Annotated in this window: 40 protein-coding genes (2 of these 40 only partly in view); 29 read left to right on the top strand and 11 right to left on the bottom strand. The window is 59.2% G+C overall.

The genetic code is table 11. The annotated features are described in order from the left end of the window. Positions 1-84: the start of an ATP-binding protein gene (locus PI739_RS05165; protein WP_054081896.1), read on the bottom strand. 1,854 nt of this gene lie to the left of the window's left edge; the window shows 84 of its 1,938 coding nt (coding positions 1-84); its start codon is at positions 82-84; its stop codon lies off the left edge, out of view. 283 nt (positions 85-367) lie between these two features. Here PI739_RS05165 and PI739_RS05170 point away from each other — a divergent pair, with 283 nt between their 5' ends. The 9 genes from PI739_RS05170 to PI739_RS05210 all read left to right on the top strand — a co-directional run bounded on the left by PI739_RS05170 (position 368) and on the right by PI739_RS05210 (position 7,190). Beyond that, positions 368-1,393, top strand: a complete 1,026-nt coding sequence (locus PI739_RS05170; RefSeq protein WP_003366722.1) for an NAD(P)H-dependent glycerol-3-phosphate dehydrogenase — start codon at positions 368-370, stop codon at positions 1,391-1,393. Between the two features lie 24 nt (positions 1,394-1,417). Beyond that, the gene (locus PI739_RS05175) at positions 1,418-1,762 is read left to right on the top strand and encodes a DUF4389 domain-containing protein (protein WP_003433099.1); all 345 of its coding nucleotides are present in this window, start codon (positions 1,418-1,420) and stop codon (positions 1,760-1,762) included. Further along, positions 1,759-2,214, top strand: a complete 456-nt coding sequence (sixA, locus tag PI739_RS05180) for a phosphohistidine phosphatase SixA (RefSeq protein ID WP_054081895.1) — start codon at positions 1,759-1,761, stop codon at positions 2,212-2,214. Before PI739_RS05175 ends, sixA begins: the two co-directional genes overlap by 4 nt. A 62-nt stretch (positions 2,215-2,276) precedes the next feature. Next, a complete protein-coding gene (locus tag PI739_RS05185; protein WP_003366728.1) occupies positions 2,277-2,720 on the top strand; it encodes a hotdog fold thioesterase in 444 nt (147 codons plus the stop codon). A gap of 119 nt (positions 2,721-2,839) precedes the next feature. Continuing rightward, a complete protein-coding gene (locus tag PI739_RS05190) occupies positions 2,840-3,319 on the top strand; it encodes a hypothetical protein (RefSeq protein WP_271351534.1) in 480 nt (159 codons plus the stop codon). 136 nt (positions 3,320-3,455) lie between these two features. Beyond that, positions 3,456-4,265, top strand: coding sequence for an alpha/beta fold hydrolase (locus PI739_RS05195; RefSeq protein WP_003366732.1), 810 nt, complete (start codon positions 3,456-3,458; stop codon positions 4,263-4,265). Continuing rightward, on the top strand, positions 4,262-5,116 hold the full coding sequence (locus tag PI739_RS05200; RefSeq protein WP_003433093.1) for an alpha/beta hydrolase: 855 nt from the start codon (positions 4,262-4,264) through the stop codon (positions 5,114-5,116). Before PI739_RS05195 ends, PI739_RS05200 begins: the two co-directional genes overlap by 4 nt. A gap of 139 nt (positions 5,117-5,255) precedes the next feature. Further along, positions 5,256-6,074 (top strand): DUF4892 domain-containing protein, encoded by an 819-nt coding sequence (locus PI739_RS05205; protein WP_054081893.1) that lies wholly within the window; start codon positions 5,256-5,258, stop codon positions 6,072-6,074. 69 nt (positions 6,075-6,143) lie between these two features. Continuing rightward, entirely contained in the window at positions 6,144-7,190 is a 1,047-nt protein-coding gene (locus PI739_RS05210) for an AI-2E family transporter (protein ID WP_044308390.1), read from the top strand. Positions 7,191-7,235: 45 nt separating this feature from the next. Here the strand turns inward: PI739_RS05210 and xopAW are convergent, their stop codons facing one another. The 3 genes from xopAW to PI739_RS05225 form a co-directional block, all read right to left on the bottom strand. Beyond that, positions 7,236-7,994 (bottom strand): EF-hand domain-containing protein, encoded by a 759-nt coding sequence (gene xopAW, locus PI739_RS05215; RefSeq protein ID WP_003433090.1) that lies wholly within the window; start codon positions 7,992-7,994, stop codon positions 7,236-7,238. A gap of 115 nt (positions 7,995-8,109) precedes the next feature. Next, positions 8,110-9,144: a sensor histidine kinase gene (locus PI739_RS05220; protein ID WP_003433089.1), complete on the bottom strand. Its 1,035-nt coding sequence runs from the start codon at positions 9,142-9,144 to the stop codon at positions 8,110-8,112. Beyond that, positions 9,141-9,890 (bottom strand): response regulator, encoded by a 750-nt coding sequence (locus PI739_RS05225; RefSeq protein WP_004661894.1) that lies wholly within the window; start codon positions 9,888-9,890, stop codon positions 9,141-9,143. Before PI739_RS05225 ends, PI739_RS05220 begins: the two co-directional genes overlap by 4 nt. 409 nt (positions 9,891-10,299) lie before the next feature. Here PI739_RS05225 and PI739_RS05230 point away from each other — a divergent pair, with 409 nt between their 5' ends. The 3 genes from PI739_RS05230 to PI739_RS05240 all read left to right on the top strand — a co-directional run bounded on the left by PI739_RS05230 (position 10,300) and on the right by PI739_RS05240 (position 16,517). After that, complete coding sequence (locus PI739_RS05230; protein ID WP_054081892.1) at positions 10,300-12,381, top strand: hypothetical protein; 2,082 nt, start codon at positions 10,300-10,302, stop codon at positions 12,379-12,381. A 297-nt stretch (positions 12,382-12,678) separates the two neighbouring features. Then, entirely contained in the window at positions 12,679-14,877 is a 2,199-nt protein-coding gene (locus tag PI739_RS05235) for an autotransporter outer membrane beta-barrel domain-containing protein (protein ID WP_248670466.1), read from the top strand. Positions 14,878-14,984: 107 nt separating this feature from the next. Continuing rightward, positions 14,985-16,517 carry a hypothetical protein gene (locus PI739_RS05240; RefSeq protein WP_054081891.1) on the top strand — a complete coding sequence of 511 codons (1,533 nt, stop codon included), beginning with the start codon at positions 14,985-14,987 and terminating at the stop codon, positions 16,515-16,517. A gap of 43 nt (positions 16,518-16,560) precedes the next feature. Here PI739_RS05240 and PI739_RS05245 read toward each other — a convergent pair whose 3' ends face one another. From PI739_RS05245 to PI739_RS05265, 5 genes are all read right to left on the bottom strand, one after another. Continuing rightward, a complete protein-coding gene (locus PI739_RS05245) occupies positions 16,561-17,676 on the bottom strand; it encodes a fimbrial protein (RefSeq protein WP_003366756.1) in 1,116 nt (371 codons plus the stop codon). Positions 17,677-17,723: 47 nt separating this feature from the next. After that, complete coding sequence (locus PI739_RS05250; protein ID WP_054081890.1) at positions 17,724-20,237, bottom strand: fimbria/pilus outer membrane usher protein; 2,514 nt, start codon at positions 20,235-20,237, stop codon at positions 17,724-17,726. Positions 20,238-20,274: 37 nt separating this feature from the next. Continuing rightward, the gene (locus PI739_RS05255) at positions 20,275-21,021 is read right to left on the bottom strand and encodes a fimbrial biogenesis chaperone (RefSeq protein WP_032609410.1); all 747 of its coding nucleotides are present in this window, start codon (positions 21,019-21,021) and stop codon (positions 20,275-20,277) included. 106 nt (positions 21,022-21,127) lie between these two features. Next, entirely contained in the window at positions 21,128-21,691 is a 564-nt protein-coding gene (locus tag PI739_RS05260) for a fimbrial protein (protein WP_003366760.1), read from the bottom strand. A 400-nt stretch (positions 21,692-22,091) separates the two neighbouring features. Continuing rightward, positions 22,092-27,206: an RHS repeat-associated core domain-containing protein gene (locus PI739_RS05265; RefSeq protein ID WP_271351535.1), complete on the bottom strand. Its 5,115-nt coding sequence runs from the start codon at positions 27,204-27,206 to the stop codon at positions 22,092-22,094. 282 nt (positions 27,207-27,488) lie between these two features. Between PI739_RS05265 and PI739_RS05270 the strand changes: the two genes are divergently transcribed. The 5 genes from PI739_RS05270 to PI739_RS05290 all read left to right on the top strand — a co-directional run bounded on the left by PI739_RS05270 (position 27,489) and on the right by PI739_RS05290 (position 42,472). After that, positions 27,489-29,276, top strand: a complete 1,788-nt coding sequence (locus PI739_RS05270) for a hypothetical protein (protein ID WP_054081889.1) — start codon at positions 27,489-27,491, stop codon at positions 29,274-29,276. A 66-nt stretch (positions 29,277-29,342) separates the two neighbouring features. Then, entirely contained in the window at positions 29,343-31,784 is a 2,442-nt protein-coding gene (locus PI739_RS05275; RefSeq protein WP_054081888.1) for a hypothetical protein, read from the top strand. Between the two features lie 48 nt (positions 31,785-31,832). Then, positions 31,833-37,037 (top strand): hypothetical protein, encoded by a 5,205-nt coding sequence (locus PI739_RS05280; protein WP_054081887.1) that lies wholly within the window; start codon positions 31,833-31,835, stop codon positions 37,035-37,037. Between the two features lie 36 nt (positions 37,038-37,073). Further along, a complete protein-coding gene (locus PI739_RS05285) occupies positions 37,074-37,559 on the top strand; it encodes a hypothetical protein (RefSeq protein ID WP_003366771.1) in 486 nt (161 codons plus the stop codon). Between the two features lie 92 nt (positions 37,560-37,651). Beyond that, positions 37,652-42,472 (top strand): RHS repeat domain-containing protein, encoded by a 4,821-nt coding sequence (locus tag PI739_RS05290; RefSeq protein WP_248670464.1) that lies wholly within the window; start codon positions 37,652-37,654, stop codon positions 42,470-42,472. Positions 42,473-42,552: 80 nt separating this feature from the next. On the opposite strand, the gene PI739_RS05295 is transcribed toward PI739_RS05290, so the two are convergent. Beyond that, entirely contained in the window at positions 42,553-42,816 is a 264-nt protein-coding gene (locus PI739_RS05295) for a helix-turn-helix domain-containing protein (RefSeq protein ID WP_003433074.1), read from the bottom strand. A 242-nt stretch (positions 42,817-43,058) separates the two neighbouring features. Between PI739_RS05295 and kdpF the strand changes: the two genes are divergently transcribed. The 12 genes from kdpF to PI739_RS05355 all read left to right on the top strand — a co-directional run bounded on the left by kdpF (position 43,059) and on the right by PI739_RS05355 (position 57,503). Continuing rightward, entirely contained in the window at positions 43,059-43,154 is a 96-nt protein-coding gene (gene kdpF / locus PI739_RS05300) for a K(+)-transporting ATPase subunit F (RefSeq protein WP_003406089.1), read from the top strand. 2 nt (positions 43,155-43,156) lie between these two features. Continuing rightward, on the top strand, positions 43,157-44,851 hold the full coding sequence (gene kdpA, locus PI739_RS05305; RefSeq protein ID WP_003433073.1) for a potassium-transporting ATPase subunit KdpA: 1,695 nt from the start codon (positions 43,157-43,159) through the stop codon (positions 44,849-44,851). Positions 44,852-44,861: 10 nt separating this feature from the next. Continuing rightward, positions 44,862-46,940 (top strand): potassium-transporting ATPase subunit KdpB, encoded by a 2,079-nt coding sequence (kdpB, locus tag PI739_RS05310; protein WP_054081885.1) that lies wholly within the window; start codon positions 44,862-44,864, stop codon positions 46,938-46,940. Between the two features lie 54 nt (positions 46,941-46,994). Beyond that, a complete protein-coding gene (kdpC, locus tag PI739_RS05315) occupies positions 46,995-47,567 on the top strand; it encodes a potassium-transporting ATPase subunit KdpC (RefSeq protein WP_032609430.1) in 573 nt (190 codons plus the stop codon). A gap of 67 nt (positions 47,568-47,634) precedes the next feature. Further along, the gene (locus tag PI739_RS05320; protein WP_044308249.1) at positions 47,635-50,298 is read left to right on the top strand and encodes a DUF4118 domain-containing protein; all 2,664 of its coding nucleotides are present in this window, start codon (positions 47,635-47,637) and stop codon (positions 50,296-50,298) included. Next, the gene (locus PI739_RS05325) at positions 50,295-50,987 is read left to right on the top strand and encodes a response regulator (RefSeq protein ID WP_003366785.1); all 693 of its coding nucleotides are present in this window, start codon (positions 50,295-50,297) and stop codon (positions 50,985-50,987) included. Before PI739_RS05320 ends, PI739_RS05325 begins: the two co-directional genes overlap by 4 nt. A 95-nt stretch (positions 50,988-51,082) precedes the next feature. Continuing rightward, complete coding sequence (locus tag PI739_RS05330) at positions 51,083-51,361, top strand: lipoprotein (RefSeq protein WP_003316607.1); 279 nt, start codon at positions 51,083-51,085, stop codon at positions 51,359-51,361. A gap of 562 nt (positions 51,362-51,923) precedes the next feature. Further along, the gene (locus tag PI739_RS05335; RefSeq protein ID WP_003433070.1) at positions 51,924-52,841 is read left to right on the top strand and encodes an AAA family ATPase; all 918 of its coding nucleotides are present in this window, start codon (positions 51,924-51,926) and stop codon (positions 52,839-52,841) included. Next, positions 52,811-53,794 carry a DUF58 domain-containing protein gene (locus PI739_RS05340; protein WP_032609408.1) on the top strand — a complete coding sequence of 328 codons (984 nt, stop codon included), beginning with the start codon at positions 52,811-52,813 and terminating at the stop codon, positions 53,792-53,794. Before PI739_RS05335 ends, PI739_RS05340 begins: the two co-directional genes overlap by 31 nt. Further along, complete coding sequence (locus PI739_RS05345; RefSeq protein ID WP_003433068.1) at positions 53,791-55,800, top strand: transglutaminase TgpA family protein; 2,010 nt, start codon at positions 53,791-53,793, stop codon at positions 55,798-55,800. The genes PI739_RS05340 and PI739_RS05345 overlap by 4 nt, the downstream gene beginning before the upstream one ends. Before the next feature lie 24 nt (positions 55,801-55,824). After that, positions 55,825-56,586, top strand: a complete 762-nt coding sequence (locus PI739_RS05350) for a CHAD domain-containing protein (RefSeq protein WP_063613797.1) — start codon at positions 55,825-55,827, stop codon at positions 56,584-56,586. Positions 56,587-56,705: 119 nt separating this feature from the next. Next, positions 56,706-57,503 (top strand): acyl-CoA thioesterase, encoded by a 798-nt coding sequence (locus PI739_RS05355; protein ID WP_054081884.1) that lies wholly within the window; start codon positions 56,706-56,708, stop codon positions 57,501-57,503. Positions 57,504-57,515: 12 nt separating this feature from the next. Here PI739_RS05355 and PI739_RS05360 read toward each other — a convergent pair whose 3' ends face one another. Beyond that, positions 57,516-57,671 carry the 3' portion of a hypothetical protein gene (locus PI739_RS05360; protein WP_003366791.1) on the bottom strand. Its footprint extends 87 nt past the window's final position, so 156 of the gene's 243 nt are visible here — the last part of the coding sequence; its start codon lies off the right edge, out of view — the gene reads right to left on this strand; the stop codon is at positions 57,516-57,518.

The following is a 57,671-nucleotide window of genomic DNA, read 5'->3' on the forward strand; positions in this document are numbered from 1 at the left end:
GATCAACAGAGCTGTCAGCAACAGGGCAGGGCCAAGGCTGATGATCTGTGTGCGGGTATTGATGTCCCAATGCCGAAACTTCATCGACTGTGGGCCTCGCGCGCAACGCACTGCGGAGGTGGTTCGATTGATGCGTCCATGCCTGTTCGCCCGGTGGTCGCGAATCGCTCCGGCTGCACAAGGCAGGGCCGATTCGTGATGATTCATGCTGTGCGCGCATGTTAACCGAGATGGCGCGTGTTTCCAGCGAACTTGTTGATGGATGCCATCCTGCGTGCATAACAGATCAGCTTTGTCGCTGGCTGATAACGTGTTGCTCCGTATAATGACGGCATCGCCACTTGAATGGCTCTGGATGGATAGTTTTATGACCACACAGCAACCCGTCGCGGTGCTTGGCGGTGGCAGCTTCGGTACGGCCATTGCCAATCTGCTGGCCGAGAACGGCCATCAGGTTCGTCAGTGGATGCGCGATCCGGAGCAGGCTGAGGCCATTCGCGTCAATCGTGAAAACCCCCGTTACCTCAAGGGTATCAAGATTCGTCCTGAAGTCGAGCCGGTCACCGACCTGACGGCGGTGCTCGACGCCAGCGAACTGATCTTCGTCGCCTTGCCATCGAGTGCCTTGCGCTCGGTGCTGTCGCCTCACGTCGAGCGCCTCAATGGCAAGATGCTGGTGAGCCTGACCAAGGGAATTGAAGCGCAGAGCTTCAAGCTGATGAGTCAGATCCTCGAAGAGATCGTCCCGCAGGCGCGTATCGGCGTGTTGTCCGGGCCCAACCTGGCGCGGGAAATCGCGGAGCATGCGTTGACTGCAACAGTGGTTGCCAGTGAAGACGAAGCGCTGTGTCAGGCGGTTCAGGCTGCATTGCACGGGCGCACCTTTCGCGTCTATGCCAGCAATGACCGCTTTGGTGTCGAGCTGGGCGGGGCACTGAAGAACGTCTACGCGATTATTGCCGGGATGGCGGTGGCGCTGGACATGGGCGAAAACACCAAGAGCATGCTGATCACCCGGGCGCTGGCGGAAATGACCCGTTTTGCGGTCAGCCAGGGCGCCAACCCGATGACCTTTCTCGGCCTGGCCGGGGTGGGCGATCTCATCGTCACCTGCTCCTCGCCGAAAAGCCGCAACTATCAGGTCGGCTTTGCGCTGGGCCAGGGGTTGACGCTGGATGAAGCGGTCACCCGCCTGGGCGAGGTGGCCGAGGGCGTGAACACCCTCAAGGTGCTCAAGGTCAAGGCGCAGGAAGTGCAGGTCTACATGCCGTTGGTCGCCGGGCTGCATGCGATTCTTTTTGAAGGCCGTACGCTCAGCCAGGTCATCGAGGCACTGATGCGGGCCGAGCCCAAGACGGACGTCGATTTCATTTCGATTACCGGCTTTAATTGAATTCAGTCTGATCAGGAGAAGGTCTTGAACGAATCGAAAATCCAGCACAACGAATCGATCCTGCTGCGCATTCTGTGGATGCTGCTGTTTCTGGGTGTATGGCACGTCGCGCAAATCATTCTGGCGGGCGTGGTGCTGGTGCAATTGGTTTATCGCCTGATTTACGGCGCGCCGAATGGCGGCCTGATGAACTTCGGCGACAGCATCAGCCAGTACCTGGCGCAGATCGGTCGTTTCGGCACCTTTCACAGCGACCACAAACCCTGGCCTTTCGGCGACTGGCCAGCGCCGCGCGCGCCCGAAGGCGAGGCGGCCCATCATGTCCCGTCAGCGGCCCAGCCGGTGCGCGATGAGGAGCCAAGGCCATGAAGGTTTGGGTACTGCGTCATGGCGAAGCGCAGTCGCGGGCGCGCAGTGATGCCGAACGCGAGTTGACTGCACACGGACGTGAGGAAGTGCTGAAAAGTGCGCTGCACCTGACAGACAAGCCCGTGCAACGGATCATCGCAAGTCCCTACGTGCGAGCACAACAGACTGCCGAGCTGGTGCGTCAGTCGTTGGCATTCGATGACTCGATCGTCACCGCGCCCTGGCTTACACCCGACAGCAGCCCGCGTGAGGTGCTGGCGCAACTGGACAAGCTGGGTGTCGACGAAGTGCTGCTGGTCAGCCATCAGCCTCTGGTGGGCGAACTGATCGGGGTACTGGCGCACGGCAGCCCGCAGCAGGCCGAGTCGATGAGCACGGCCAGTCTTGCCGAGTTGGAAGGCGAGTTCTTAGTGGCAGGCGGGATGCGCCTCAACAGCGTCAGGCACGTCTGAACGGTCTGTGCGAGCAATGAATGACCGCCGCGAATGCGGCTCTTCCGGAAAAAGGATTTAGCATGAGCATATGGCGTCAGGCTCCCGATATCGAAGCCCTCATGGCGGCTCAAAAGAACACCATTGGCGAGGTGCTGGACATTCGCTTCGAGTCTTTCACCGATGATTCCCTTACGGCCAGCATGGTGGTCGATCAACGTACCCACCAGCCTTTCGGACTGCTGCACGGCGGCGCATCCGTGGTCCTGGCCGAGTCGCTGGGATCGATGGCCAGTTATCTGATAGTCGACCCGAGCAAGTACTTTTGCGTCGGGCTGGAGGTCAACGCCAACCATTTGCGCGGTGTGCGTGCCGGCCGTGTCACCGGTGTGGTCAGGCCCGTGCATATAGGCCGGACCACGCATGTGTGGGACATCCGTATCAGCAACGACGAAGGCAAGCCAAGCTGCATTTCGCGCTTGACGGTGGCCGTTGTACCGCATGGCAAAGAGCCTCCAGTCAATTGAGTGTTTTCAGCTATTACGGACGCATTCTCAGGTCCGGTTTGGCCGTTGTGAGAGGGTATCTTTTCTCTTAGTGTTTGAGTGTTCCCTGGAAGGAGCACTCATTCTCAGGAGGATTGATAATGACCGAAGAAAAGCCAGCCTCACCCGGAGAGAGCTCTGCGCCTGAACACACGGTTGCGTCTGAAACGCCTGCTTTGCCGGGCAGTTCACCGCCCTTTGGCGGAATACTCACCGGTCAACCGATATCTGCTGCAACTCCGCCTGCTGCCAAGGCTCCACCGCAACACGGTGAATTGAATCTGGAAAAGCGCTTGAAGTCGGTCTATGCGGATAACCTGATGACCTCAGCCGAGTTCATGGCCTTGCGTGATGATGCCGACATGCTGTTCGACAAGCTGAAGGTCCAGTTTCCCGACAATGGTGCCCTCGCGCTGTTCCAGCCGTTGTCGGATGTCGCAGTACAAGCCATGCAGTTAGCCATCCTGGATTTCAGAAAGGCCAAGCCCTCTGCTGAGGCCAAGGCCCTTGCCAAACAGTCTTTTGGTTTTCAGGTCGCCTATATAAAGGCTTGTCTGGACCGTTTTACCCAAGCTTTATAGGCCTTCACGCCGCTCCGACCGCCGTATCGGGTAATCCTGATGGCCGGAGTGACACCTGCGATGGCGGTTCCAGTCATTGCCGATCTGCGAAGCAACTTGGCACAATCGTGACTCGCCCGCTCATGGAAGTATTGGCATGTCGCAACCCGTGTTCTTTGCTCACGCCAATGGCTTCCCTTCAGCGACGTACAACAAGCTGTTTTGCGCGCTGGCACCGGAGTATTCGGTGGCTCATCTTGAGCAACACGCCCATGATCCGCGTTTTCCGGTAGATGACAACTGGCTGAATCTGGTCGATGAGTTGCTCCACCATCTGCGTGAGCAGCCGGGCCCGGTGTGGGGGGTAGGGCACTCGCTCGGCGGCGTGTTGCACCTGCATGCCGCATTGCGCTGCCCGGAACTCTATCGGGGCGTGGTGATGCTCGACTCACCGGTCCTGGGGCTGGCTGATCAGTTAGTCATACGCGCTGCCAAGCGGCTGGGTTTTATCGACCGCATCACGCCAGCGGGTCGCACCCTGGGCCGGCGTGAGGCGTTTGACGATCTGCAGTCGGCACGCGCCTACTTCGCGGGCAAGACCCTGTTCAGCCGCTTCGATCCCGACTGCCTGACCGCCTACCTGCAACATGGTCTGCGCGAAGACGGCGGGCAGTGGCGTCTGCGTTTCGACCCGGCGACCGAGATCAGCATCTACCGCAGTATCCCGCACACCAGCCCAATGCCGTCACGGCAACTCAAGGTGCCGCTGGCCATGGTGCGCGGCAAACATAGCCGGGTGATCATGCCTCATCATGGTTATCTGGCCCGACGCATGCGCGAAGGCGAATACCTGTCCATGCCCGGAGGGCACATGTTTCCCCTTGAACGACCGGATGAAACCGCATTGCTGCTCAAGACGCTGCTGGCTCGCTGGGACGCGCGCAACGCCTCAAGGGTGACGGCGTGACGTTTACCGTGGAGGAGGTGCGTTTCAATCTGGGCCATATCGAACTGGCGGCGCATCTTTACGGCCCCGAGGACGGCCAGCCGGTGATTGCCCTGCATGGCTGGCTCGACAACGCCAACAGCTTTGCCCGTCTGGCACCGCAACTGGAGGGCCTGCGCATTGTGGCGCTTGATCTGGCCGGGCATGGTCATTCAGGGCATCGGCCTGCCGGGGCGTCCTATGCGCTGGCCGACTATGTGTTTGATGTGCTGCAGGTCGCCGAGCAATTGGGCTGGCCGCGCTTCGCCCTGATGGGGCATTCGCTGGGCGCGATCATTTCGGTATTGCTGGCCGGGTCGTTGCCGGAGCGCATCACGCGGCTGGCACTGATCGATGGTTTGATTCCCTTGACCAGTGACCCCGAATCCGCTGCCGAGCGCATGGGCTCGGCCATGCAGGCACAGCTCAGGCTGTCGGGCAAGAAAAAGCCGGTTTACGAAGATCTACAACGCGCTGTCCAGGCGCGAATGAAAGGCACCGTTCCGGTCAGTCGCGAGGCTGCAGAATTACTCGCGCAGCGCGGCCTGATGCCGGTACCCGGCGGCTATACCTGGCGCAGCGACAGTCGCCTGACCTTGCCGTCTGCGATACGTCTCACGCATCAGCAGGCAATGTCTTTCGTCAATGCTATCCGTTGCCCGACGCAACTGCTGGTCGCTGCGGGCGGTATGCTGGCGAAAAACCAGCTTGTGCTGTCCGGACTGCCTTTCGACGTCGTGCAGCTTGAAGGTGGCCATCATCTGCACCTGGATGACCAGCAGGGTGCGAGCGCTGTTGCACACTGTATCAATCGCTTCTTCGCTGCTTCTTGACTTGAGACCGGCAACTGCCGACGCTGGACGGGTTGAAACAGGAGTCAACCGTGATGGATCAATCCGCAGCCTCTGGTGACCGCCTCGCTGGCGATCTTTTATATTTTCACTCCCTGCTTGCCTGCCAATGAGAGCACTCATGCGTTTATCAAGTGTTCCCGTTGTTGCCTTGTGCATGTCTATGTTCAGCGCTGTGCTGTGCGCCGCCGATGTACCAGGCAGCAGCGATCTGCAGATCCTGCCGCGTCTGGCCGACACGGAAATCGTCGATTATCGTCCGGCTGCCGAGCTCGAACGGGTCTATCCCATGGGCTCGATCCGCAAGATCAGCGGCCAGTTGCGTTTCGACGGCCAGGTCAGTGCGCGTGGCAATCTGACGTCGGTCACCTATCAGTTACCTGCAGAGCGGACTTCCGACGACGCCTTCACCGCGGCTCGTGAAACCTTGCAGCAGCAGGGCACCGAGCTGTTGTTCTGGTGCCAGGCGCGCGACTGCGGAGAAAGCAGCCTGTGGGCCAACGAAGTGTTCGGCAACGCCAAACTGTATGGCGCGGATGACCGCCAGGCTTACCTGTTGCTGCGTCTGGCAGAGCCGCGCAGCGACACGCTGGTAGCGCTTTACAGCATCACCCGTGGCAACCGCCGGGCCTACCTGCATGTCGAGCAGTTTGAATCCTCTGCGCCACTGGGCGAACTGCTGCCGACCTCGGCCACCTTGCTGCGCCAGCTGCGAAGCACCGGCAAGCTGGAACTGCCCCGTCTGAGCGGCGAACCACAGGATGCCTGGATTACCCTCGTTTCCCGCGCCCTCAATCAGGACAGCAGCCTGCGCGCCACGGTGTCCGGACCCAGTGCCGGCGCCTGGCTTGACGCCCTGATCGCCAAAGGTGTTCGCGCTGCCCGGCTCGAGGCGGGCGTCACTGAAGGCAAAGGGCTCAAGATCGAGGTTATCCGCTAGAACAGCGATGGCGGACGCGCAGGTTCGCCATTATGCTCGCTCCCTCCGATCCTTTTTAGTGGATAGCGCATGTTCAACAATGACCGTCTGTTGGTGCAGATTCTGCTGCTGGCGCTGTTTGGTGCCTGTCTCTGGGTGATGGCGCCGTTCTGGTCGGCGCTGGTCTGGGGCGCGGTACTGGCCTTCGCCAGCTGGCCGTTGATGCGTTTGCTGACCCGCTGGTTCAAGGGCCGTGAGTCGTTGGCCGCGCTGGTGATGTGCCTGTGCTGGATGCTGCTGGTCGCGGCGCCGCTGGTATGGCTGGGCTTCAATCTCGCCGACCATGTGCGTGACGCTACAGGCCTGATCAAGGATATTCAGGTCGACGGCTTGCCCGATCCACCGCAATGGCTGGCGGGTATTCCGCTGGTGGGCGAACGACTGGTAGCGCTGTGGACCACCATCGATCAGCAAGGCGCGGCGTTCATGGCGACGCTCAAACCGCATCTGGGTCAGGTCGGTAACTGGGTGCTGGCACGCAGTGCGCAGATTGGCAGCGGGATTCTGGAACTGACCCTGAGCATCGTCTTCGCCTTCTTTTTTTACAGGGACGGTCCGCGCCTGGCCGCATTCGTGCTCAGCCTGCTGGAGCGCCTGATCGGGGAGCGCGCCCAGTATTATCTGGATCTGGTCGCTGGCACGGTGCAACGCGTGGTCAACGGGGTCATCGGTACGGCAGCGGCCCAGGCGGTACTGGCGCTGATCGGCTTCCTGATCGCGGGCATTCCCGGCGCGTTGGTGCTGGGTATTCTGACTTTTCTGTTCAGTCTGATCCCGATGGGCCCACCCCTGGTCTGGCTGCCTGCCACTGCCTGGCTGGTCTGGCAGGGCGAGTACGGCATGGCGATATTTCTGGGCATCTGGGGGATGTTCATCATCAGTGGCGTGGACAACGTGCTCAAGCCATACCTGATCAGCAGGGGCGGCAATCTGCCGCTGGTGATTGTCTTGTTGGGTGTGTTCGGCGGATTGCTGGCGTTCGGCTTCATCGGCCTGTTCATCGGCCCGACGCTGCTGGCAGTCGCCTACAGCCTGCTGACCGACTGGGTCGGCAGCGAGCGTGCCCGCAGCCGCTGACGGCGAAAGTTTCCGCCGCGCCATGACGGGCGGCGGAGCCTCGCTTTACGCAGCGGTATCCAGGTACTTGCCGACCGGCTTGCTGCTCTGGGTGTCATATTTTTCGCTGAGTGCGGCGATCATCTTGTTCAAGGCCTGAGTCGCAATCTGGTTGGTGTTGCCCTGATCAATGGTGCTGTCACTCTGTTTCAACGCGGCAGACAACTCGGAGGCGCTGATACTGTCGTTGCTATCGCTGTCCAGCGCACTGAACAGGCTGGCGCTGTCAGTACTGCCGGAGGTGCTCATCTGCGCAGGCGGCATACCGGCAGGAGGCTGTTGCGGTTGCATACCGGCGACCAGCTCCTCAAGGCTGACTGTGCCGTCCTCGTCAGTGTCCAGTGCATCGAACACCTGGCTGCTGTTCGCCGTACTGCCCGCATTGCTCAGGCCGGTGGTCAGCTCGTCGCTGCTAATGGCGCCATCGCCATCGCTGTCCAGCGCGCCGAGCAGATCTTCTGCCTGTTCATCGACCGACTGCATGGGCGGCGGCGGAGGTGGTGTCATCGCGGCCAGTTCGTCGGCATCGAGGCTGTCATCGTCGTTGCTGTCCAGATCGCTGAATGCCTTGCTCAGGCTCACAGTGATGCCATCCTTGCTGTTCGACGACAGGGCCGAGCTCAGCTCGTTCTTGCCAATGCTGCCGTCGCCATCGGTGTCCAGCTTGGCCAGCAGCTCTTCCTGAAACTTCTTGTTGCTGGTGCTGGAGGTTGCACTGGTCGAACTGGTGTAGCTGGAGAAACTGCTGCTTATCCCACTGATCATTGGTCTCACTCCCCTGAGATGAATGTACCCGGTAACGGTGTACCGGCTTTTGCAGACTCGGGGCGTCAGTTGTCGAGGGGATGTAGGCTTTGTACGCGGAGCGTTACAGAGTGCGTCACAGTCGTGGCAGGTCCAGTATCGCCGTCAGGCCGCCGCCTGGCGTTTGCGCGAGCGACAGCTCGCCGCCGATACGCCGCGCCGCTTCCCGCGCAATGCTCATGCCCATGCCTATACCGCCGGAGTTGCGGTTGCGAGAACCTTCCAGTCGGTAGAACGGCTCGAACACGGCTTCGTGAAACTCAGGTGCAATGCCAGGCCCGTGATCGACCACGGAGATGCGCACCCGCTCGCTGCTGTCCTCGATCACGATGTGTACGCTGCCGGCATAACGCAGAGCGTTGTCGACCAGATTCTGCAGGCACGAGCGCAGTGCCATCGGCTGCGTCTTCAGCGGTTTGCACTGGCCTTCGTACTGTACGTCGTCGCCATTGTCCTGGGCATTCTCGGCCTGCGACTCGATCAGTGCCTGCAGGTCGAACTGCTGCAGGCCTTCGCTGCGTCGGTGTTCATTGAGGTAGGCGAGCGTGGCGTCGAGCATGCTGATCATGTCATTGAGGTCCTGAGTCATCTGGCCATGCAGCCTGGGCTCTTCGATCTGTTCGACACGCAGTTTGAGCCGCGAAAGGGGGGTGCGCAGGTCATGGGATACCGCAGCCAGCATGCGCCCGCGCTGCTGCATCTGTTCGCGGATCTTGCGTTGCATCAGATTGAAGGTCTGCGCAGCCTGTCGGGCTTCCTGCGGACCGCTGATTTCCAGTGGCGGGCTGTCGAGGTCTTCACTCAGGCGCTCGGCTGCTTCGCTCAGGCTCTGCACGGGACGGCTGAGGGCCTTGGCGCCGTACCACGCAGCAATGATCAGGGTGATGAACTGGAAAAACAGCAAGATGACCGGGCCACCGAGCATCGGCGGTCTGTGCATGGGCCGCTGATCGAATTGCCCATGTTCGGCGTTGAACTCGTTGGACGGCGGCGGCGGGGGGCGCATGCCGTACTGGGTGAACCAGATGAAGGCCAGCAGGTGCGCCAGCAGAATGGCCAGCAGGGCGCCACCAAACAGACGCGCAAACAGTGTATCGAATCTGCGGATCAACCCAGCTCCCTGGCATCGAACAGATAGCCTTCACCGCGCACGGTTTTGATCAGTTGCGGATTCTTCGGATCATCGCCGAGCTTCTGGCGCAGGCGCGAGACCAGTAAATCGATGCTGCGGTCAAACGCCTCGATCGAGCGGCCTCGGGCAGCATCGAGCAACTGCTCGCGGCTCAGCACCCGATGCGGCCGTTCGAGAAACACACGTAACAGGCGAAACTCGGCGTTGGACAGCGGCACCACGAGGCCGTCGGCGGCGGTCAACTGACGCAGGACGCTATTCAGGCGCCAGGCGTCAAAGCGAATGGTGGTGCGCTGATCGCTGCGTTCGTCGCGGACCCGGCGCAGAATGGTCTGGATGCGCGCGACCAGTTCACGCGGCTCGAACGGTTTGGCCATGTAATCGTCGGCACCCAGTTCCAGGCCGATGATCCGGTCAGTCGGTTCACAGCGTGCGGTCAGCATCAGAATGGGGATATCCGATGTACTGCGCAGCCAGCGGCACAGTGACAGCCCGTCTTCACCGGGCAGCATCAGGTCCAGCACCACGACATCGAAGGTTTCATCGGTCAATGCCTGACGCATCTGCGTGCCATCGGTGACGCCACGAGCGTTGATATTGAAGCGCGTCAGGTAATCGCAGAGCAGCTCGCGAATGGCCACATCGTCATCGACGATCAGCGCACGAACGCTCCAGCGCTGCTCGGTCGATGTGGCATCCAGGGGGGTATCGGGAAGTGCTTGCATAATGCGTCTGTCGCCTGCTTGTGCCGCCATGGACTGGCTGCTGTTGAAGATCAACGCTGCCCCTCATGCTACTTCGCCGGGAGGCTCGGCGGTAGGGTGGCGCGACCGAATGTCGTGCGCATGTCATAAATGTATCGAGATTGATACGAGCGCCTGTCGAGCCTGCCCTGCGAAGCTCACCCTGATAGTTATGACAGTATCCAGTGTCGCGCAACTGCCGTTTAATCGAACGGGCTACCGGCCTGGATGGCTGGTTCTGGGCAGACAAGTTTTTGTCGAGAAAGCCAGGGTCTGTTGCCGTTTCATCGCGGCTCGGGATGAAAGGACGACAGTCCTTGGGGGCATGATCAATCCGCCCGTACGTTTTCTGCATAAACAGGGGCGGCAATCGGATAGCAAAGGAGTGCTGATGATGGTCGATTCAAAAACAACAACGGCTTTAGATGACAATCAAAAAGAGCGTATCGCCCATGGGCTGGCGGGCAGTGGACCCGATTCGGAGCTCGACGCAGACCTTGCTCTGGCAGAGGTGACGGGCGTTGTGGACCCTGTCGATGGAACGCTGAACAAAGATGTCCTGCTCGGTGAGTTTCTTGAGGTCACCTTGCTTCAGTGGGCAGGACTGGTCACTGATCCGGGCGACTTCGATACTTTTTTCATCGATTGGGCCATCGGCGCAGAGGCGGAGACGGACGCGTTTAAAGAGGTGTTTAGCGATATCATTACCGCACCGGTGGCTCCTGGCACCTTTCCCAAGAAGATCCAGATTCCGTTGAGCAGTTTAATGCAAGGCCTGGAAAAGCCTGCAGACGGTACTTACAGTTTGCGCTACCGGATCAGACAACCGAATGATCAACAGACCACCAGCCCATCGATCAACCTGATCGTCGATACCACGCCGCCGGGCGGGCATTCTGAGCCAGAGCAGATGATTCTGGATACAGATCAGTTGACCCAGGCGTATCTGGATGAACATCCGGACGGTCTGGTCGGCACGCTGCCTGACTATTACGACTGGGCGCCTGACCACAGGGTAGCTTTCTATTACGTCGGCAATCCGTTGCCCGAAAAACCCGAAGATCTGCCGCCTCCGGTCGATGTCGTTAACCTGCCCGGCCCGACTAACAATACGCTGAAATTCCCGGTTTCGGTCATTGGAGCGTCCAGGGACGATGCCTACTACATCGCCTACTTTCTGATCGACAAGGCCACCAACCGCACTCCGCTCTCCAACTACAAGCGCATAGACGTAGCGCTGGGACTGTTGCCCGACAACCTGCAAGACCCCGTCGTGCCATTGGCAGAAAATGATAACTTGATCGACCTGCCTGACGCAGGAATCGGGGTCCAGGTATCGATCAAGTCGTTCGATAACTGGAAGCCGACCGACCGTATCGAAGTCACCTGGGGCGCAGAAATGCTGAGATCCGAGGAAGTCGGCAGCTATCCAGAGTTTCCGCTTTTGATCAGGGTCCCTGATGAGGTTCTGCGTGCTCAATACAATTTAGCGACTGGCGGTGACCAGGCCACTAATGTGAGTTATCGAATCCTGCGTGGCATTCTCCCTTCCGCAGTGAAAAGCATCAGCGTCAATGTCAATTTCTCCACTATCGGACCTGATCCCATAACCGATCCTGTATGGCCGGATCCGGTCAACGATGCGTTGCCGCTGGTCGAGGTCCGTGGCAAGACTTCCGATTCAGCGAACGTCCTGACAGCAGCGGATAAAGGCGAGGCTGCCAGGGTCCTTTTCAAGCTGTATAACAAGCTTCAATCGGGTGAAATGATCGATTTCTACTGGGGCACAAGGCTCACTTCATCGGCCACCTACACCGTACTGCCTTCAGACGCAGCGGGTTCCGATCGTGAGGTTGAAATACCCTGGGATGATATCTTTGCGGAAGGCAATCGCGTTGATTTGCCGGTTCATTACCGCATTCATGCGCCCGGTTCAGCAAACACCCAGCACTCGAAGGAGACTCTGGTCAACGTAAGCGCCATTGTCATCACCCCGGACGCACCGCTTTTCGAGGGCACCAGTACAAGTGGCTGGCTGAACTGCGATTCACTCTTCGCCAACGGCATCGGAAATCCGGCCACGGATGAGCCGGGGATACGGGTCCGCGTTCCGGATCTTTCGAAATATCTGTCGGACGGTGAGACTGTTACTTTGCACTGGTACGCCTCTACAGGAACTACAGGCGACGCTCTTATTCCGGGCACAGAAAAAGAGGAGGCTATCGTGCTGGGAGCCGACCATCCGGCTACCGGTTTCACCTGGCTGGTCACGCCCTACGCGACACACATTCTGCCTGTCTATAATCCTGCAAGCGGCAGCCCGAACGGGAGCGCGAGGATCAAGTACTCCTTCATCATGAGCGGCGCAACCGAAACCATTACCTCGCTGGAAACCACCGCCCGGGTAGGGATGTACGACGCAGTTGGGGCGTGTCCTATCGTGCTCAAGTCACGTAAACCGAAGAAAAAGTAAGGAAGGTCGCCGGTTCAGGGTGCCTGCGGCATGCAGCAGGCACCCTGTGGGGTATAAGCAGGCTCAGGTTGCTCCCAAACGGTTTAGGTAGGCCGGCGCGCACCGGGTCATGTCACCTACGCTTATTGGTATTTTCCCCGACGATCTTCTGCTGTCAGAACCTCCCTACGTTTACCTAGGAAACGTCCTACAGAGCATTCGGTTGGATCCCCGTAGTCTTTCGGCCTCTCTCCCGAGACCGCGTTCGGGCAGTCTTCACGGGGTTCAACCAGGTCTACCTCAAGGTAATGCATCGTCATGAATGCTCCATTCGTGCTGCGTCCGCTTTCATGGACATTGAAAACCGTTATTTTTCTCTCTCCCTTGCTGCCTGGCAGTCATGCCTTTGCGCAAATCCTTGTCAATACGCCGCAGACCATTGATGCAACAGGTCCGCTGGACAGCTATCGGGTTGTCAGCACCGGAAATCTGACGGCCAACGGCGCGACAACCCTGCAAATATCCACGATCACCGGGGCGCAGCTGACGCTCACTGGCAGTCAGGTCAGTGCAGGCACCAGCTCTTCAGCCGTCTCGTTGACCGGGGCAGATGCGTTGATTGTCGGCAGCGCCCTGACAGGTGGTGCGGATGGCCTGGGGATGGGCAATGAAAGTGCACGACTGGTCGGTTCCACTGCCACCGTCATCGGCAGCACGATCACTGCCACGAATCGCGGGATAAATGCTGGCTCGCTCAGCAACCTGACCCTGGAAAGTACTTCGGTGACGGCCACCGGCACCAATGGTAGAGGCATGGAGATGTTTGACTCCACGGTGAAGGCGTCCGGCAGTACCCTCACCGGGCAGCAATATGGCGTGCGCTTGCGCGCTGACCCGGCCGTACCCTCAAGCAATTTGTTGGTCCTTGAGGGAACCCGGGTCGAAGGTATCACCGGGTCGGCGCTGATCGTCGGAACGCCCACCGGTGCGCCCGCGACTGCCGATATCCAGGTCAACAATGGTTCTACGCTGACCGGCGGCAATGGCAAGATACTGGAGTTGATCAACGGCTCAACGGCGCAGATGACCGTGGACAACAGCCATCTGCAGGGCGATGTATCGGCGGGTGAGGGCAGTACCGCCAGCCTGTCACTGCAAAATAACGCGACCCTGACCGGACGCCTGGAGAACGTATCCAGCCTGTCGCTCAGTAGCCAGGGCCAGTGGGTGATGGTCGAGAATGGTCAGGTGAATGAATTGTCCATGGACGGCGGATCGGTCAGGTTTGGCGACGCGGCCTCGTTTTACACCTTGTCGCTCGCCAGCCTGTCAGGGAATGGTACGTTCATGATGGACGTGGATTTCGGTGGCAAGACCACTGACTTTCTTGACATCACGGGCAGTGCGACCGGCAGTCATACCTTGCTTATCGGTAGCACGGGGGCTGATCCGCTCAGCGATACCAGCTTGCACGTCGTGCATGCGGCAGCCGGCGATGCCAGCTTTTCGCTCTCAGGCGGCGCAGTGGACCTGGGCGCCTGGTCCTATGACCTGATCAAACAGGGCGATAACGACTGGTATCTGGATACCGCCACCCGGACCATCAGCCCGGGCGCACAGACTGTCATGGCGTTGTTCAACACGGCGCCGACTGTCTGGTATGGGGAGTTGAGCACGTTGCGTTCGCGCATGGGCGAGTTGCGCATGGACGAGGCCCGTTCCGGCGGCTGGATACGGACCTACGGCAACAAATTCAACGTGGCCGACGCCTCGGGCTTCGGATATCGGCAGGTTCAGAACGGTGTTGCTCTCGGCGCAGATGGCAAGCTGCCTGTGGGGTCGGGACAATGGCTGGCGGGTGTGATGATCGGGCAGAGCTCGTCCGACCTCAGCCTGGATCACGGTGCCAGTGGCAAGGTCGACAGCTACTCGCTGGGCGCTTACAGCACCTGGCTGGACAGCGAGAGCGGCTACTACGTCGATGGCGTGATCAAACTCAATCAGTTCAAAAACAAGGCCAGAGTCAATCTCAGCGATGGTTCCCGCACGCGCGGCAACTACGACAATCTGGGGGTTGGCGCGTCGCTGGAACTGGGTCGGCTCATCAAACTGAACAACGGTTATTTTCTCGAACCCTACACCCAATTGGCGGGCCTGGTCGTTCAGGGCAAGGACTACGCACTGGACAACGGTATGCGCGCTGAGGGTGACCGCAGCCGGTCGCTGCTCGGCAAGGTCGGTACGACGGCGGGGCGCAGTTTCGATCTGGGCCAGGGACGTACGCTGCAACCTTACGTGCGGGTTGCCGTGGCTCACGAATTCGTCAACCGGAACGAGGTCAAGGTCAACGACAACGTCTTCAATAACGACCTCTCCGGTTCCCGTGGCGAGTTGGGGGCGGGCGTTTCGGTGTCACTGTCTGACAACCTGCAGTTGCATGCTGATTTCGATTACAGCAATGGCGATGCCATCGAGCAGCCGTGGGGCGCCGGTGCAGGCTTGCGTTACAGTTGGTAGCGACAGCGAAGCGGGGGGCTGATGCTTGATCGATGGCGCTGATGCGCCAACGGTCCTATCACTTGTGCCAGTATCCGCAAAAAAAAACAGGGTGTTAACTGACGGGCATGGCGGTCGGCAAACGGGTCGGCCACCGCTTTCTCCTACTGGAGGCCTGGCTCATGTCTGTCATTTCAAAGTGGATCGAACGGATCAGAGTCCTCTTCTGGCCGGCTTCAAGACGCAAGAGCATGCTGCTTGCGCCGCCTGTGATCGCCGAACTCCTGCCTGACATACCCGGCGGTGAACCCAATCTGCTTCCCAGCAGTGCTTGGCTCGTGCCGTTGCGGGTCGATTTTCCCATGTGGCAAAACTCCGAGCCCACTCCGGGCGACCCTGAGTATCTGCGCGTGTACTGGAATGACCTGCTGCTGGAGGAGAAGGTCTGGACCAAACCTGTACAGCCTGTCGATCTGTTCATCATGATCGCGCAGCAATACCTGGGCGAAGGCCAGCATCGACTCCGTTATAGCGTCGAGACCGCCAATCAGGTGCAGACCGAATCCGAAACACTGGCCTTTGTCATTGATAAAACGGCACCGGTATTCGCAGACGAAGGGGCGCTGATTTTTCCGGAAGAAATCATCAGGGATGGTCTTACCTCGGCCTGGCTGGACTCTCATGGCAACACCGTGCTGGCCGAAGTGCCCGCGTATTTTTCGCCGAGCGCCGGGGATCTCATTATCTGGTACTGGAGCAGTACGATGACGGGCTCGGAGCACACCGGAACCCTGACGCTTGAAGCGTCCGACATCGGTAGCACGATCAATATTGGCTTCGACAAGCAAATGGTTCTCGAGAGTGGCGATGGCATTCGTTATGTGTCCTACAGGTTGAAGGATCGCTCGGGGAATGCCGGGCCCCGTGCGCTGGCTGTTTCGCTGCTGGTGCGTGCTCAGCCAGTACCGCGTGTGCTGCCACCCCCGCGGGTTCAGAAGGCGTCAGGCTCGGCAAGCGCCAGTACGCTCGATCCGTTGGATGCCTATCAGGGCGCCGTGGTATCGATACCTGAGAGTGCCGTGATTGCTCCCGGTGACACCGTCCGCGTCCAATGGGCCGAGCCCGGCAGTGTGGGGGCCTTTCTTACGGAGGTAGCAGACTCGAGACTGTTCAACATTCCTTCCACACAGATTGCCCAGCATTTCGGCAAGTCGATCCCCGTTTATTATGAGGTATTCGAAAAAAGCGCCGCCCCGCCTTATCTTTCGGACCTGCATACGCTGAGTATCATGGTCATGACAGGCTTTCCGGTGGTGCAGTGTGACAAAGTCTCCGGGGGGCGTCTGAGCCTGCAGGACATTGCAGAGGGAGGCTACGCACGGTTCACGCTCGACAGTTGGTCATTCATGGGCACTGACCAGTTCCTCACCATCGAGGTGCATGGTGTCAGCAGTGCTGATAATCAATTGTTGATCGTTAACGTTCTGGATGAATACCCGGTGCCGCGGGTGGACGATAAAATCGACGCCGGTGTTATCAGCAAAACGGATTTGAAGGCATTTAATATAGGCACTCAGCTCGATGTCCGGGTGCGTGTGAGTTTCGACCAGACGCTCTCCTGGCAGTCTTTTCCTTCGCTCAGACCAACGTTGTACCCCTGAGGAGGAGGTCATGGACCGCCAGTTGGCAGTCCATGATGCATTGCTACTTGTAGGTCATCGTGAAGCTGAGGGCTCCTTTGGCCTTGCCCGGCCGGATCGCGCTGCTGGCCTGTGTCTGATAGAAGCGGGCGTAGAAGTTCAGCACAACGTTACCGGGTGTGATCGCCATGATTGGCACTTCGGTCTGCAACTCCATGGGCGTGACTCCATCACCTTTGAGAACCTGAATCCCCATGCCCTTGGCGTCCGAATCGCTGGTCAGGGTGAAAACCCCGCTGCCGACAGGGCCCTCGGGGACCGAGCCTTCGACACCATCGAGCTGGATATGCGCCGTTGCCACGAAGCCGTCACCCGTATAGGTCTCGCAGTTGCTCAACGCAATACTGAATGGCACCGCAGGTGTGGTGAAACCGGGACCGGTGAAGTCAGCGCTGTCCCACTCACCCAACTGCACCGTGTCGGCACTGACCGGATCTGCACCGACGCTGCACTGTGCCTGAAGTATTGTGCCGGTTAGCCCGAACTTCATGATCCTGCCAAGCGTTGTCACGCTTCCGGAGAACAGTTCACTGCCATTGAGCACATTGGGTCCGGAGGGAATCGGTCCGGTCTTGACCAGCGTGACATAGTTGTTCAGATGAAGAAAACGCAGGCTCGTGAGCATTTTCTCGTGGTCGTTGAGGCCGATGAACGGAACGGAGGCGCTGCCACCTACAGGCGTGAAGCAATTGGGGCAGTTCCTGTCATACGGAAACTCCAGTCTTACCCGCACCCCGACGCCCGGAATATTGGTTTGCAGTATCTTGCCTGTGAGGTCTTCCCCGTTTATAGGGTCCACCGTGCCCGGAAAGATCGGAGCCGTTGCCGTAGCGTTGAATTCCAGAAGCGCCGTGCCGTCATTTTTGCAGGCCGCCTCCAGACCTGCCTGGTCTGGTGTGGCGTTAAGCATATCGATGCTGCCGATAAAGGTACCCACTGCGGCGTCTTTGGGGACGTAGAGCGTGCCGATGTCGCGCCGGTAATCCTTTATTCCCGGTGAGGAAACCCAATAACAATCGTTGCTCGGTGTGTCATCCGGTTCTTCGGAGTAAGCCGCAGCACTATAGCTGGTCCCCAACAGGATCAGACTGGGGAGCAGGGCATTCAATGCAGTGTTCATGGGGTGATTCCTGAAATAACAATGTCGCGGACGGCTCAGATCTGATGTCACTGGGTACACGTCATGTCTTGCATTCGGTAACCCTTGGCCAGAGGCATGCCCGCGGGGTCTATGTGCAGACGACACTGAGGGTCGCTTTTCTCACCCCAGCGGACATCGAGGGTTTGGGCCTGCATGCCGGTAGACAGCAAAATCTGCCCGCCTTGCCCTGCGATGCCCAGGATGTTGCCCTGCGCATCGCTGACCTGGGCGCCGAATGGCAGCGGCTTGCCACTGTCAGTGGCTGCATTGATGACCAGGCGCGTCACCTTGCGCGCAGCGAAGGTGGTCTTGATCACGGCCCCCCTGGCAGGTACCACTTGAGTACTGGCGTTATCGATTTCCACCTCGGGCCCCAGTCGGTCGGTTTGCAAGGTGATCGGGTTATAGCGGTAGGGGCGCAGATAGGGCATCAATGCGTAGCCGCGACTATTGGTCCTGACACCGGTAGCGTTCTGTATGCCAACGCCGGGTGTATCGGGTACTTCGATCAGGGCGATGGTGTCGCCCAGATTCGGGCCGAACTCGATGCCGTCCGCATGCAGCAACAAGGCGCCACTGACGTTGACTGATGCACTTCGATAATCATTGCCCTGGGTCACGCCGGCGCCGAGGCTGGCGAAGGGCGCCTGATAGCCTGCCGCAAGGCCTGCACTTTGCTGTTTGCCGTCATCGTTGCTAAGACTGGCGTGATAATTGACGCGGTTTTCATAGAAGCTGCCGCTCAGGCTGCCCCGTTGACTGTGGCGATTGGCGCTGCTCTGCAGGTCGAGTGTGGCATTACTCGAATGGCCGGTGTCGAGGGGCATCGAGATACTCAGGCCGAACTGCCGGTCGTTGCCGCGGCTACTGTCTACGCTCAGTGACTGTGAGGCGTAGAAGTTGTAGGTGATCCCGGCAAGATGGGTGTTGACGTTGAGTTGAAATTGCCGCTGCTCGATATCGCGGCCCCAGTAATCCTGTTGCGACAGCGTCAGACCTACGCTGCTGCGTGCGCCGATTCTTTGATGAATCGAAGTTTCCAGACGGCTTCGGCGGCTGCCTGTGAACGTAGCGTCGTTGCTGCGCTGACTGACGGCTTCGTCGAAATCCCGATAGCCTTCGGTGGAGTAGCGATAACCTGCGAAGCGCAGATTGGTATGGGTAGTGAACGCCTTGCCATACTTGATGGCGTAACTCATGCCCTGCACGCTGGACCGACCGGTTTGATCGATATTGGCGCGTGACCGGGTCACATCGAACGCCATCGCCCCCAGCAGGCCCATGTCCCGCGACACGCCCATTGCAGCGGCGTGGTAGAAGTCGCTGGTCATCAGTCCGCCATAAAGGGTCGAGTTCCAGCCTGTTCCAACCGCCAGCGTGCCTTGCCACAGCCAGGGATGCTCGGTGGCGTAGGCGCCGTTGAAGCGGCCCAGGGCTGTGCTGTATTTCCAGACGCCTTCGCGCAACAGGTTGCTGATAGTCGAGTAAGGTTGGGTAAAGCGCCGGACCTGACCATCGGCCTCGGTCAGCACGATCTCCAGTTCGCCGCTGCCCGCCGTGTTCAGGTCATCTATTTCATAGGGGCCCGCACTGACATACGTGGAGTAGATCGGGTATCCGTTCTGCAGCACTTCGAGTTTGGCCCTGCTTTGCGCCACGCCACGAATCACCGGTGCGTAACCCTGCAGGGAATCGGGGAGCATCTCCTGATCGGTTTTGATCAACCCGCCCTTGATCGGCACGCTCCGGAAGACATCGCCGCCGGTGTAGGTTTCACCCAGGGTCAGGTTAGCGTGCGTGCCGGGCAGGTCTCGCTGTGCATGAGCGTAGGCTCTGGTCCATTCGCGATGTCCCTGTGCATCCTGGCGCACGCTTTGATTGCTGCGCAATCGCCATGATCCCAGGTTGATACCGGTGTTTAGGTACAGGTCTGCGCTGCTGCTGGTGCCTGTCTCCCTGTGGGTCGTCTGTTGCGCCGAGGTCTGGTAATTGATGAAGGCGGCGTTGATGCCGTAATCCCAAAGCGCCGGGTCCACTCGACCGTTGGCATCGCGGCGCATGGCGATCTGCGGTATCGAGATCGACAGTTGCAGTTTGCCGCCGTCGAGTACGACCCTGGAGTCCGGAATCAATTGCCCCAACGCGACACAGGCGACTTGCAACGAGGCCGGGTCGGCCAGACTGTCGAGGCGTACGCCGATCTGCTCAAGCAATTCCGACGACAGGCAGGGCAGCAGGCCGTTGCCTTGCGGGTCTGCATCGAAACGGATCTGCCGTTGGCCGAAATAGCGCATATTGACGTGGATTTCTACCCAATGGTCGCCTGGCCCGAGGCTCTCGACAACTGACAACTGGTTCAGCACGCTGGCCGCGGCCGCACTGTCATAGTCCTGGCCCTGACGCAGGAAGCCGGACTGGAAATTGACAGGGGTTGCCGCCTTGGTCAGTTCCAGCGGAACGGTCACGCTGCCGCACACAATCAGCACCTGCATAAAACGCAGGCGCACCGGTATGAACCCGGAATCGGGTAATAGGGTCATGTTCAATGTCCTGGGGATGAAGCGTGCCAGCGCTGTTTCAGTCAGTCAGCGTGGCCGTAGCTGTCTGCGGCTGGCTGTAGCCGCCGTAATCGTTGATCGCGGCAAACACCACCTGCAGGCCCGGTACCGCTTTCGTTTCGTTGAGCGTGTAATGGCGAGAGCTGAACGGGCCAAGCATGGCGACTTCACTGACCTTTTCAGTCCTGCCACCGCCGGAGACGTCGAGGCGAATGAACGACACATGAAAGGGCGTCGGATTCATGGCGGTCAGCTCTGCCTTGCCGGCAATCTGCCGGACCGACCATTGCAGGTCCTTGAGGCGGGCAATGGGGTTGTCAGTCAGCAGAACCGGGCGATAAAACAGTTTGATACGGGTACGCAGGGCAATATTCAGTACATTGCCTTGCGAAGAGTCGGCTTGAGGTATTTCCTGCACGTTAAAGTAGAACAATGACTCACGATCAGAGGGCAGGTCGTGGGGCAGGCCATTGATCTGTACCTGTTGTTCCTTGCCCGGATTAAGGCGGAAAAGTGGCGGCGAAGGTGCGAATGGAACGACGGTGACAGTGTCGTCTGCCTCCGTATTTACCCAGGTCTGCACCGCGAACGGGCGATCACTAGGATTGGATATGACCACCGACGTACTGCGCTTGTCGCCGTCGAACACTATACGCGTTGCGTTGACGGTCAGTGCTGCCTGGCTGGCGGGTATATAAGCTGCGCATATGAATAACATCATGCACCCCGCGAGGGCAGGTCTTTTAAAAGCCTGTTGGCAAATCATGGAAAGTTACCTTGTACGTTCAGATCCGAACGGACCTGAACGTAGTGAAGATGCTTCACGTGAAAAGACTATTGATCCTTACACAGTGAGCGAGTGGGTCGATGTATCAGTTGATCGCGACAACAAACTGGACATCCGCCGAAGCAGCACCGGGTTGAACGGTAGCCAGTGTCGAACGGTAGTAGGCGTTGAACACCATGTCGGTGACACCCCCCTCGACCAGTGGATAAGGCGCCGAGGCGTCGCCTGGTTTGATGGAGGTACCGGTCTGGTCCTTGATCACGATCGCAACGCCCTTTGCCCCGTCGACAGTAGGGGTGACGCCGAAGTAGTCGCCGCTGCTGTCAGGGGCGCCGATGAAGGTGACTTTGGCAGTGTTCGCGGCGCCGCCAGACGTAAGACCGCAACTGCCATCGTCATTGACGCGCAGGGCAAAGCTCTTGCCAGACAGTTCGTCACCGATGCCGGTGAAACGGTTGGCTTCGATAGAGCCCATGTTCACCACGTTGCCGATAGAGCCATCGCCCGGATTGACCACTTCGATAGGGCAGGTGGTGGCGGTGATCTTGCCTTCGAAACGGATGGTGCCGGGGCCGGGGTTGGCGGATGCGACAGTGCCGGTCAGTGTAGTCGCCAGAGCAAGGCCCAATACGGATAGCATTTTGTTCACGATTAAAACCTTATAAGTATTAAAGTTGCAGGACTAAAAATGTAACTATTTATGGTGTCTTGGTAGACGGTTTGTGTTGTGTGTCATGACGGGGCGGGAGTTTACAGTAGGAGCGTTAGTTGCAAAGTCTCTGAAGCACTTTGTTTAATGGCGGGAGGTGTAGGATATTTCCTAAACGTTTGTCATATGTTGTGATTTGCAGATGTGTGATTCTTTATATGTCAGGTTATGTCGTTCGCAGATCATAACCTGGCATAAGTTACAAATAGTTTGATACTTGGCACGACGTTTTTCGGGGGGCTGGATAATGGATGATTCAGCATCGGCAATCCAGCTTGGCAAGTCACACCAGGGCACCATCGACAAGTGCCTACAGCTGTCGATGGTGAGACATCGAAATTTACCGTCTGGTATTTTGTATATAGGCTCCCTTGATGCGGGGCATATACTGTATCCAGCCAGGCTCTTGCCAAAGACGCAGTGGTCCCGAAGCTATTTGCGCTTCGACCCTTGGAATATTTTGCATGCCGAATGTACGCGGGTTGGCGAATAGATTCGAGGCCGTTCCTGTGGAGGCAAGGTTGTTGTCGAACGACGCCATACTCGTGCCATCGAGCACTTCATCTAGCTCGCCGATTGCGCTCCGTTGCGAGCTGCTCAAGGAGCCTCGCGTAGAGCCGTTCAAGAACGCATCCGACGACCTGCGTTTCCAGAGTAGACCTTTCACGCCATCTCCCTTGCCCAGAGCTTTGGTCGAAGCCTTGCCCAGACCCTTGGTCGCAGCCTTGACCGCCGTTTTGACCGCACTTCTCAAAAAACCCCCAGCGATGTCCAAAGGTATCGCGGCATAGCTCAAGTATTCCCCTACTCGAAGCGCTGCGTTATCTCCTTTCGCCGCACCATAAGCAGTGGCAGCTGTTGATGCAGCACCGAGCGCGGTCCCTGCGGCCAACACGCCGGTTGCAATATAGGCAGCCGCCTGTCCGCTGATCGTTATACCCAAAGCCGTTACGGGCCCCGTGAGGGGCGATGCCAATCCATATGTGGCCACTGTCGCGTAGGCACCCAATGCTGTTATCCCTACACCCACCGCAAGCATGACCCAGGTCATCATTCCAATACCCCCCGACATCTCTGCAGGTATCTCATCCTCATCGGGTCGTCGCAGCCTGCCACTCTGGGAGCTGGCGTCATGCCCGGTGGGGTCGCGCCAGGCAATGGGATTGCCCAGGCAATAGGTATAGGGGTTGACCCCGCCTGCACCAAAGGGGCTCAAGGAGTCAGGGCTGTGAAAACGCATCATGCCCGGGTTGTAGGCTCTGTAGCCGTTGCCCAGCAGGTACCAGCCCGTATCTGTTTCGCACACCTCGCCGTTGAACCCGGCAACGCTGAGCAGCACGTCATCGCTGTGGCGTTCTCCGTAGGCGCTGTAGACAGCCGTTCGCAACGTGTCCTGCTGGAACTCACCGAGAACGCTCTGGTTCGCATCCGTCAGCAACAGCAGGGTTTTGGCAGGTTCTCCGATGATCTGCTGGCCTATGGGTTGCTCGTCAATGTGCAGAAACTGAGTACGTCGGTCGTCCTGCACCGTGCTGCTCAACTGCTGGCCCTGATAAAAACGCAGTATTTCGCTGTCACTGCCATTGCGGGTGGTGGCCAGATGATTATGGCCGTCGTACGTGTAGGTGTTGATGGGCTCACCCGCCGGTTTTGCCACCCGAAGAAGGCGGCTCTGGCTGTCGTAGTGCAACTGGTTGCCATGCTCGTCAGTGCACTGATTGCCGTTGGCGTCATAGCTGAACGTCGGGTCCGGCGTGTCCCGTGGAGGCCTGTAGGTGATGCCCAGTAACTGGCATTGGTCCTCGGAGTCGGGGTCACCCTCTTTGCCATAGCGGAAAGTGGCTGTTTCAGTGTTGCCGTCGGCAAATTTGGTATAGCTCAGGGTCATGTTGTCCAGCTCGTCGAAGGTGAACGTCTGGCTGAGCATCGCCTTGTCGGAAGCGTGCACTGGCAACTTACTGCCTGAATAGGTGATGCCGGTCAGCCGGGCTCGGGTGTCATACCTGAACTCTTCCAGCAGCAGCGTGTTGCCCGCTTCCCGCAAGTGGCGGCTTCGCATGAGCCCGTCGGGTTGCCATTGCTGTTCCAGCGTACGTACAGGGTGATTGCCGGCAATCTGCGTCCTGAGCACTTCCTGCCCTTGGTCGTCATATTCCATACGGTTTATCAGGCGGGTCCCGGCGACGATGTCATGGGTTGTCATCTCGCAGGGCTGACCCAGTGTGTCATACCGGGTGGTCACCTTCACGTTGCCCTGAGCGGCACTTTCGAGTCGGCCGAACGAGTCATACCGGTAAGTCGTTTCCACGCCTTTGACACTGTTTTTGACGCCGCCTCTAACCCGGCCCTTGACTACGTCTTTAACCGGGTTTTTGACCTCTTTTTGTTCGACATCGGTGCGATACATCGTACGGCCCTGCAAGGATGTCCGATGCAGGGTTTGCCAGGTCCGGCCTTGCAGATCTTCCCAGGTCTCTTTGGTCAGCTGGTTATGCGCGTCATAAGCGTAAGCGCGCTTGCCCTGCTGATTAGTGGCAGAGACCAGGCGGGCACTGACGTTGTCATAGTCGAAACGGGCAGCGTCATCCGGTGCAGTACTGGAGACGATCTGGTCGGTGAGCTCCCGCTTGTAGGTGTAGCTGATGGCATCACCCATGGCCGTCGTGCGGGTTTTGACCTGCATTTGACCATCCTCGTACTTGTAGTGCTCCACACGTTGCCCTGCCTGCGTCCGTGTCAGACGGCCCAGCCCGTCGAACTTCTGTTCGCCTGTCAGGGTTTTGGTAATACCGTCCCGATGAATCACGCTCAGGCTGGTCGGCAGCTCGGTGGTGCTGAACGGTTCATATTCACGATGTGCCTCGCTGCTATCCGGCAAGCGTGTTCTGACCATGCGCGACCAGGCGTCATAGCTGAACAGGGTTGTGTCGTCTGACTCGTCAGTCTGCTGCGTGCAGCGCCCCATTCCGTCGTAGAGAAAGGTTTGTGAGCCCAGATCTTCTCCTGCTGCGTTCTGGCTCTTGATCTTGTCCGGTTTGCCGAACATGTTCAGCCAGGTCTCGCTACGACCACTGATCAGAGGTTCTGCGTCACTGCTTTGCACCCACGTCTTCTGGACCGGACCGTTATGTTCTTCACTGCCGATGGGGTCGTAGTACTGGTGGGTCTGTACGCCGTGATCCGAGGTAATGACAGACTGGCGGTTCCAGTCGTCGTAGGTGTAGGTACTTTGCGTGGTGAACCGTTGCTGGTTGTCGAACCAGTCGTAATCCATTTCGTATTGCACATTGTTCCAGGCGTTGTATTGCGCTGTATGGATCATGCGCATCGCTTTCAGATCATTGCTGTCGATGTGGTCCCGTTCCTCGAGTATTGCCCGGCCCAGGCCATCCATGACAGAGCGAGTCCTGACCTTGCGGGCGTCGGTCAGCACTTGTTCTGCATGCTGTCCCGGAGCGGAACACAGGGTGTACTCGTACTCGCGACTGGCTTCATAGCCAGCACTTGAATTCGGTGCGATCGTTTCCTTGGTAAGCCGGTTGAGCGCGTCATAGGCATAGCGGATCTCCACGCCTTCTTCCAGGGTCATCAGCACCTGGCCGGTCAACAATGATTGCTGTTGCTGCTTGCTTATGCGGGCATTGTCGAAGCCGATAGTGGTGATCTCTATCAGCTGTACCGGGACCTGCAAGTGTTCGCTGTTGTCCTTGTTGTTGCCCTTACCCTTGTTCTTGCGGTTGCTGCTGTTGCTGTGACTGATGCTGGCGTGGCTGTACTCGTAGACGGTAACGGTGTCCTTTCCATTCAGGGACTCGATATTTTTCCCGGTTCGACCATGCTGGAAAGGCGCGTCCGGCTGGTTGATGTGCTCCAGCAGGATCTTTTGCAACTCCACAGAGGTTCCATCGCTTTCAAGCTGCAGCAGTGTTTCGGTTTCCGGCACGATCCAGTCGGGTAACTCGCTGCCGGTCAGTGCAGGCAGCGCGCTGTAGCGATAACGTTTGGACAGGGTAGGGGCCCCTGGCTGCGACGACAGGGCGGGTTTGACCACTTTTTCTTTCAGTCGTGAGACAAACCCTTCCGCATCGGCCGGGCAACCGTCGCCACCGGCGGCCGGGTACCAACTGCTGACTTCTTGGATCCCGTCAGCGCGTGTATGCACCAGCGGATTGCCGTAACGGTCATAGGTATTGGTGACGGTTTCTGTGCGCGTGCGCTCAGGCTCGTCCAGCCGTTGCCAACGGGTGGTGACTTCGCTGGGTAGCTGACAATCGTCGGGCTGTCTGGAGTAATGCACGTCCTCCAGGATGTTGTAGGCGGTGGTGACCGTTTGCTGGTTTTTGTTCTGGGTGGTGACTTCGCGGGTCTGCAAGTGAAAGCGGTTGAAGGTGCGCTCTATGCTGCGCACGGCCTTGTTGTCGACCCACAGGCTTTCAGTACAGACATAGTTGTACTCCTGCAGATATTTATAGAGGTTGTCCAGGCCGTCGTCTTTCCAGGCGATGGGCAACCCGGCACCGAGAAAATTTCGTGAGCGTTGCTGGCCGTCCTTGTAGGTATATCGCACATCGACCTTTGCCTGACTGAGGCCGGGATCGGTGATGTGTCTTGTCACTCTGGGTATGGGCTGGCGAGCGGCGCTGGATGGAAACGCATGGCCTTCATCCTGATAGTAAATTTCTTCGCTGCTTCCAGAGGGCGTCTCTACATGGTTGATGCATAACTGATTGCCGTTCTTCAGGGCATATTCGAAGCGCCACGACGCATTGTTCTCGGTGGGCAGGGTGATGCACGTTACGTGTTTTGTGCCGGTGAGGGTCATCAAAAAGCGCGCCAGTGGAGTACCGCCAGTGCCCGCGTACGGATGCAGTTTCAGCTCGACGGATGTACTGCTGCGTGCAATTGCCAACAGCGTCTGACCCAGGTCGTCAGTGATCGAAGCAAGTCTGTAGGTGCTGCTGTTGAACACCGTGTGCTCGAGCGCGATGCTGTGTCCCGACGGGGCGATGATCTTTACCGCCCAGGCCATTTTTTTATTACCGCTGCTGTGCAGCTTGAGGATTTCCATCAGACCTGATTTGTGCACCACCCGGTAAGACGTATCGTCCTGTTTGTAGAAGTGGAAGGTGTCAATTTTCTTCTCGGTCATCGTCAGTAGACCGTTGCTGCCGGTGCCGTCGACCCGGAAGGTCTCGCCTGTGCTCAGGGACAGGATCTGGGTGGCAGGGTCGTACTGCGACAACTGCAGGTTCCAGCCCAGGCCGTAGCCGCTGTCCAGCGTATTGAGCTGATTGTAGGACAGGTCGAGTCGGAACCCTGGCCCGCGCAGGTCATTGCTCTGCAGATCGGGCATGCTGATCGATATGTTGTAAAGCCCGGTGCGTGGGTCGACGCCGCTTTTCAGACAACTCATGAAATTGAGCGCGTTGGAGTGCACGGAAGTGGAAGCAGCCATGGAGCGGACCTCGCTGATTGATGCGTGCCAAGCGCAGCGGTGTCTGACGATTGTGCAGTCCTTGCGCTCTGGTCATTGACGACCCCCAAGCCTGAAAGCCCTGAGGCGTCCGTGTGGCTGGAAGTCTTGCCTAACCCTAACAGTCCTTACCCGGGCAACAACCTAGCAGTAGTACTAGTGGGCAACCGATGGGCATCGGCGTAAAAAAAGTCCTATCCGCACTTGCAGGGTCAACCCTTGCGACCTACCCATTTCAGCGGAAACGAGAAAGGAGTCTCACTCATGGCGCTGAATTTCCCCGCCCCCAAGGTGCCTGACTTGCAGCAGCCCGGGAACTACCTCGATCTGGATCAGTTGGGCAGTGCCGACCTGACCACCTGGATCGACTACCCAGGGATCAAGAACGGCGATCGGTTCATGCCCAACTGGCGAGGTTGCGGCGCCCTGGGCGAAGTGGACGACTACGTCAACGATTTGATCGAGGTCGCGGGGCTGCAGCCTGAAGGTATGCTGCTGATGATCACTAACCCGTTGCTGATGAGGCTTGACCAGGGCTGGGTGTTTTACTCGTATGTAGTCGAAGGCAGCATCGAGGAATCCCAGCGCCTGTTCTTCTATGTCGGCAAACGTCCGTCAGCCGCCGCCGGGCTGGGGGTGCCGCAATGCAAGGAGTCTCACGATCTGAAGCTTGACCCCGGCCTGCTGTGGGATCTTTCTGAGCTGTCGATCGTGACGCCGTCGTATCTGGCCATGCGCGAGGGCGACAGAGTGACCCTCACACTGGATCTTTATTACAGTGACGGCAGTTTCGCGCTCCCTGTTATCCTGTCCCGGGTATTGGCGCTGGAAGAGGTGGGCCAGCCTTTGCAGTGGTCGATACCGACTAACGAACTGGTGCCAATTGAAACGGGTGGCTTCGCGCTGATGAGCTACCTCATCGAGTACGGCGATCCCGCATTGACAACGGTTTCGGTCACCCAGTCGCTGGCCATGGTCATACCCTCCTTGGCGTTATTGCCGGCCTTGAAGATCAAGGATTTCAGCGGCGGCTCACTGGACCCGGAAGCCTTCCCTGGCGGCATCACCCTGCTGATCGATCCTTTCGGCATGCAGATCAATGACGATGTCGTGGTTTACATCTCCAGCGGCAATCAGCTGGTGCAGACCCTGAGGGCCGACATATCCAATATCGACAGTGGCGTGCTGCAGTTCTCGCTGGCGAAGGCCTGGCTTTCTGCCAATAACGGCAAGAACATCGAGCTGATGTATCAGTATGCGCGACCGGGCCATGCCGCCAGCTCGTTGCCGCTCAAGGTAACGCTGAGCCGTCCGCTCGATCTTCCTGTGCCCGTTATCGACGACGCCCAGATCGAGAGCGCTGAAGAATGGGGAGTAGTGGGCTATATCCATGCCTCGTTGCTGCTGAGCGGGGTGAGAATTCGCATACCGAAAGATGTGTTCATCGGCGACGACTACACGATACAGATGCACTGGGAGGGCAATACAGGCACGGGCAGCTTTATCGCCGATCCTTCGCCAGACAACCCGCACCTGTTCATCATCCCGTCCACAGCGGTCCCGGCCAATATGGACAAGTGGGTGAGCGTCTATTACAGCGTCGTTTCACCGTTGCAATCAGGCACTTCGCCAGTCTTCAAGCTGGAAGTCAGAGGCCTAAGCTCCGTTTGGCCATATATCCAGATCATGCGACCACGCGTTACCGATACCCTGCTTTACCTTGGCTGTGTGCCACCGGAAGGTGCGCTTCTCGAGCTGGCATCCTGGGCCTACATGGCACCCGGGCAACGGGTACGAATCAAGGTTACTGGCTTGTCCCAGTCGGGTTCGCCACAAGCGCTAGGGCTACGTACCGGCGCCGCCGAACCGCTCACTGAGGCGGAATACGATGCCAGGCAGGTGCCGGTGATCATCCCGAGGGATTTCCTGGACAGTCTGCAAAGAAAGAGTCTGACCAACATCGTCACGGTCGAAGTCAGCTTTGATGACGGGGCGAATTACACACAGTTTCCGTCTATTGATTTCATCGTACTGGACGGTCTTTTTTTATAGGCCGGCGGGCTGGCGCAGGACGCAACAGCCACTGGCATGACCCCACACATACACGGACGTAACCCCATGGCCAATAACACGCTGAACCACCTGACCGAGTGGATGAAAGACCTCGACAATAATGTGATGTGGGGGTGGGACTCCATCGCTGCAATGGCCCGAGGCAAGGTGAATAACCTGTTGCTTCAGGAGTATGTCGCGCGTTTTTCGTCGGATACCTATCTAAAGCCTGTGAGCGGAGAGGTGAGGCTGAGCGAAGGGTTTAAAGAAAGCATTCACAATTTTATTCTGGATGCGCCCAGGCTGGCCTTCTCGAACGATAACCTCGGTCAGTCTCATGCGACATTGACCTGTTCGATCCTGGGCGGAACCCAATTGACGATGAAGAATAACGTCGATAATTGGGAAGCCTACAGGGTCATCCATATCGATGCGCTGCAAGGTCCGAAGCTGACACTGGATCTCGCGCTGGAAAGGGTCCCGGGCAATATCGAGAGCGATGGCCGGCTGCGGCTCGACCTCAAGGACAGTGACAATTTCATTCTTACCTTCGCGGCTGACAGGACTGACCGCGCACTCGGCGGAGCTTTTTTCAAAGCCTTGTTCAATGCGTTGCCGGACGAGGAGCGCATATGGACGCTTGGCGTGATCAAGCGTGGCACGAATAATCTGATGCACCCACAGTCTTTCAAACTGCGCACCCAGACCAATCCCGCTTCACCTCTCGACCCGCATGCCGCCAACTACGGCGACGGGGCCGTGTTGGTGTTCATTCGTCTGGAAGGCAGTCAGGAAGGCGGCGACATCCCGGTAGAGTACCAATACCTGATACCGGATGATGTCGGGAAAGATTACTCGGCCACCGTGTTGTTCAGTGCGGAGCGTACGTTCAAGGCGGCACTGTTCATAGGTGAAGTGACCAAGACCATTGCTTCGGTTATTGAAGGCGTGGTGTTCAAACCTGTTCATGATGGCTCCGGCCGACTGGTCAAGGCGACTGCCACGTCGGGGAGACTGAAGACGTCCGAGTCGAGCAGCCAGGATGTCCAGGTTCAAATCGATGGCGTGTCAGTCCTGGCAAATGTTTACAAAACCGAGACCTGGCTTGATGCGTTGGGGAGCACGCCTTTGTCTGTGGAGCTCATTGCCGATGGCACGGTGGCATTGACCTGGAAGTCCAAAGCAACCCCCGGCGTTGTGCTTACGTTGCCAGGCCATGGGGCGCTGCTGGTCATGAGCAAGGTCGTCACGGTCGATGTACGGTGCATTTATACCTTCGCCGAAGAAAACAACGACTTGGTTTTGATCCCCAGCCTCACGATAAACACCATCATCGATGGCCTGACTTTCGTGGAGATCCCTCCACCAGCAAACAGCTTTTCATTACTGTTTTTAATAGAGGCGGTAAAAAGCAATTTTGAGAAGTTGAACAAGGACCCGTTCGAGTCCGACATCAAAGCCGCACTGGCACGCAAACTCGCTACTCGTGTGCCGATCAGTTCGTTCATCCGGGACAGTATCGATCTCAATTTCAACGAAGCCATTGTGCCTGATGTACTGCGTGGGCCCAGAGACATAGCCGCCTTCGGCCGCATCAACAGCTCCGGGGCAGACTTTGTCGTCAGCCCGGCGGAGCATCTGATGGTGGTCGACAGTTCCACCACCTTCTCTATTCAACCGCCGGGTGCGAATGTGACCTGGAGTGTCGAACGTCTGCAGGGCGATGCGCAGAACTTCGGTGCCATCAATGGCACCGGCCGATATTACGCGCCAGAAGCCTCTTTGACCGAGCTTGCGTTCACGCGTGTTCGGGTGACGGCCACTGACATGAACTCCAACTATCAGAGTTCGGCGCTGGTCACGATCGTGACCAACCCGATCACCGTCAATCCGTTGATTCAGGTGTGTGACGCCGGGCAGATTGTGGAGCTTGAGGCAGGTTCGCTCGGCACAGAAGAAATGCACTGGTCGCTCAAGGATCCGGTTCCCGGCGAAAGCGGTGTTCTGGAGGGCAGTGCACTGGCTGATGGTGATCACCGTTACGTCGCGGCGCACAAGGTGCCCGGCAAAACCTATGTTCTGGATCAGATAGTCGTGACCGGCGGGCAGGCGAGTGTTTCGTCGTGGGTATTGGTAAAGCATCAGACCCCATTGATAACGGTGAAAGTCGTAAAAACCGTGGAGGTTTCTGAAGTTCTGGAGGTTGCGAAGGTCGACAAGCCCGTGGACGTTGTGACCATTCGTGCCGATCAGGTTCAACTGCAAGCGTTTGCCAATGCCGTTGCGCTGCCTGGCGTCAAATGGAGAGTAGGCGCCGGGAGCGGGAGCATCAGTGACGGCTTGTACACCCCCGACATATCGTCGACTGACCGGTTTGTGCTTATTTTTGCCGAGGCCGATCATCCAGTCTTTGACGTCATGGAGGGGCATATCATATTGCCGCTACCGGTGGGCGGGTTTGCCCCGGAGCTGGAATTGATGAAGGGCAAAGAAGTACCGGCGTCCTGACCGAATGCGCATCGGTCTTTGTATATCAACATCACAGGAGGTGATGTCATGGCTGGTTATTCAGCGGAAAGTCTGCTGGCATGGATGAAAAATACCACGCGTCTCAGAGGCTGGGACGCGATCATTGCTCTGGATGGCGACAAGGTCAACGAGCTCCTCGACCAGGTTTACCAACAGAGTCTGGCCCAGGGAATGTCGCGTCCGGTGCCGGACGGAAGTATCACGATTCCCGATACACATGATTGCCATATTTTCTCGGGCTGCGTTCTCGGGCCACCAGGCTTGTCGTTCAAGCACAGCGTTCTGGAGCATTCGCTGCTGGCCTGGCGCATTCCGGTTATCGCCGGTTTGCATACCGTGGTAGAGAACGCTCAAGGGCAGCACAATGTTCACAGAATCGCAGCCTACGACCCACTGAACGCGCCAGGCCTGGATTTCGATCTGGAACTGAGCAGCCAAAGCGCGGATCTGGTGGTGGACCTTGGTCTGGCTAAAAACCTTTCACTGGATTTTCCGGGCGGTTCTACCGAACGAGAGAAGATCGGCGACTTTTTTCAGGGTTGGTTCAGCAACCCGGAAAATCATGAGCAGCAGTTCAGGCTGGGTATTTTCAACGAGCAGAGCAACGAATTGCTCAATGTACGTAGAATCGATGTGCGATCACAGCTTGAAAGCCCCGATGCTGTATCGGTCCATAAAAAAGGCGCGTTACTGCTGTTCGCGACCATGGAATACGGCGTGACGGGCGGGATTCCGGGTGGCGACTCCGACTTCCGTTACCTGATTCCCAACGATGCTCAGCAGTCGTACTCGGCGACCGCTGTGTTTTCCTCTCACGCTCTGCACCGTGCTGCCTTTGGCCATGCGGTGATACAAATGCTGCAAGCGCCTGACTTCAGCTTCAGCGTTCCGGACGATAAACCGCTGCAGCGGATGGTCGCTCAGGCCGGCACGTTTGCAGTTCCGGCTGGAGAATATCGCAGCGCGGAATTCGTCTTTGAATCGGAACCGTTCAGCGTTCAGGCCTTCAACGCCCAGCATCCCCTGACCATTGACTTCGAGTACGCCCAGACCACGCAGACCTGGGAATTTCCCTGCACGCTGGGCTTTCGCTACAGAGCGCTGGACAGCGATGAATGGCAATCGCACAACGCTACCTTCAACATCAGCCTCAGGCATGAGTTTCATCTGACCGAAGGTGGGTCGGATGGTCAGGCAGTGGAAGGGCATCTTTATACACCTTACCTGTTCGACCATGAAGTCAGCGCCGTTCCAGGAACACTGGACAACCTGAGCTCCGGGGAGCTGGAGCAGGTCAACGGTTTCGTGGCCTACACCGTCAAGCACGCGTTGCTGCAAGGGTTGAGCAAAACCCTGGATGCAACGGGCGCCGAGCGTTTTCTGGGCGGCTGGTTATTGCCCGACGAGCAAGTGTTGCAACCTGTACTCAAGCGCCTGCCTTATGACCAGGTCGTGTTCGGTCGCATCGATCCCGGTGCGTCGACGTTCAGTATCGCCGGGCACCAGGCATTGATCGCTACGGGAGAAGCGCTGCAATTGACCACCCAGCCTGCGCGGTCGGGCATCGTCTGGACCCTGGAAGATCCATCGGATGACGGTACTGAAGGTTTGGGAGAAATCGATAAGCAGGGTCGGTATACGGCGCCCGCAGCGCTGCCCGCAAAGCAGGGCTTTCAGCGTGTACTGATCAAGGCGATGGACCCGGTGTCGGGGCATTACAGTACCGCTGTGGTGACGGTGCTCACCAGCAGCGTCAGCGTCAGCCCGTTGATTCAGGTGTGTAATCACGGTCAGCGGGTAGCGCTTACAGCACGCAGTTCGCGTGCAACCAGCCTGAAATGGACGGTGGTCGATCCGGTAGCCGGAGAAAGCGGGACGCTTGAGGACGGCGTTGATGCATCGCATGAGAAGTTTTACGTCGCCGGTGCAGGGGGGGCAGGGAATACCTATGTCCTTGACACAATAACGGTCAGCGACGATCAGCACACCCAATCGATTCAGGTACTGGTCGTTCGCCACCCTCCGATGCTGTTCATAACGCTTGCCAGCGTCAATGATCAGCGTGCCGAGCTGAAAGTCGTCGTCAATGGCCGTGACCTTCCAGTCACCTGGAGTATTGATGGGCCGGGCTCTATAGACGCCACGGGTGTGTACAGCAGTGATGCCAAAGCACCCGAACGCTACGTTGTCGTGTTTGCAGAATTTGAAGACGAGTTTTTTGGCACAATGGCCGGGCACTTGATTCTGCCGCTGCCATTGAGTGGTTCCTCCGGTGTGTTGCAGGCACTGACCGGGACAGCGGGGGGCACGGCGGCTAACGCAATGCCCCGTTCATTGAGCGGTATTGTGCAGCGAGCGGGTGCAGGTACCTTGACCCAAGGCTGGGGAGCCGTCGCGGCAGTCAGTCGCAGCGAGCTCAACCGGCATATAGAGCAACAATACATCGAGCGCTATCAGGATCTGGCCTTCTTGCCGTTGTTCACCGGCGACATCGTGGTGGATGAGCGACAAGGCGACACTGTTCGTCTGAAACAGGTCGAGCTGGGCGTGCCGGTCCTGTCGTTTCTGCCTGACTCGCCGGGCTCCAGCAGTGTCCTCGTCACGATGAACATCGTGTCTGGCCGTTACAGCGGCTTGCATCAGCCGGAGGGGAGTGTAACTACCGTGTCCGGCAGCTTCATCATCAGCGAGCCCATGGGCTTCAGGCTGGCGATGACTGTCGAGCTCTTCGTGGATGAGGAGGGGCATGTGCTGCTCGATCTGGCCGGCGGGGCTGGCGTTGCCTGTAGTCTGGGGGGCGTCAATGAGGCGATCAACCAGCGACTGGCGGATTTCTTTGCTGAGGCGTTCAAGGACATTGCGCTTCATCGCCGGGTTTTCTCAGTGCTGCAGGCACAGCTCAATCGCTACCATGTTCAGACTCCAGGCAGCTTGCGGCTTGTTACCCGCGCCGCGCCGCGTTCAAGCGATGCGCGCATGGACACGACCGGTGATGGCGCGCTTGTGCTGTTCATGCACGCGCAGGATAGCGACGCCGAAGGCGTGTTTCCGCCGACAGATGATTTCGTTTATCCGATACCTGATGATCGTGGGGCAGACGGTCAGTCAACCTACGGCACGGTGCTGATGCTCTCGCAGGAGACTCAGTCGATGATCGAGCGTGAAGGCCTGCAGGTGGCGGACAGCCTGAAGTTCACCGGTGGATGCGTATTCGAACCACTTGAGCAGCACCGCCCGGATGACCTGCTGTTGTTTGGCGGCCTTCGGTCGAAACAGGCCAGTATCACACCCCTGTTCTCGACCCTGACGGCCGGGCAGACCCAGCGTTTTGTCCTGTACAACCCGCAAGGCGAAGAAATACCGGCCACCAGCTGGAGTGCATTGAGCATTCAAAGCCACCTGGCTGCCGGAAGCGGCAGCATCTCTTCCAGCGGCGTCTACACGGCGGCGGGTATTGAGGCGATCGGCCATGACGCGCTGCGCGTGGTAATCACAGCCACGTATGAAGAGTCAGGCGCTGTCGTCAAGGTCTCGGCGCTGGTGGGTGTGGTATCACGCAGCATGGAGTTGGCGCCACGTGTAACGGTAGTGCCAGGGGGGGCTGCGCTGCAAACGGTCTCGCTGGCGGCTTCGACGCTTGACGGCAGCCCGGTGAGCTGGGCGTTGCTGGGCTCCGAGCTTGGCAGGTTGAGTGAGGCCGGCAAGGGCGCGCTTTTCAGTCCGGATGCCAGGTCCGGGAAAAGAGCGCTGGCCGTGCAACAGATAGAAGCGTCGGGCAATGACCTTGGCATCGCAACGGTGCTTGTTGCCAACGGGCAGCAAATGCTGCGTGTCGAGCCGGCTTTCGTACCCAGAGCACGGCCAAAGGTAGCGGTGCAGCTACAGGATGACCGTGCACTGTTGCCCGGGCTTGAGCGACGCTGGAAGGTGGTGGGTGGGCCAGGCACTGTCGATCGGCAGGGGCTTTTCATGCCTCCCGATCAGACGCTTGTCGCCAGTAGCGTGGTGAGCTGTGAAGTGGTGAACAACGGGGTGGTTCTGGCGTGCGGCTATAGCGTCATCGAATTATCCGAGGTCATCGATGAAGGCAGTTGGACCGAAATGTCGATGTTTACCATCACGGTCCCTGGCTCGTCATCACCTGACAATACCAAAGGTAATCTGTACCCCAACGGTTATCAGCAAATCAGGCTGCAGGTCAAGACCCAGGTGATGCCGGACAACGAAATCGAGTACGAGCTGAGTCCCACTGAAAGGGCCTCCATGCGTCTGGTAGACGATGAAACCGGCCAAAATATCGAGTCAGTACTCCCCCCTCTCGACGGCATGTCCGAGGGCGATAAGCAGGCGTGGCGCGTGCGCAGTCAACATAACCGTTTCGAGCTGTCCGGGACCGGCATCTCCGCTGCTGAATCGGGCCTGGATGCGCAACGGCCAGTCGTGCAGGACTTCTACCTGCACAGTCGGGCGGAAACGGGTTTTGTCGGCGTCTTCCACGCGACCTTCCGGGCCGACGCTACCGGCTTTTGGTGGACCTCTGTGCGGTATGAAGATGTGAACAGCACGGTTGAAATAACGCCGCGACGCTTGCCAACGTTCGATTCCCGCAATTACACCTTCCTTCCGCGGCGTGCTCATGGGGATGGCGGAGATCCTCCGGTTGAGCCGCCGGTGGAGGGGCCTCCGGACTTCGGTGAGGATGTGCATTTCGATTACCAGTTCGAGACTACTGATTACTGGACGCTGGCTGCCATTAACCCCGATACCCAGCAATGGGTGAGTTTCCAGACGCTGAAGTTTCTGCCCTCCGAGCCTGACAGTGATGTGATCAATACGTCGATCATTCTTTGGGAGAGCCAGCAGGAAAACGAAGTCATGTTCAGCTGGACGGGATTTATCTTCGACGACCCGGCGGTTCCCGGTGATGTAAGCAAAGTGCACTTCGACGACGCGCTTCAGGACGTGATGGGCGATATTAAGTCGTTGGACATTGACGTCAAGATGTCCGTATTCGAGGCCGGCAAACTGGTCATCAGCCTGCACCGACTCCGGGGCCTTCAATACATCCCGGAAGGTGATCCCGCACGCGACAAATTGACGGGTGAACTGGTAGTTCTGTTGGTCGATAAGCAAGGCAATGCCCATAAACGGCGAATCGGTTTTCTGGCCGACGGCGCCGGTAGGCGCAACCGTCTCATGCATACCTTCTATTCGGAAACGCTGCCCGAATGAGGCATTGATGCAACACACTGACAGGGAGTCATTATCATGAATGCGTTAAGTAAAACCTTGGCCTGCATGGCGCTTACGGGTTTGACAGGCTGTACGCTCGTCCCGTCCCACAGCCCCGTGCCAAAGCCCCAGGCACAGGCGGTTCGACTGATCATGCTCGCAGCAAACGCTGATGGCGGAGGCAAGAACTGCACCTTTACCGCCCAGGACGACACGGTTTATCTCAACGAGCGCGATCATTCGTGCACGAACGATGAGATGAGTTTTATCAAGCTGGATAATGTGCGCTCAGCCATGAAGATTTACCTGGAATCCAGAGACTGTAATGATTCGGGAGGCTGGGTATTTGGGCTCGAGACGTATATCGACCCCTTGACAACAAAATGGATATCCATCGACCAGCTCAGAAGCAAACCGGTCGGCACCATCGTCAGTCGCGGCGTTGTTGTGATCAAGGCGTATGACGGTGATGAAAATATAAAAGGCAAGTTGTCCTGCGTCCGTGTCGATGTATCGAGTTAGTCGTTAGTACAACTGAACTTGTCAGGCCTGCTTAATCGTCGCCCCCGTGGGCGGCGGTTATCTTAATACATAACGTTCGAGGTTCATGGAACATGACAGCATCGACTTCCGTACACTCCAACGCGTTCAACTTTCTCAGTTATGTACAGAGCGGCGTTGACCCCCGCACCGGGCAATACACGGTGGCGATCACCCTGCCCGATGTCAAGACCAACGGATTGCGTGGCCCGGGCATGCCGCTGGCACTCAGTTATAACCCTCTCAACCGCCTGGACAGCGGCTTTGGTCTTGGCTGGAACCTGCCATTGTCGCAGTACGATCCTGGTAACCAGATCGTATCGCTGAGCAGCGGCGAGACATTCAAGGTCGATAGTACCGGCAACGGCCAGATGCTGATGTCGGAAAAGAAAATCGACAGCTTCCACTTGTACAAGGAGGACGATAACCACTACCGGGTGATGCACAAGTCCGGTCTGGTTGAGCAGCTTGAAATGCGCGGCAGCGGCACCAACAGAGTCGCGCTGCCGGTGCGCGTATTTGCCCCTGAAGGCCACAGTGTCACGCTGGGTTATGCCTCTTTCGGCGTGCATCAAATGCTCAGCGAAATCAAGGATGACTCGGGTCAGGTCCTGCTCGGCATCAGCCGCGACGCAACGTCGGTGAAGCTGCGCATGACCACTGGCGAGGGCCCGGATGCGACCTTCGTGATGGTGCTGGCCGGATCGAATCACCATGTCAACCGTATCGAATTGCCGACCGACAATGCTGCTTCCTGGCGTTTTGCATACAGCACGATCCGTGAGCATTTATGCATCACGTCGGTGGAAACACCCGTTGGCGGTCGGGAAGAGGTCTTTTATACCGACAGCGGCCATCAGTTTCCTGCGAGGGCGGCACGTCCCGCTCTGCCCAGAGTCACGCGCCATCGCACGACGCCCGGCCTGGGTCAGGCGCAAATGGACGTTTATTACACTTACCAGGACAGCGCCGGGCGCGAGCGCAACTTTCTGGGCGCAGGGCTGGATATCGCTTGGGAAGACAATGGTCTGGACAATCTGTATCGATACCTCGGGGCGGAGCCGTACGAGTATTCGTCGACCGAAACATGGCGTGTCCAGGTCGCGGGCAAGGCTGATGCCGAGCGCAGCATCGAACGGACCTTCAACCAGTTTCACCTGCTCACTCGAGAAACCACGCGCAAGAACCTCACCGTCAAGCAGGTGGACACTCGTTACTACATCGTGCCGGGAGAATCCTTTTTGACTCAGCCTGCCTATTGTCAGTTACCCAAAGAGGTACAGACCACCTGGCGGCTGTCGTCAGACGGCAGTGTGCCGCGCAGCGAGACTGTCAGCAGCACGTATGACAAGCACGGTAATCTGCTCACTCAGACTCAGGCCAACGGTGTGGTCGAGGTCAGTGAGTGGTATCCGGCCGCCGGTGAGGACGGATGCCCGCCAGACCCCGAAGGCTTCGTCCGCTGGATGAAAAGCAGCAAGGTCATCCCGGCCTTGTCCAGCTACGGCAAGGCACCGGTCCTTGTCACCCGCTATCGCTACCTGGCGTTGCCTGCGGTGGATGGCGGCCAGCGACAGGAATGGCTTGCACCGCAAAGCGAGACCTTATTGACGCAGGCCCCTGAGCAGGAACAGCAACGCACGACCTATGAATACTTCGATGAGCCGAGCAACGCAGCCCTGCACGGTCGGCTCAAACTGCAGCAAGTGATCATGGGCGGGAAGGTGACCAGCACAGCGTATGCCTACAGCATCTTCAAGCGCTCCTTCGAGACCCCGGCCCAAGGCTCGCCTGATGGCTTCGCTGAGCGCTTCGTTAAGGGTTCCCCTGAGAGCAACCGTTACGCCGCGACGGTGCTGCAAACCGTACAGACCGTGACCGGCTTCGATGGCGCGAAGAAGGTCATTACGCTGGAGGATTCTCTGCTCAACGGCGAACCCTTGCTCAATCGCGACGACAACAATGTGGAAATTCGCTACGTCTACGACAGCCTGCGGCGTGTACTGAGTGAAACCGTGGCACCAAATGATGAAACCTACAGGGCGACCAGAAGTTACGAGTATCAGCTATGTGCCAAGGCGACTGATCGGGCCATGCAGACGCTCATCGACGTCAAGGGGGTAAAAACCTGCAGTCATTTCGATGGACTCAACCGAGTCGTCTATGAGGAGCGGGATGACGCAGATAACCCTGCGCGCGCCGACAAGCCTCGCCAGACCTACGCGGCTGTTTACGATGCGTGGGGGCTCATGGTCAGTGAGACCGAGTTCGACTGGCTGGGCCAGCAGGATCTGGCGCTCAAGAGCGTCTTCGAATACGACGATTGGGGCGAACAGCGCTGCGTCACCGGCCCGGATAACATCAAGACGTTCGAAGAGACCGACCCCATTGGTACGGCGCAATCGCAGGGCCCGATTCAGCGTAGCTGGATCGAAGGCAACGGTGGCGGTAAAAGCGAGTTCACCGAGACCTGGATGAACCTGTTCGAACAGCCGACCCGCAGCGAGCGAAAGGATCAGGCTGAAAACTCGGTCAGCCTGAGCCAGTACCATTACGACGGCCTTGGCCGCCGTGTCGAGGAAATTGTCGGGGAGGCAAACGGCGGGCGGCGCACCACCTCTGTTTACGACGTCTTCGATCGGGTGATCGAGTCCACATTACCAAGCCGGGCCATCGTGCGTCGCAGCTATGCAAGCTACAGCAGCGAAGACTTGCCCGTCAGTATCGGCATCGAGCACAACGGCAAAAGCATTGTGCTGGGAGAGCAGGAGTTCGATGGGCTGGATCGTCTGGTCAGTTCTGTCACCGGTGGGCGTAAACGTACGCTTGTTTACGACCCCGGTCTGCTGCAACCCAAAACGGTAACCCTGCCCAGCAAGCGGAAAATCGACTATGAATACAAGCCCCAGGTCGGCGATGAGCCGTGGCGCAGGGTGCAGTCCGAAGCTGTGCCTGAACCTGAAACCACTCGCGAAGTCGATCCGCTGAAAGAGTCGGGGCCGGCCCGGATTGCGGAGCCGGGTGTGGCTGCCGATTACACTTACGATGAGCAGAATGCTCGTCTGATTCATTCCTCGGAGCAGGGCGAGACACTGGATCGCACGTATTACAGTACCGGATCGCTGAAAAGCGAGAAGCGTACCTCGGCAGGCAAAACCTACGACATGTTCTACAGCTACAGCCGACAGGGTCTGCTGCTGTCTTACACCGACGTACTGGGACAGGAGCAGGTCAATCGCTATGACAACTGCGGTCGTCTTTACGAAACCTCGCTGGGTGAGGTCTATTCAACGTTCGACTACGACACTGTCTTTGGTCGCCTCGCAAAAATCACCACCACCGACAAAACCGACAGCAGCCGCGAAAGAACCGTCGCGATCAGCCTTGAATATGATGACCTGGGTCGGGAAGTAAAGCGTACGTTTGACCTCGACGGTGTCGAGCAACAGATGGTTCAGGTCTATGACGATGTGGATGACATGGTCCAGCGTACCCTGAGCCAGGGCACGGAAATACTCCGTGACGAAGCCTACCGCTACGATACATCCGGTCGCCTGATTCAATACCAATGCACGGGAACTCAACGGCCGGTGGACCCCTATGGCAGGACCCTGCTCGCGCAGAATTTCATTTTCGATGGCGCGAACAACCTGACGGTTGTCACGACCCGCTTCGATGGCGGTACCAACAATGCCCGGTATTTTTACGAAGGTGACGATCCCGTGCAGTTGAGCCGGGTAACGAACAGCAATGATCAATATTACCCGGCTGAAATCAAACTTCGCTATGACCTGGACGGCAATCTGGACATAGACGAAGCCGGGCGCACGCTCAAATACGATCCCCTCGGCCGCCTGATCGAAGTAGGCACGCCGTCAGCCGGCATTCACTACCAGTATGACCCCCAGGACCAACTGACCGGGGAGACCCGTGGCGGCGACAGGCACCTGCGCTTCTATCGCGACGGAGAGCTGGCCAATCAACTCGGTAGCCATGCCCAGAGCACCTTCATGCGTGGCGACGACTACCTGCTGGCCGAACAGCAGATCGATCGGACGGTGCTGCTTGCCACCAACGACAGTGACAGCGTGCTCGGTGAAGTCGATGCCAACGGGATCAATCGGAGGTGGTATACGGCTTACGGCCACGCTAGCGGCGAAGATCCACCGCACGGCAGACTGGGGTTCAACGGCGAACTGAGCGAGGCGGATACCGGCTGGCAAATGCTGGGTAATGGCTATCGGGCCTACAGCCCGGTGTTGATGCGCTTCAACAGTCCCGATAGCTGGAGTCCGTTTGGCGAGGGAGGGGTGAATGGGTATGCGTATGTTGAGGGCGATCCGGTGAACAGGGTGGATCCGTCGGGGCATAGTCCTTGGGGGGCGTTGATCAGGCTTCTTACGGCGCCTCTCAGTTCGACGGCCAAGAATATCCCCAAAAGCCTCCTCAAGACCAGATACAGTGAGTCAGCCCGATTAAGTAGAGTGACGGCTAAGGATGTCGTAAATATTGACAAGCACGTGGCGAGACAGGCGGTAAAATCGGATGTCGCGTTCAAGGAACTGAAAAGTGTTCAGACGAAACTTGATCTTGCAGTTTCCAAAGGGCTTGATACTTCAAGGCTCGCCAAAGAATACAAAAAAGCACAAGCAAACTATCAACCGTTTCAGGACCTGTACGAGGCTTCAACGTTTGCCAAAACTAATGTCGGGCAACGAGCGATCACTCCATATGCAAGAGATGTGTTCAAGCGCTCGGCGAAAGAGTTTGATATTGATGAGGCTGTCGCTGCTCAACAACAAAGGATAGCGCTGGGTAACAAACGGGCGAAGCCCAGTGACATAAGACTCCCCGAGGGTGAAAGACATTACTTGGGTTCGAATCCTGATTACTAACCTGGTGCTTTAGCATAACCGGTCAACGACCTACCTCCCGTTGCCCGGTTTAAACCAGACGCTTGAAGTACGTTTGTATATCACTCCACCAAAATAACCCCCTGCCTGATCGCCATCACCAATGCCGCCTTCAATGACGTCACCCCGAACTTGCGGCGGATATTGCTGGTATGAAAGTGCACGGTCGCTTCCGAGCAGCCTTGTATTCGGGATATCTCCCAGGCGGATTTGCCGAGCGCCACCCATTCCAGGACTTGTCGTTCCTTGACAGTCAACTGGACAGTGGCGGGTGTTGCTTGGGAAGGCGGCGTGGTGCCGGGTGGTTTTCCATTGTCGCGAAGCATGGTGAAGTCCTTTCCCTGAAGATCGCCGCACCACGATACCCCTGCATCCCCTAACGCGAACCTGACATAAATGACAGCGCCGCAGGGCCGTGAAGGCCTTGCGCCGTCAAGGCTGTAGCGCTTTTTTACAGCTTCTTTACGCCCCGGCCAGCCTGTCGATCTCGCGCCTTTACACCCTGCCTGCGGACAATCACCTCACGCGGCCTGCGCCGTACCGGTGTTGCCTGATGGGGGAAATTTCAATGAGCGTTATGGATGGTATCTCTCTGCTGATGGGAGTCGGGCTGTTCATCTATCTGCTGGTGGCGCTGTTGCGCGCCGACCAGAGTCAGGAGTGATCATGCACAGTTACGATTATCTGTTGATCCTGGCCTTTCTGGTCCTGCTGCTGGCCCCCGCGCCGTGGCTGGGACGTTTCTATTACCGGGTCATGGAAGGCGAGCGCACCTGGCTGAGCCCGGTGCTGGGGCCGGTCGAGCGCGCCTGCTACCGGATTTCCGGCGTCGACCCGAAAACCGAACAGTCCTGGAAGCAATACGCCTGGGCGTTGATGGCGTTCAACCTGGCGGGCTTTGTCGTGCTGTTCGCCATCCTCATGCTGCAAGGCATGCTGCCGCTCAACCCGCAGCAATTGCCGGGCATGGAGTGGTCGCTGGCCTTCAACACGGCGATGAGCTTTATCACCAACACCAACTGGCAGGCCTACAGCGGCGAAGCGTCGCTCAGCTACCTGAGCCAGATGGTCGGCCTGACCGTGCAGAACTTCGTCAGCGCCGCGACCGGCCTGGCAGTGCTGGTCGCGCTGTGTCGCGGTATCAGCCGTCGCTCGTCGCAGAGCCTGGGTAACTTCTGGGCCGACATGACCCGCGCCACGCTCTACGGCCTGTTGCCGATCAGTATCGTGCTGGCGGTGTTTCTGGTCTGGCAGGGCGTGCCACAGAACTTTGGCCACTACATCGACGCACTGACCCTGCAAGGCGCTGACCAGAGCCTGCCGATGGGCCCTGCGGCCAGTCAGATATCGATCAAGCAACTGGGCACCAATGGCGGCGGCTTCTTCGGCGTCAACTCGGCGCATCCGTTCGAGAACCCCACTGCCTGGAGTAACCTGTTCGAGCTGGTATCGATCCTGCTGATCCCGGCTGCACTGGTGTTCACCTTTGGTCACTACGTCAAGGACATGCGCCAGAGCCGCGCGATTCTCGGCTGCATGCTGGCGCTGCTGTTGATCGGCGGCGCGGTCTCGCTGTGGGCCGAGTACCAGCCCAACCCGGCACTGAACATCGCCGGTGTCGAACAGACCGCACCGCTGGAAGGCAAGGAAACCCGATTCGGCACCACCGGTACGGTGCTGTGGTCAGTCGCTACCACTGCGGCTTCCAACGGCTCGGTCAATGGCATGCATGACAGCCTCAACCCGCTGACCGGCATGGTCGCGCTGGTCAACATGATGGTTGGCGAAGTGATCTTCGGCGGCGTCGGTGTCGGCCTCAACGGCATGCTGCTCAACGTACTGATCGCTGTGTTCCTCGCAGGTCTGATGATTGGCCGTACCCCGGAATACCTGGGCAAGAAGCTGCAAGCGCAGGAAGTCCGACTGCTGGTCGCCACCTTGCTGGTGATGCCGGTGGGCGTGCTGGTGCTGGGCGCGATTGCTGCCAGCCTGCCAGGCCCGGCCGGTGCGATCAGCAACCCTGGCGCACACGGTTTCAGTCAGTTGCTGTACGCCTATACCTCGGCCACGGCCAACAACGGCTCGGCGTTCGGCGGTTTCAGTGCCAACACCGTGTTCCACAACCTGATGCTCAGCCTGGCGATTTTCATCGGCCGCTTCGGTTACATCCTGCCGGTGCTGGCCCTGGCCGGTAGCCTGGCCATGAAGAAGACCGCGCCGCAGGGCCAGAACAGCTTCCCGACCCACGGCTTGCTGTTCGTCACCCTGCTGACCGTCACGATTCTGCTGGTGGGTGGCTTGACCTTCCTGCCTACCCTGGCACTGGGGCCGATTGCCGAACACCTGAGCCTGGGTTTCTGAGGAACCGATCATGAACTTACCTATTAATCCTGCAAAAAATGCTGCTGCGAAATCTACTGAATCGCAGGCCGCCGAATCGGCAAAAACCGGAATCGCGGCCCTGTGGCGTCCGGCGCTGGTGCAGGCGTTCGTCAAGCTCGACCCGCGTCAGCTCAAGCGTTCACCAGTCATGCTGGTGGTGGAACTGACCGCCATTCTGACCACCGTGCTGTGCGTGATCCCCAACCCGCAGGTGCCGACTTCGGTCTGCGTGCAGATCGCTCTGTGGCTGTGGTTCACCGTGTTGTTCGCCAACTTCGCCGAAGCGCTGGCCGAAGGCCGTGGCAAGGCGCGCGCCGACAGCCTCAAGGCGGGCAGCGAAGGGCTCAAGGCTCGTATCAGGGACGACAACGGCAGCCTGCGCATCATCAATGCCAGCGAGTTGCGCAAGGGCGACGTGGTGCGGGTCGAGATCGGCGAAATGATTCCCGGTGACGGCGAAGTCATCGAGGGCATCGCGGCCGTCAACGAGGCCGCGATTACCGGCGAATCTGCGCCAGTGATCCGCGAATCCGGTGGTGACCGCTCGGCCGTGACCGGCAATACCCGGCTGGTGTCCGACTGGCTGCTGATACGCATCAGCGCCAACCCCGGCGAATCGACGCTGGACCGCATGATCGCGCTGGTCGAAGGCGCCAAACGGCAGAAGACCCCCAACGAAGTCGCGTTGGATATTCTGCTGATCGGCCTGACCCTGATCTTCCTGTTGGTGGTCATCACCTTGCAGCCGTTCGCCCACTTCGCCGGTGGCAGCCTGCCGCTGGTATTTCTCGTGGCGCTGCTGGTCACGCTGATTCCCACCACCATTGGTGGTTTGCTGTCGGCCATCGGCATTGCCGGTATGGACCGCCTGGTGCGCCTCAATGTGATTGCCAAGTCCGGTCGCGCCGTGGAAGCCGCGGGCGATGTGCATGTGCTGCTGCTTGACAAGACCGGCACCATCACCTTTGGCAACCGTCGCTGCGCTGCTGTCTACGCTGCACCGGGTGTGACGCCCAAGGAGCTGGGCGAGGGTGCTTTGCTGGCCTCGCTGGCCGACGATACGGCAGAAGGCAAATCCATCGTCGAGTTTCTGCGCAACCTGCACCCGATGAACGAGCCGACCCTGAGCTCGGTGACGGCCGTGCCGTTCAGCGCTGACACACGTCTGTCCGGCGTTGATTATCAGGGCCACGTGTATCGCAAGGGCGCGGTGGATTCGCTGCTGGCTTTCATCAACATGCAGCGCAGCGAGCTGCCGCCTGCACTGGCCCGTGAGGTCGACAAAATTGCCAAGACCGGTGGCACACCGCTGCTGGTCTGCGCCAACGGTCGGTTGTTGGGCGCGATCCATCTCAAGGATGTGGTCAAGCCAGGTATTCGCGAACGCTTCGAAGAGCTGCGCAAACTGGGTATCCGTACCGTGATGGTCACCGGCGACAACCCGCTGACTGCCGCAGCGATTGCTGCCGAGGCCGGTGTCGACGACGTGCTGGCCGAAGCCACGCCGGAGAAAAAACTGGAGCGCATTCGCCAGGAGCAGGGCGAAGGGCGTCTGGTGGCGATGTGTGGCGACGGTGCCAACGATGCACCTGCACTGGCGCAGGCGGACGTCGGCATGGCGATGAATGACGGCACCCAGGCGGCGCGCGAAGCGGCCAACATGGTTGACCTCGACAGCGACCCGACCAAGTTGCTGGACGTGGTGCAGATCGGCAAGGAACTGCTGGTTACCCGCGGTGCGCTGACCACCTTTTCGATTGCCAACGACGTGGCCAAGTACTTCGCGGTACTGCCCGCACTGTTTGCCTCGATCTACCCGCAACTGGGCGTGCTCAACGTCATGAAACTGGCCAGCCCGCAGAGCGCGATTGTCTCGGCCATCGTTTTCAACGCGCTGATCATCGTCGTACTGATTCCGCTGGCCCTGCGTGGCGTGCGTGTGCAGGCGGCCAGCGCCGCTCACTTGCTGCGTCGCAACCTGCTGATCTATGGCCTGGGCGGCATCGTTGTGCCGTTTCTCGGCATCAAGCTGATCGACATGCTGCTGGTCGCACTCGGCCTTGTTTGAAGCCTGTGCTGCATGCCGGTCGGCGTGCAGCCTCACCTGATTGAGGATGTGCAGATGTCCAATGTATTGCGTCCGGCCTTGAGCCTGATCGTGTTGATGAGCCTGATCACCGGCGTGGCCTATCCACTGGTGGTCACCGGGGTTGCGCAAGTGGCGTTTCCGGCGCAGGCCAACGGCAGCCTGGTGTATGACGCGTCGGGCAAGGTGCGCGGCTCGACGCTGATCGCCCAGTCGTTCACCGGCGATGAGTGGTTCCAGTCGCGTCCTTCGGCGGGCGCATTCGCGACCGTGGCCAGCGGCGCGAGTAACTTTGCCCCGAGCAATCCGGCGCTGGCGACTCGCGTGAAAGAGGACGCTGCGAAACTGGCCAACGCTTCTCAGGAACCGATACCAATGGCCTTGCTGACCACCTCCGGCAGCGGACTGGACCCGCACCTCTCGCCTGAAGCGGTTGCCTGGCAGGCCGGTCGTGTTGCAGCGGCGCGCCAGTTGCCGTTGGACAAGGTTCAGGCGCTGATCGACGCCAATACCCAGCGTCCGCTGATCGGCCCACCCGTGGTCAACGTATTGGCCTTGAATATGAGCCTGAATCAGTTACCGTCTGCACCGCGCAACGCGCAGTTGTAACAAAGTACGCCTTGTACGCAGCAGATTCACTAAGCTGTAGCTGATCAGAAAGAGGGTGGTAACCAACGTGAGTGATTCCGGTCGAGCTGACGCACTGCTGGCCCAGTTGCCCCGCGAGGGGCGCGGGCGGCTGAAGGTGTTTCTGGGTGCCGCGCCAGGCGTCGGCAAGACCTACGCGATGCTCCAGGCGGCTCACGCGCAGCTGCGCCAAGGCGTGAAGGTGCTGGCGGGTGTGGTCGAAACCCACGGCCGCGCAGAAACCGAGGCGCTGCTCAACGGTCTGCCGCAACAGCCCTTGCTGCGCACTGAGTATCGCGGCATGACCCTCGAAGAAATGGACCTCGACGCGCTGCTCAAGGCTGCGCCGAGCCTGGTACTGGTCGACGAACTGGCGCACACCAACGCGCCCGGCAGTCGCCACGCGAAACGCTGGCAGGATATTCAGGAACTGCTGGCGGCCGGCATCGATGTGTACACCACCGTCAACGTCCAGCACCTGGAAAGCCTGAATGACCAGGTGCGCGGCATCACCGGCGTGCAGGTGCGCGAAACGCTGCCGGACTGGGTGTTGCAGGAAGCCTTTGATCTGGTGCTGATCGACCTGCCGCCCCGCGAACTGCTGGAGCGCCTGCGCGACGGCAAGGTCTACGTGCCTGAGCAGGCACGCGCGGCCATCGACGCATTCTTCACCCAGACCAACCTCACTGCACTGCGTGAAATGGCCATGCAGACGGCGGCTGCCCAGGTCGATAACGATCTGGCGCAGGGCTACCGGCAATTGGGCCAGTCGGCCCCGGCAGTTCGTGGGCGGATGCTGGTGGGCATCGACGGTGATATCCATGCAGAGCGTCTGGTGCGTCACGCCAGTCGGGTTGCCCAGCGTCGCCATCTGCCGTGGAGCGCCGTGCATGTGGACGACGGGCAAACCCTCGACGAGCAGTCTCGCGCGCGTCTGCAAAGCGCCCAACAACTGGCCGAGCGGCTCGGTGGCGAGGCGGTTTCGCTGCGCGCCGGGGAGGTCGCCCGAACGCTGGTGCAGCATGCCATCGAACGGCGCGCCAGCGTGGTGCTGGTCGGCCAGTCGCGACGGCATTGGCGGCGTCGCGTGTTTGGTGGCGGCGTCGCGGCACGCTTATTGCGCGAAGGGCACGGGCTGGAAATCTCGGTGCTCGACGACAGCGAGGAACTGCCTGATCAGCCGCCGCGTGCCCGTCCGGCTCACGAAGTGGTGTGGTTCGATTACGGTCTGGCCTTCGTCGCCACGCTGATCGCCAGTCTGGTCGCCTGGGGCGTTGCAGGCGTGCTGGCGCTGCCCAACATATCCCTGATCTTTCTTGCTGCGGTATTGCTGGTCGCCGTGCGCAGCAGCATGGGCCCAGCGCTCGCCTGTGCCGGGTTATCGTTCCTGGCCTATGACTTTCTGTTCATTCCGCCGAGTTTTTCCCTGAACATCCAGCGCGAAGAAGACGTGCTGACGCTGTTGTTCTTCCTGTTGATGTCGGCCTTGACCGGCAAGCTCGCGGCGCGCCAGCGCAGGCAGTTGCAGGCGTTGCGCGATACCCAGGAACAGACCAGCGAGCTGCTCGACCTGTCGCGCAAGATGACCGCCGCCACGGATCGCAAGGCGGTGCTCGCCGCCGCCGAACAGCATTTTTCCGGCTGGAAGGAACTGCATCTGTGCCTGGTCGATCGCGACGGGCAGGGCGGTTGGGTGGTCGAAACCGGTGGGCCACTGACGTTTTCGGAGCCCGAGCGCGCTGCTGCCGATTGGGCCTGGCAGCACGATCAACCCGCGGGCAGCGGCACCGGCACCTTGCCATCCGGGCGCTGGTGGTGGTGGCCGATCACCGCAGAAGAAGGGCCGTTGGCTCTATTGGGAGTCTGCGCGCGAGAAGGCCAGTCGTTTACCGCGCAGCATCGACGTCTGCTGGCCGCGCTTACCCAGCCACTGGCGCAGGCACTGGCCCGTGCGCAATTGGCTCAGGAACTCGAGGCGGCGCGTCTGCACGGCGAAACCGAGCAATTGCGCAGCGCCTTGCTGGCTTCGGTGTCCCACGACCTGCGTACCCCGCTGACCTCGATGCGCGGCAGCATCGACAGCCTGCTGGCTCTGGGCGAAGCCATTCCACTGGAGGATCGCCGCGAGCTGCTGGAGGGTACCCGTGACGAAGCCGAGCGCCTGGACCGCTATATCCAGAACCTGCTCGACATGACGCGTCTGGGGCATGGCGCTCTCAAGCTCGCCCGCGACTGGGTGTCGCCCGCCGATATCGTCGGCAGCGCGCTCAACCGGCTGCGTGCCGTACTGGCGCCCTTGCAGGTCAGCACCCAGGTGACCGGCGAGCTGCCGCTGCTGTATGTGCACGCGGCGCTGATCGAGCAGGCGCTGGTCAATGTGCTTGAGAACGCTGCGCGCTTTTCACCCGTCGACGGGCGCTTGCAGGTAGCAGCCGGTGTGGTCGACAGTGAACTGTTTTTCTCGGTCAGTGACGAAGGCCCGGGCATTCCCGAGGATGAGCGAGCGAAGATTTTCGACATGTTCTACACCGCCGCGCGCGGCGATCGGGGCGGGCAGGGCACAGGGTTGGGACTGGCGATTTGTCAGGGCATGATCGGCGCACACGGTGGACGGCTCACGGTCGAGGACGGCATTGACGGGCTGGGCACGCGCATCACGCTGTTTCTGCCGCTGCAGGCGCAGCCGGACGTAGAACTGGAGGAATCCGCTTGAGCCAGGCGACCACCATTCTGGTCATCGATGATGAGCCGCAGATTCGCAAGTTCCTGCGCATCAGTCTGGTTTCGCAGGGCTACAAGGTGCTGGAAGCCGCCACTGGCGCTGAGGGCCTGACTCAAGCTGCCCTGAACAAACCGGATTTGCTGGTGCTCGACCTTGGGTTGCCGGATATGGACGGCCAGCAGGTGCTGAGTGAGTTTCGCGAGTGGTCGGGAGTGCCGGTGCTGGTGCTCTCGGTGCGCGCCAGCGAGGCTCAGAAAGTTCAGGCGCTGGACGCCGGCGCCAACGATTACGTGACCAAGCCGTTTGGCATTCAGGAGTTTCTGGCCCGAATCAGGGCGCTGCTCAGGCAGGCGTCGGGCAGCGAAAAGCCCGAGTCTGCGCTTGAGTTCGGGCCGCTTACCGTGGACCTGGCCTATCGGCGTGTGCTGCTCGACGGCCAGGAAGTGGCGCTGACCCGCAAGGAATACGCGGTGCTGGCGCAGTTGGCGCGGCATCCCGGGCGGGTCATTACCCAGCAGCAGTTGCTCAAGGATATCTGGGGGCCCACGCACACCGAAGACAGTCATTATCTGCGTATCGTGGTGGGGCATTTGCGGCAGAAGCTGGCGGACGATCCGACCGCTCCGCGGTTCATCCTCACCGAGCCTGGAATAGGGTATCGTCTGCTGGCTGATCACTAGATGAAAAAAGCGAGCATAGCCCCGTGCTGCGGCACTTTTACTGCCCCGCACCGTCAAAGCCGCACACTCCCTGTTCACTCTGAGGTAACACCCGCATGAAAGCCCTTATCTGTCTGCCATTGCTTGTTTTGGTTCTTGCAGGTTGTGCTGGCAAGACTGGATATCGCGACAGCTGTGCCACTCAGCTCGACGCTGCCTGGCATGAGCTTGATCTGGCCAAGGCTGAAGGCTTCGCCGGAACGGTCAGTTACTCCAAGGCCTTGTCGCTGCTGACGGGTGCCAAGACTCAGCAGCAGTTCGAGGCGTTTGAAGGCTGCACCGAGAAGTCCGAGAAAGCCCGCTTCTACATCCGCGAGTCCCGCGCTGGCCGTTGATACCTGACGATACACAGGTCTGCTCTTGATTCTGGCCGAAGGCCGTGGGAGCGAGCTTGCTCGCGAAGAGGCTATTAAAGCCCCTGAAAATGGGGCGTCTGGACAATGACTATCGTGCCAATGCGTTGGCATGCAGTTCGTGACGCTCTGCGTCACGCAGCTGTTCTGTGGTTTCAGTGACTTCTCCATCTGGCTCAAGTCGCCTTTTCGCCCCTCGGCGACTCACTTAGTAAGCAAACCCCCAAGCTCCGTTTCCGGTCCGACTTCGTCGGGTTCCTTTGCCCTGTCACTGACGTCGTACTCTGCGTCGTCTGTGCCATCGCGCTCGAAAAGCATTTTAGGCCATTTGGCTAAAGGCACGGCCCGGGAGCTGATGGCTATCGTTCCTCACGCTCCGCGTGGAATGCCGTTGGTGACGCTCTGCGTCACAAATCTTTCAGTCTGGCGAGACGGTAAGCCTAACCAACTCTGGCGAAACGGCCTACGCTCACTTTAAAGTGTTCGGACACTGGCATCGCTTGCAGTCCCACAGTCATGAAGCAGTTGCCGGAAGGGGCTTTCGATGGGTAGAAAACTCGATGCGTGCCTGAGCGCGATCAATGAGGTGGTGCTGGGCAAGGAGGCGCAGGTACGGTTGGCGATGACGTGTCTGGTCGGCGGCGGGCATTTGTTGATCGAGGACTTGCCGGGGATGGGCAAGACGACCCTCAGTCATGCGCTGGCGAAAATTCTCGGCCTGAGTTATCAGCGTATTCAGTTCACTTCTGACCTGCTGCCAGGTGACATCCTGGGGACTTCGATATTTGATCGGGACAGTGGGCAGTTCACCTTTCATCCCGGTCCGATTTTCGCCGAGCTGGTGCTTGCCGACGAGATCAACCGCGCCACGCCCAAGAGCCAGAGCGCGTTGCTGGAAGCGATGGAAGAAGGGCAGGTGTCCATCGAAGGCGCGACGCGTCTGTTGCCCGATCCGTTCTTTGTGATCGCGACCCAGAACCCGTTCAGTTCCGGCGGCACTTTTGCGTTGCCCGAGTCGCAACTGGACAGGTTCATGATGCGCATTTCCATGGGCTACCCGGCCAGAGCCGCAGAGAAAGCCCTGCTGCTGGGCGAGTCGCGCCGCGAGCTGTTGCCGCGTCTGCAACCGATTCTGGATCACGCCCTGCTTGGCCAGCTCCAGGCGCAGGCGCGGCAGGTGCGTGCCAGTGACGCGCTGGTTGATTATGTCCTGCGACTGGTCGAGGCGACGCGCAGTCAGCCGCAGTTCGCGTACGGACTTTCACCCAGGGCGAGCCTGGCGATTCTGGCCGCAGCACGGGCCTGGGCGATGTTGCTGGGGCGGGAGTACGTGATTCCCGAAGACGTGCAGGCGGTGCTGCCATCGGTTATCGGACACCGTTTGCGTGAACGCAGCGATCCGACCGGGCATGGCGGCGGTGCGCTGGTTCAATGGCTGTTGCGCGAGGTGCCCGTGCTTTGATCGAACCGCTCAAACCGCTCTGGCAACGCTGGCTGTCGAGGCGAATTCCTCCAGCGTCACGCATTACCCTCGACCACCGGCGCATTTTCATCATGCCGACACGCACCGGCATGATTTACGCGCTAGTGCTGGTGCTTATGCTGCTGGTGGCGATCAATTATCAGAACAGCCTGGCCTACGGGTTGACCTTTCTATTGCTGTCGATAGGCGTGCTGGCCATCCTGCACACCTACCGCAACATCAGCGGTCTGGTTCTGAGTGCGGGCGTGGCGCGTTCGGTATTCGTCGGCGAGCCGGTGCAATTGCGCCTGCGCCTGGAAAGTGCCGGGCAGGCCCACCAGGCATTGGGATTGGGCTGGAGTGCGACAGCATTGCAGTCAGGCGACGTGCAGCCCCGTGGGCTGACCGACCTGGAACTGACTCTGCCCGCCGAAAAGCGCGGCTGGCTGCGTGCGCCAAGGCTGCGCATCGAGAGTGTGTTTCCGCTGGGTATCTTTCGCGCCTGGAGCTGGCTAGACCTGGAGCAGAGCGCCTTGATCTACCCTCGACCCTTGTCCGGGACCATGCCGCTGCTCAAGGGCGTGCAGCCGCATGCCGAGGACGATGGCCATGCCACCCAAGGGGCCGGTGTCGATGATTATCAGGGCTTGCGCAGTTACCAGCCGGGTGACAATCGCAGTCGCTTGCACTGGAAAGCCTATTCCCGCGGGCAGGGGCTGCTGATCAAGGATTTCACCGACCTCAGTGGCCATGACCTGTGCCTGGACTTCATGGCGCTGGGCGGCGATATCGAAGAGCGCCTGTCGCGCCTGTGTTACTGGGTGCTGGAGCTGTCGCAGCGGCAGCAGCCGTTTGCCCTGCGGTTACCGGGCTTTTTGTCGGCGGTGGACAGCGGCGATGCACACCGCGAAGTCTGTCTGCGCGCCCTTGCGCTGTACGGCCATCGATCATGAACGACAAGGTCAAGACAGTTCAATCCGCGCCCATTCCGCGCGTCAGCCTCACCTGGCTCTTGGTGGCGCAGGCACTGGTGGTGTTGCCGTTCGCGCTGCATGTGCCGGTGTCAATCACGATCCTCTGGCTCGGCTGTACGGTGTGGCGCGTGCAGGCGTTCCGGATGCGCGTGCGCTTGCCTGGCACCTGGGTCAAGTCCGGGCTGTTGGTGGGCACCGCAGGTGGCGTTTATCTGGCGCGCGGCAGCCTGGTCGGGCTGGATGCCGGGGCTGCGTTACTGGTGGCTGCATTCGTTCTGAAAATGCTGGAAATGAACAGTCGCCGTGACGCGCGCGTGCTGATTTTCCTCGGTTTCTTCTGCGTGGCGGTTGGCTATCTGTTCGAAGACAACCTGCTGTGGGCGCTCTTCAGTCTGCTGCCGGTCAGCGCGCTGCTGGCTGCGTTGATCGGCCTGCAACACACAGACCTGGCCGGCAGGTCGGCGGACACGCTCAAGCTGGCGTTCAAGCTGATGGCGCAGGCACTGCCATTGATGCTCCTGCTGTTTCTATTCTTTCCGCGCCTGGACCCGCTCTGGTCGCTGCCGCAGCCGAGTAACAAAGGCGTCACCGGCCTGTCGGACAACATGGCACCCGGCGACATGGCGGAACTGAGCAAATCGCCTGCGCTGGTGTTCCGCGCCAGTTTTGAAGGGCCTATCCCGGCGCGCAATCAGCTTTACTGGCGCGGTTTGACCCTTGAGCAGTTCGATGGACGTCGCTGGTCGCAGTCGGCACGTGCCCAGACCGTGCAGATTGCGCAGTGGGAGAAACGCGGTGAGCCGCTGGCCTACAGCGTTGTCATGGAAGCCAGCGGCCGGCCCTGGTTGCCGAGCCTCGACGTGGCAGAAACCACGTTGCCGGACGTGCGGCAGATGAGCGACTTCCGCCTGCAGCGCAGACGCCCCATCGAGCAGTCGTTGTTGTACGCCGTCAACTCATGGCCGCAGAGCGTCCGTGATCCGCTGTCCAGCGAGCAGATCCAGCGTCAGGACCTGCAACTGCCTGCCAAGGGCAATGATCAGGCGCGGCAATGGGCCGATGAACTGCGCCGGCGCTACACCACACCAGACGCTATGGTCGCCGCGCTGCTCGGCTACTTCAGCGATCAGCCGTTTCACTACACCCTCAAACCGGTGCCATTGGGCAATGACAGCATCGATGAATTCCTGTTTGCCAGTCGTCAGGGTTTTTGCGCCCACTACGCCGGAGCCATGACCTTTGTCCTGCGCGCGGCAGGCATTCCGGCGCGGGTGGTGGCCGGGTATCAGGGCGGTGAGCTGAACCCCGACGGGCAGTACCTGACTGTTCGCCAGTTCGATGCGCATGCCTGGGTGGAATACTGGCAGCCAGGCGTGGGCTGGCGCAGCGTCGACCCGACTGCCGCCGTGGCGCCGCAACGTATCGAGCAAGGTCTGGAGCAGGCGCTGGCGGCGGACGAAGCATTTCTGCAGGACTCTCCCTATTCAGCGTTGCGCTATCGTAACGTGGCTTGGGTCAACGCCCTGCGCCTCAGTTGGGATAACCTCAATTACGGCTGGCAGCGCTGGGTACTGGGCTATCAGGGACAACAGCAGTTACAAATTCTCGGTCGCTGGTTTTCAGGCTTCCAGGCGCCGGTTTTCGTCCTGGGAACCCTGTTTTCACTGGGGCTGGTGGCGTTATGGCTGTTCAAACCCTGGCAACGCGAAAGCGACTCGCAGCTGCGCGTGTTCAACGCATTTGAACGCTTGCTCGCCCGTCATGGTCTGCGTCGTATGCCGGGTGAAGGCGCTGACGCATTCTGCCGCAGGGCGGTACTCTACTTTCCGCAGCATGCCGAGGCCATTGAAGGTTTCATCCGCGAATTTCAGGCGCAGCGCTACGCTGGGCGGCTGGCTTCGGCGAGCCGCTTGAGGCAGGCGCTGAGCACGTTGCGTCGGGGTTTGCCATGGAGGTTGTCAGCCGTCAGGGACAGGCATTCATGAATCAGTTTGTCGAAGGGGAATTGCATGTCTTCAATGGTGGATCATCTGGTCGCCGAAGTGCTGGCGCTGGATGTCAAATTACTCGCGTGTCAGGCACGCCTTGCCGTTTCGACTGACAGCGAAGCGCTGCACGATTTACGTACCACGGTGCGCCGTCTGCGCAGCGTATTGCGGCCCCTGCGGGAAAACCCGAGTGCGGCAGAGCTGGAAGAGGCGGCCAAGGCGGTCGGCCAATTGACCACGCCGCTGCGTGACATGCAGGTGCTCGCCGGGTTTCTTGAAGAGCAGGGTTTGAACGAGGCCGCGTTCACACGCAACCGCTACCTGGAAACCGCCTGCCCCAAGGTCGCCAGCTCGTCCGAGCTGACCCGTCTGCTCAAGCTGATTGACCGGTTCCCGGAAATGCTGCGTCTGCAACAGCGCCAGGGCATGTTGCGGGGTCTGCGCAAGACCATTGAAAAACGCATGGACAAGCAATGGCACAAGCTGCGTGTTGCCATCGCTGAGCCGGGACACGATCGGCATGACCTGCGTTTGCTGATCAAGCGCGTGCGCTACGCTGCCGAAGCCTATCCGCAACTCAGTCATCAGCCGAAAAACATGCAAGCCCGGCTCAAATCCGCACAAGGCGAACTGGGCGACTGGCATGATCATCTGCAATGGCTGGCGCAGGCTGCGGAACAACCTGATCTGGCCCCCTGCGTGCCGGGCTGGCAAATCGGCATAGTAGGTGCCGAACGCAAGGCCGAAGCGTCGCTCAAACGCCTGGCCAAGGCCTGTTTCTGATCCGGTAATTTATCGTGAGGCATGTCATTCAGGCCGCAAAAATGGCCATTATGCGGCCTGTCGATAACTAAGAGGATGGTTATCATCCATCCACTTGTGTGTTGACGTGTGGAGTGAACATGACCTTTTCTGAACTGATCGATGCGCTGCGTCGTGATCCTCGCGCTGTCACGATCCCTGCCGAATGGTCTCAGGGGCGTGCCTGCTTTGGCGGGCTGATGGCCGCGCTGACCTACGAAGCGATGCGTGCACAGGTGCCGGAAGGGCGGCCGGTTCGTTCGCTGGCGATCACCTTTGTCGGGCCGGCGGCGCCCGGGGTGCCGATTGCTTTCGAGGTCGACATCCTGCGCCATGGCAAGGCAGTCAGTCAGGTGCTGGGGCGCGCAGTGCAGAATGGTCAGGTAATGACCCTGATACAAGGCAGCTTCGGTGCCCCTCGAGAATCAATGATCACCTTTGCCGCAGAGGCCGCGCCGGTCCTCAAACCGGTCGAACAATGCCCGGAGCTACCGTTCGCCAGCGGCGTGATGCCTGATTACCTGCGTTTCATGGACATCCGCTGGGCGTTGGGCGGCATGCCTTTCAGTAACACCCAATCGCCGGCGATAGGCGGCTACGTGCGCTTTCGCGATGAGCCGCACGCCACGCCCATGAGCGAAGCGCATATTCTGGCCCTGGTGGACACCTGGCCGCCTGCGGTGTTGCCGCACCTGGACAAGCCGGCACCCGGCAGTTCACTGACCTGGACCATTGAGTTCGTCCAGCCCCAGCCGTCGCTGGATACCCTGCAGTGGTGCAGCTATCGCGCAGTCATCGAGCATGCCCGCGATGGCTATGGTCACACCGCCGCGGCATTGTGGAGCCCCGACGGCGAGCTGATCGCGATCAGTCGCCAGACGGTCACCGTGTTTGGCTGACCGGCAACCGGATCACGGTTTGCGAGCGGCCCGAGCGGCGTCCTGGCGCTGAAAACCCAGCGCCGCCACCAGTCCGATCACGCCGATGGCAACCGATGAAAGGCTTTCGGAAAACAGACCGTTGAGGATCAGCAGGGCCGCCAGAATGAACAGCGGTACGGCGATCAG

The organism is Pseudomonas cerasi (genome assembly GCF_027983475.1).
Lineage (GTDB): Bacteria > Pseudomonadota > Gammaproteobacteria > Pseudomonadales > Pseudomonadaceae > Aquipseudomonas > Aquipseudomonas cerasi.

Bases quoted from the DNA above. Each gene is read 5' to 3' on its own strand.
- PI739_RS05245 (WP_003366756.1), bottom strand. From the start codon at position 17,676: ATGAACACTGCATTGAATGCCCTGCTCCCCAGTCTGATCCTGTTGGGG.
- kdpF (WP_003406089.1), top strand. From the start codon at position 43,059: ATGAGCGTTATGGATGGTATCTCTCTGCTGATGGGAGTCGGGCTGTTC.
- PI739_RS05185 (WP_003366728.1), top strand. From the start codon at position 2,277: ATGAGCATATGGCGTCAGGCTCCCGATATCGAAGCCCTCATGGCGGCT.
- PI739_RS05275 (WP_054081888.1), top strand. From the start codon at position 29,343: ATGGCCAATAACACGCTGAACCACCTGACCGAGTGGATGAAAGACCTC.
- PI739_RS05210 (WP_044308390.1), top strand. From the start codon at position 6,144: ATGTTCAACAATGACCGTCTGTTGGTGCAGATTCTGCTGCTGGCGCTG.
- PI739_RS05250 (WP_054081890.1), bottom strand. From the start codon at position 20,237: ATGACCCTATTACCCGATTCCGGGTTCATACCGGTGCGCCTGCGTTTT.
- PI739_RS05225 (WP_004661894.1), bottom strand. From the start codon at position 9,890: ATGCAAGCACTTCCCGATACCCCCCTGGATGCCACATCGACCGAGCAG.
- sixA (WP_054081895.1), top strand. From the start codon at position 1,759: ATGAAGGTTTGGGTACTGCGTCATGGCGAAGCGCAGTCGCGGGCGCGC.
- PI739_RS05280 (WP_054081887.1), top strand. From the start codon at position 31,833: ATGGCTGGTTATTCAGCGGAAAGTCTGCTGGCATGGATGAAAAATACC.
- PI739_RS05295 (WP_003433074.1), bottom strand. From the start codon at position 42,816: ATGCTTCGCGACAATGGAAAACCACCCGGCACCACGCCGCCTTCCCAA.
- PI739_RS05205 (WP_054081893.1), top strand. From the start codon at position 5,256: ATGCGTTTATCAAGTGTTCCCGTTGTTGCCTTGTGCATGTCTATGTTC.
- PI739_RS05255 (WP_032609410.1), bottom strand. From the start codon at position 21,021: ATGATTTGCCAACAGGCTTTTAAAAGACCTGCCCTCGCGGGGTGCATG.
- PI739_RS05170 (WP_003366722.1), top strand. From the start codon at position 368: ATGACCACACAGCAACCCGTCGCGGTGCTTGGCGGTGGCAGCTTCGGT.
- PI739_RS05195 (WP_003366732.1), top strand. From the start codon at position 3,456: ATGTCGCAACCCGTGTTCTTTGCTCACGCCAATGGCTTCCCTTCAGCG.
- PI739_RS05340 (WP_032609408.1), top strand. From the start codon at position 52,811: ATGGCTGTTGCGCGAGGTGCCCGTGCTTTGATCGAACCGCTCAAACCG.
- PI739_RS05270 (WP_054081889.1), top strand. From the start codon at position 27,489: ATGGCGCTGAATTTCCCCGCCCCCAAGGTGCCTGACTTGCAGCAGCCC.
- PI739_RS05345 (WP_003433068.1), top strand. From the start codon at position 53,791: ATGAACGACAAGGTCAAGACAGTTCAATCCGCGCCCATTCCGCGCGTC.
- PI739_RS05330 (WP_003316607.1), top strand. From the start codon at position 51,083: ATGAAAGCCCTTATCTGTCTGCCATTGCTTGTTTTGGTTCTTGCAGGT.
- PI739_RS05285 (WP_003366771.1), top strand. From the start codon at position 37,074: ATGAATGCGTTAAGTAAAACCTTGGCCTGCATGGCGCTTACGGGTTTG.
- kdpA (WP_003433073.1), top strand. From the start codon at position 43,157: ATGCACAGTTACGATTATCTGTTGATCCTGGCCTTTCTGGTCCTGCTG.
- PI739_RS05290 (WP_248670464.1), top strand. From the start codon at position 37,652: ATGACAGCATCGACTTCCGTACACTCCAACGCGTTCAACTTTCTCAGT.
- PI739_RS05235 (WP_248670466.1), top strand. From the start codon at position 12,679: ATGAATGCTCCATTCGTGCTGCGTCCGCTTTCATGGACATTGAAAACC.
- PI739_RS05265 (WP_271351535.1), bottom strand. From the start codon at position 27,206: ATGGCTGCTTCCACTTCCGTGCACTCCAACGCGCTCAATTTCATGAGT.
- kdpC (WP_032609430.1), top strand. From the start codon at position 46,995: ATGTCCAATGTATTGCGTCCGGCCTTGAGCCTGATCGTGTTGATGAGC.
- xopAW (WP_003433090.1), bottom strand. From the start codon at position 7,994: ATGATCAGTGGGATAAGCAGCAGTTTCTCCAGCTACACCAGTTCGACC.
- kdpB (WP_054081885.1), top strand. From the start codon at position 44,862: ATGAACTTACCTATTAATCCTGCAAAAAATGCTGCTGCGAAATCTACT.
- PI739_RS05355 (WP_054081884.1), top strand. From the start codon at position 56,706: ATGACCTTTTCTGAACTGATCGATGCGCTGCGTCGTGATCCTCGCGCT.
- PI739_RS05190 (WP_271351534.1), top strand. From the start codon at position 2,840: ATGACCGAAGAAAAGCCAGCCTCACCCGGAGAGAGCTCTGCGCCTGAA.
- PI739_RS05335 (WP_003433070.1), top strand. From the start codon at position 51,924: ATGGGTAGAAAACTCGATGCGTGCCTGAGCGCGATCAATGAGGTGGTG.
- PI739_RS05350 (WP_063613797.1), top strand. From the start codon at position 55,825: ATGTCTTCAATGGTGGATCATCTGGTCGCCGAAGTGCTGGCGCTGGAT.
- PI739_RS05240 (WP_054081891.1), top strand. From the start codon at position 14,985: ATGGCGGTCGGCAAACGGGTCGGCCACCGCTTTCTCCTACTGGAGGCC.
- PI739_RS05230 (WP_054081892.1), top strand. From the start codon at position 10,300: ATGATGGTCGATTCAAAAACAACAACGGCTTTAGATGACAATCAAAAA.